Source organism: Enterobacter sp. AC1 (assembly GCF_050434705.1).
In the GTDB taxonomy this organism is placed as follows: Bacteria; Pseudomonadota; Gammaproteobacteria; order Enterobacterales; family Enterobacteriaceae; genus Enterobacter; species Enterobacter cloacae_L.
In genome coordinates this window covers 227,875-284,470 of the sequence record NZ_JBNDIZ010000005.1, presented here as the reverse complement: position 1 = coordinate 284,470, position 56,596 = coordinate 227,875, and the positions used below count along the sequence as shown (strand labels likewise).

Genomic DNA, 56,596 nt, shown 5'->3' with positions numbered 1-56,596 from the left:
GCACGATGCTGGCGTACCTTTCCGCCGCCTGTTGCCAGCACCTGGATTGACGTAACACAGTGTGCTCACTTCAGGGGTCAAGGCACTGACGGCACCACCCGTTTCAGCCAGGACTTCATTGCGCCGGTAAAACTGCGGCCCCCTCGCTCACTGCGAACACCCTCAGTATAGATAAATACTGTATGCATGAACAGTATTTTTTGGACAAAAACCAAAACCCCATCCATACTCAAAAACGTCAAAATCCGTGCCTGAATTGCGCGTTCGTCTTCGATCGCGTATACTTTTTTGCGTTGACGTAACACAGTGTGTTCTGCGGCGACCAACCGCAAAACCCTGATAAAAACCTCGCTTAGGCGGGGTTTTTTGTTTTCTGGTCTGCTCAAAAAAGATGGCTGTTGACTTATTGACAATGGACGCGGCTGACATACGATTTACTATAAAAATATATATTATAAATCCAAAATATCTATTATATATGTATTGATCATGATTATAAGTTAACACCACTAATTGTGTGAGTTAATATAATCGCCAATGTCCTGTGAGAAGTTAAATTATCTCGCATATAATCGATATAAATAGAAGCTGGCTAACTTATTTCTCACGTAAATATTTATATGAGTTAATCTTGCTAGTTTGAGATCCAGGTTTTTTTAATGTATATTTTTGTAGCCAAAAATATCGTATGGATACATTATGCAAGCATCTGATTATTTAAAGATGAAGTTCCAGAGTGACAGGCAGTTAGCTCTTTATGGACAGCAAGCCGTTGCAGGGACATGGAAAGCATTAAAGGGGATCGGTTCTGATATTTACTCAGGAATGGAGCGAGTAAGTTGGTACTCTTCATGCTTAATCCCCAGCTATCACGATGTATGTGATGAGCTTCTCTCAGAAGAAAAGAGAATGTACCTCTCAATTCTCTCTCTTTATCGTTATCGGGATGTAATAGCACACATGCTATTCCTTTATTTTGAAAGTGTTATTACCGATTCTGAAAATGGAAATGAACAAAATCGCGTTCGTAAGATGGATTCAAAAGTAACGGGGCTTGTTAACAACATACCGACAAGTAAGGCCGCGCGTTTGGCGATAGCATTGGGGCTGGCCAAAATCCTTTCCGAATCTGGCATACTCTCTGAAATCGTCGTCGAACGGCTTGCACGCCGCGTACCTAACGTTGTCATGGCTCTTCAACTGATTGGAACGGAACAGAAGTGCGCTCTTGCTGCTCGTCGCCTGAAAACATTGGACCCTAAGTATTACGCCACCCTCTATGCCGCACAACTGGAGATGCTTTACTACTTTTTGGAGCCTTTCCTGTGTGAACTCATTCAGAAGGTGCAAATGGGGTTCTATAAGGATTTCGATGCAATTTATAACGACTTAAAGGGTAAGGAGCATGTTTAAGAGCTTGCTGTCAATTCTATTCTCGGATGTTTTATTCCCCTTTTATATTTTTGCGTGCGCCTCTTTGTTCCTGTGGTTGGTGCCTGACCACTGGGTATTACTCACATTCATTTCTATCATTGTGTTTATTATTGTTCATCCGATAATTTTTAGCCGATTTGATAAGTACGATTAAATAGTATAAAAAGGATTTTTTATGTCAAACCCAGCTTATTTGTTTCTGACCGATGAAAATGGTTCTCCTATGGTTGGTCCTTGCCTTGTGTCAGGGCGTGAAGGTGCTATTGAACTCAAATCGTTTACTCATAATGTCAACATCCCAGTCGACGGGAATACCGGGAAATTAACGGGTACGCGTATACACATGCCCATCATGTTCCAGAAAGAATTTGATCGTGTAACCCCACTTCTTTTTCGCGCACTGAGTACGGGAAGAACGCTCCAGTCAGCCATCATAAAAATGTATCAGATTAATGAGGCTGGTTTAGAGCAGGAGTATTTTAATATCATTCTGGAGGGGGTGAAAATAACCTCAATCACACCAGATATGTATCCCGGCGCAAACACCGGAACACACCTTGAAACGGTTCTCATACGCTACGAGAAAATCACCTGGAAGCATTGTGACGGAAATGTCATCTATAGTGACTCCTGGAATGAGCGAGCAACGTACTGAAACGTGATCCCTGGCGCATTTTTGCGCAGATGAAAATATTTCCATTGTCACGCCGAAAAACCTGTGTTTGTATAAATTCAATCAATGATTCCAAACACAGGTCCCCAATGACTTCATCCATGAACACCGCGACCCTACTAAAAACTGCGCAACCAGCCGCAGTGGTCGTCGTGCGTGTGGTGGTGGTCGTCGGCAATGCGCCGTAGGGACTGGATCAACACACGAATCCAAAACCCCGCCGGCGCAAACCGGGCGGGGTTTTTCGTTTAGGACCCTCCCCGGAAAGTCGGCCCAGAAGAAAAGGACTGGAGCATGGCAAGTTCGGGCACAACATCCACGAAGACGCGTTTCACCGGCGCGCAGCTGATCGTTCATTTACTGGAACGGCAGGGTATCACCACCGTTGCAGGCATCCCGGGCGGCACGGTGCTGCCGCTGTACGATGCGTTAAGCCAAAGCACGCAGATCCGCCACGTGCTGGCGCGCCACGAGCAGGGGGCCGGTTTCATCGCTCAGGGCATGGCGCGTACCCAGGGCAAACCGGCGGTCTGCATGGCCTGCAGCGGTCCGGGGGCGACCAACCTGGTGACCGCCATCGCCGACGCGCGCCTCGACTCCATTCCGCTGATCTGCATTACCGGCCAGGTGCCGTCCTCGATGATCGGTACCGATGCGTTCCAGGAAGTGGATACCTACGGCATCTCTATCCCCATCACCAAACATAACTATTTAGTTCGCGATATCAGCGAGCTGCCTCAGGTTATCAGCGATGCGTTCCGCATCGCGCAGTCCGGCCGCCCGGGCCCGGTGTGGATAGACATTCCTAAGGATGTCCAGACCGCAGAGATCGAGATCGACGTGCTGCCGGAGCCGGGCGACCGTGCGCCCGCGCCCGAATTCAGCGCTGAGAGCGTGCGCGATGCCGCCGCCATGATTAACGCCGCCAAACGCCCGGTACTCTATCTGGGCGGCGGAGCGATTAACGCCGCGGATGAAATCCGCCAGTTTGCGGAAAAAGCCAACCTGCCGACCACCATGACCCTGATGGCGCTGGGCATGCTGCCCAAAGCGCACCCGCTCTCACTCGGTATGCTGGGCATGCACGGCGCGCGCAGCACCAACTACATTCTGCAAGAGGCCGATTTGCTGATTGTTATGGGCGCACGTTTTGATGACCGGGCGATTGGCAAAACCGAGCAGTTCTGCCCAAATGCTAAAATCATTCACGTGGATATCGACCGCGCCGAGCTGGGCAAAATCAAACAGCCGCACGTGGCGATTCAGGGGGACGTGGCGGAAGTGCTGGCGCAGCTGATCCCGCAGACGGACGCAGCCGACCGCGCCGACTGGCGTCAGCTGGTGGCCGATCTGCAGCGCGAGTTCCCGGGCGCCATCCCAACCGAAGGCGACCCGCTGAGCCACTACGGGCTGATTAACGCCGTTGCCGCCTGCGTGGACGACAGCGCGATTATCACCACCGACGTGGGCCAGCACCAGATGTGGACCGCGCAGGCGTACCCGCTGAACCGTCCGCGCCAGTGGCTGACCTCCGGCGGCCTGGGCACCATGGGCTTTGGCCTGCCTGCCGCCGTGGGTGCGGCGCTGGCCAATCCGGACCGCAAGGTCATCTGCTTCTCCGGCGACGGCAGCCTGATGATGAACATTCAGGAGATGGCCACCGCGGCCGAAAACCAGTTGGACGTAAAAATTATCCTGATGAACAACGAGGCGCTGGGGCTGGTGCACCAGCAGCAGAGCCTGTTCTACAAGCAGGGCGTGTTTGCGGCGACCTATCCGGGGATGATTAACTTTATGCAGATTGCCGCCGGTTTTGGCCTGCATACCTGCGATCTGAACGCCGAAGAGGATGCCCACGCGGCGCTGCAGGCGGCGATTTCTCGCCCCGGCCCGGCGCTGATCCACGTGCGTATCGACCCTGAACAAAAAGTGTATCCGATGGTGCCGCCGGGAGCGGCAAATACTGAGATGGTGGGAGAATAAACCATGCAGAAACAACACGAAAACGTCATTCTGGAACTCACCGTCCGCAACCACCCTGGCGTCATGACGCACGTTTGTGGGCTGTTTGCCCGCCGTGCGTTTAACGTGGAAGGCATTCTTTGTCTGCCGATTCAGGGCAGCGAGCACAGCCGCATCTGGCTACTGGTCAACGATGACCAGCGTCTGGAACAGATGATGGCGCAGATCGACAAGCTGGAAGATGTCACCAAAGTGGCGCGCAATCAGTCCGATCCCACCATGTTTAACAAAATTGCGGTGTTTTTCGAGTAAATCGCTTAAGGTAAGCGCCTTTCGCTCTTGTAGGCCGGATAAGCGCAGCGCTATCCGGCATTTTCAGACCGCAGGAACACACATGACCACCATCGCTCTTATCGACGACCACCTTATCGTCCGCTCCGGCTTTGCCCAGCTCCTGAACCTCGAACCAGATTTTCAGGTCGTGGCCGAGTTTGGCTCCGGTCGCGAGGCGCTGGCGGGCCTGCCGGGGCGCGGGGTGCAGGTCTGTATCTGCGACATCTCGATGCCGGATCTCTCCGGGCTGGAGCTGCTAAGCCAACTGCCGAAAGGTATGTCGACGATTATGCTGTCAGTCCACGACAGCCCGGCGCTGGTCGAGCAGGCGCTCAACGCGGGCGCGCGCGGCTTCCTCTCTAAACGCTGTAGCCCCGACGAACTGATCGCCGCGGTGCGTACGGTCTCCACCGGCGGCTGCTATTTAACGCCGGATATCGCCATCAAGCTGGCGGCCGGACGTCAGGATCCGCTCACCAAACGCGAGCGTCAGGTTGCGGAAAAACTCGCGCAGGGAATGTCGGTAAAAGAGATTGCCGCCGAGCTGGATCTGTCCCCGAAAACCGTGCACGTTCATCGCGCCAACCTGATGGAAAAACTCAACGTCAGCAACGACGTCGAGCTGGCGCGCCGCATGTTCGACAGCTGGCAATGAGTCCCGTCTTTTCGCGGCTGATCGCCGTCGCCGCCAGCTTCTTTATCTTCTCCGCCGCCTGGTTCTGCCTGTGGAGCATCAGCCTGCACCTGGTAGAACGCCCGGAGCTGGCTGTACTGCTCTTTCCCTTCGGCCTGCGTCTGGGCTTAATGCTCCAGTGCCCGCGCGGCTACTGGCCCGTTTTGCTCGGTGCTGAATGGCTGATGCTGGTCTGGCTGGCGCAGGAAGTCGCCCTCGCGCACCTGCCCTTATTGATGACCGGAAGCGTGCTTACGCTTCTCCCGGTTGCGCTGATTTCCCGCTACCGTCACCAGCGCGACTGGCGCACGCTGCTGCGTCAGGGTGCGGCGCTGATTGCCGCCGCGCTGCTGCAGTCGCTTCCGTGGGTCGGCGAGAAGGAGATGCTCAACGCCCTGCTGCTGGCCCTGACCGGCGGCCTGACGCTCGCGCCGACCTGCCTCGTTTTCTGGCACTACCTCACCAGCACCGTCTGGCAGCCGCTCGGCCCGGCGCTGGTTACTCAACCGGTGAACTGGCGCGCCCGGCACCTCATCTGGTATCTGCTGCTGTTTGTGGTGAGCCTGTGGCTACAGCTTGGCCTGCCCGCCGAGCTTTCGCGCTTTACGCCGTTTTGCCTGGCGCTGCCGATCATCGCCCTGGCCTGGCACTACGGCTGGCAGGGGGCGCTGATCGCCACGCTGATGAACGCCATCGCGCTGATTGCCAGCCAGACCTGGCACGATCATCCTGTGGACTTACTGCTTTCCCTGCTGGCCCAGAGCCTGACCGGGCTGCTGCTCGGCGCGGGCATTCAGCGCCTGCGCGAGCTGAACCAGTCCCTGCAGACCGAGCTGGCGCGCAACCGGCGTCTGGCGGAGCGCCTGCTGGAGACGGAAGAGAGCGTGCGGCAGGAGGTCGCCCGCGAGCTGCACGATGATATCGGCCAGACCATCACCGCCATCCGCACCCAGGCGGGCATCGTCCAGCGTCTGGCAGCGGAAAACGCCGGGGTGAAGCAGGGCGGGGCCCATATCGAACAGCTTTCGCTGGGGGTCTATGACTCCGTTCGCCGCCTGCTGGGACGGCTGCGTCCGCGCCAGCTTGATGACCTGACGCTGGAGCAGGCGGTACGCTCCCTGATGCGCGAGATGGAGCTGGAAAGCCGCGGGATAGTCAGCCATCTCGACTGGCGCATCAATGAAGTTACCCTGAGCGAAGGTCAGCGCGTGACGCTGTTCCGCGTCTGTCAGGAGGGGCTGAACAATATCGTCAAACACGCCAGTGCCAGCGCGGTCACGATCCAGGGCTGGCAGCAGGACGAGCGCCTGATGCTGGTGATTGAAGACGATGGCTGCGGCCTGCCGCCGGGCTCCGGCCAACAGGGCTTTGGCCTGGCGGGCATGCGCGAGCGCGTGAAGGCGCTGGGCGGCACGCTGAATATCTCCTGCACCCACGGGACGCGCGTCAGCGTCAGCCTGCCGCTAAGGAGCCACCATGTTTAAAACCCCCGCGAATGCCGCGCCGATAGGCAACAAAGCGGAAATCGACGCCCGCTACCGCTACTGGCGTCGCCATATCCTGATTACCATCTGGCTCGGCTACGCGCTGTTCTACTTCACCCGCAAAAGCTTCAACGCCGCCGCGCCGGAAATCCTCGCCAGCGGCGTGATGACCCGCACCGATATTGGCCTGCTGGCGACGCTGTTTTACATCACCTACGGCCTGTCGAAGTTCTTCTCCGGCATCGTCAGCGACCGCTCCAACGCGCGCTATTTTATGGGCGTCGGGCTGATCGCCACCGGCGTGGTGAACATCCTGTTTGGCTTCTCCACCTCGCTCTGGGCCTTTGCCCTGCTGTGGGCGCTGAACGCCTTTTTCCAGGGCTGGGGCGCGCCGGTCTGCGCCCGCCTGCTCACGGCGTGGTACTCGCGCAACGAGCGCGGCGGCTGGTGGGCCGTCTGGAACACCGCGCATAACGTCGGCGGGGCGCTGATCCCGATGGTCGTGGGAGCCGCAGCGCTGCACTACGGCTGGCGCGCGGGGATGATGATTGCCGGTGGCCTCGCGATTGTCGCCGGGCTGTTCCTCTGCTGGCGCCTGCGCGACAGGCCGCAAACCGTCGGCCTGCCGGCGGTGGGTGACTGGCGGCACGACGAGATGGAGATTGCCCAGCAGCAGGAAGGCGCGGGGCTGACCCGCAGAGAGATCCTCACTAAGTACGTGCTGAAAAACCCGTACATCTGGCTACTGTCGCTCTGCTACGTGCTGGTCTACGTGGTGCGCGCGGCCATCAACGACTGGGGCAACCTGTACATGTCCGAGACGCTGGGCGTGGACCTGGTGACCGCCAACTCGGCGGTGACGATGTTCGAGCTGGGCGGGTTTATCGGCGCCCTGGTGGCGGGCTGGGGCTCGGATAAGCTGTTCAACGGCAACCGCGGCCCGATGAACCTGATTTTCGCCGCCGGGATTTTGCTCTCCGTCGGCTCGCTGTGGCTGATGCCGTTTGCCAGCTACGTGATGCAGGCGGCGTGCTTCTTCACCACCGGCTTCTTCGTCTTTGGCCCGCAGATGCTGATCGGCATGGCGGCGGCGGAGTGTTCCCACAAAGAGGCGGCCGGCGCGGCGACGGGCTTTGTCGGGCTGTTTGCCTACCTCGGCGCGTCGCTCTCCGGCTGGCCGCTGGCGCGGGTGATCGACATCTGGCACTGGAACGGTTTCTTCGCGGCGATCGCCATCGCGGCGGGGATTTCCGCCCTGCTGCTGCTGCCGTTTTTGAACGCGCAGGCGCCACGTGAGGTGAACGAAGCGTGATGCGTCTCACCTTTTCACCCCGAATAGCGCAAAACTAAGAAATTTTCCCGGTTTTACCTGGACGCTGTCTCAGGCATCTCTCCCGGCTGATTTTTACAATGCTGCAAAAATCAGCTCAGGAGTAACTCAGTCATGCTGGCCTTCTTAAATCAGGTGCGCAAGCCGACCCTGGATCTGCCGCTCGACGTGCGGCGCAAAATGTGGTTCAAACCGTTCATGCAGTCTTATCTGGTGGTCTTTATCGGCTACCTGACCATGTACCTGATCCGCAAAAACTTTAACATCGCACAAAACGACATGATCTCAACCTACGGGCTGAGCATGACGCAGCTGGGGATGATTGGCCTGGGCTTCTCCATCACCTACGGCGTGGGGAAAACCGTTGTGTCTTACTACGCGGACGGCAAAAACACCAAGCAGTTCCTGCCGTTTATGCTGATCCTCTCCGCCATCTGTATGCTCGGCTTCAGCGCCAGCATGGGCACCGGCTCCGTTAGCCTGTTCCTGATGATCGCCTTCTACGCCCTGAGCGGTTTCTTCCAGAGCACCGGCGGGTCATGCAGCTACTCCACCATCACCAAATGGACCCCGCGGCGCAAGCGTGGTTCGTACCTCGGCATGTGGAACATCTCCCACAACCTCGGGGGGGCGGGTGCGGCAGGCGTGGCGCTGTTCGGCGCGAACGTCCTGTTCGACGGCCACGTGATCGGCATGTTTATCTTCCCGTCGATTATCGCCCTGATTGTCGGCTTTATCGGCCTGCGCTACGGCAGCGACTCCCCGGAATCCTACGGCCTCGGCAAAGCTGAAGAGCTGTTCGGCGAGGAGATCAGCGAAGAGGACAAAGAGACCGAAGAAAACGAGATGACCAAATGGCAGATCTTTGTTGAGTACGTGCTGAAAAACAAAGTGATCTGGCTGCTCTGCTTCTCGAATATTTTCCTGTACGTGGTGCGCATCGGTATCGACCAGTGGTCGACCGTATATGCCTTCCAGGAGCTGAAGCTCTCTAAAGAAGTGGCGATTCAGGGTTTCACCCTGTTCGAAGTGGGCGCGCTGGTCGGCACCCTGCTGTGGGGCTGGCTCTCTGACCTCGCCAACGGCCGTCGTGCGCTGGTGGCCTGCATCGCGCTGGCGCTGATTATCGCCACCCTCGGCGTGTACCAGCATGCCAGCAACCAGTACGTTTACCTGGCGTCCCTGTTCGCGCTCGGCTTCCTGGTGTTTGGTCCGCAGCTCCTGATCGGCGTGGCGGCAGTCGGCTTCGTGCCGAAAAAAGCGATCGGCGCCGCCGACGGGATTAAAGGCACCTTTGCTTACCTGATCGGCGACAGCTTCGCCAAGCTGGGTCTGGGGATGATCGCCGACGGCACGCCGATTTTCGGCCTCACCGGCTGGGCGGGCACCTTCGCCGCGCTGGATGCGGCAGCCATCGGCTGTATCGTCCTGATGGCGATGGTCGCGGTACTGGAAGAACGTAAAATTCGCCGTGAGAATCGTGTGCAGAAATTAAAAACAGCCTGAGTGTGCAGGTAACTTCTTTGCCCGGTGGTGTGTGATGCCGGGCTTTTTTACATTTATACCTTGTCGCGTTAACCCCGTTTATCCTCGTCTTCAACTTCTTTTCAGCACAGTATTATGGTTCTGCCCGCTGTTGACGCCCTGCGTTTCTCGCTATGATGAGCGGCTATTCTAAGGAGAACGCATGGTCTGGATAATGCTGGCAACGCTTGCCGTGGTGTTTGTGGTGGGATTTCGCGTCCTGACCTCAGACTCCCGCCGCGCAATCAAACGCCTGAGCGAACGTCTGGGGATGACCCCAATGCCGGTCGAGTCGATGATCGACCAGTTCGGTAAAACGCCCGGCAATGAGTTTATCCATTATCTTGAACGCCCCGACGAGGCGCATTTGCAAAACGCCGCGCAGGTGCTGCTGATCTGGCAGGTCTGCATTGTCGACGGCAGCGAGGAGAACCTGCACGCCTGGCACCGTATGCTGCGAAAAGCCCGCCTGGCGGCGCCCATCACCGATGCGCAAATTCGTCTGGCGCTTGGCTTTATGCGCGAGATGGAGCCCGATCCGCAGGAGCTGAATGCCTTCCAGCTACGCTATAACCAGCTCTTCCTGCCGGAAGAGGGGGTGTTTTACCTGCATTAAGCCGTTTTTCCGCACAGGATATTTTGAGCGTTAAGAATCTCTTCTCTGTTTTCATTGAGGCGGGTGGCGGCATAGATATCTATGTTTAACCTTTTTGCCTCCGCGTCTGTGAGTTCACGGTAGCAAAGTCCTTCCTGATTAAAGGTGCATTTCGACTGAGGCAGTAGCGCAAATCCTTTCCCTCTTGCGATACGGCTTAGCATCACGAGGGTATCATCCGGCTCTTTTATCCGCTTCAGCGGCGTTTTCAGCGTATCAAAGTAGCTTTCGCATTTGTCGTAGAATGACGGGTTGGCACTTCTGGAAAACCAGAAAATGGGAAGATCGCTAATATCCTCCAGCGCGACTTTCTCTTTCAGGCTGGCAGGATGTAAAGAGGGCATTGCGATGAGCAACGGTTCCTGGCAGACCCAGCGGTATTGAACAATGTCTTCATGACCCGTTCCTTTTTCACCGGTCAGCACCAGATCCAGCATATTTTTAGACAAGCTTTGCAGCAGTTGGGCAGACGTCAGGTCCGGCGTTTCGACATCATCTCCTGCGTTCATTTTTTGAAGCTGGGTATTCACGGGTTCAATATATTCAAAATTAAGCGTCCGCGTGAGTCCGATTCGCAGGCTCGTTTCAGAAGAGAGAGGATCTTCTTTTAGATTACTGATGTCTTTAAGTATTTTTTCAGCCTGAACAACCAGCGCACGACCTGCTTCAGTGAGGCTGACGTCATGCGTGCTGCGGCTGAACAACTGACGTTTCAGAACCGCTTCAAGGCACTTTATCTGACGCGTCAATGGCGGTTGAGTCATGCGCAGACGTTCGGCAGCCTTACGGAAATTCAGTTCATGTGCAACAGCGAGAAAGCATTGTAATTGTTTGATACTGGGCAGGTTATTGCTGATTAAATGTTCTGCTGTGGCCATACGTGAGTCCTGAATGCGAAAAGGTATTTAGTCTTTTTTCGATTTCGATATTACACGCTAAATGCAGGCAGCAAAACCCGTTTTAACAGTAATACAAAAAATATATTACAAATTTAACAATTCCAATTGTTTCCTGTATTGATAAATTTCTATCCGAATCCTCACTCAATCAATATTCGGAGTAATTATGTCGTCTAAATATGTACTGGTATCACGCTTCCCATTAAAAAATGCTTTTTCTGAAAAAGAATTCACTTCATTAAAAAGCAATGAAAACGTTCGCTACTATTCCTGCGAAGAAAACGGTGTTAATGAATTGCTGGAACTGCGCGCATTCAACGATATTAAAGAAATTGCGTGGGTTGAGAGTGAAATGGAATCCATGTTCCATCGTTTCTCTGATGTTCTTTCTGCCGATATTCGTCGCGAATTACTTAAGTTTGTTGAATCCCCGATCGATAATAAAAAGAACTTACCAGAATCAACTTACATCCAGCTTCGTCACGTTGAAGTGCCTGCGCATAACTATCAGCAGTACCGTCAGTGGCGCGATGAAACCATTTTTAATGTGGTAAGAGATAACAAAGACAAGATTGAAAGTTTCGAAGCGTTTCATTCTCTGATCAGTGGCGTTCCGGGCGTAATGTTTATCTCCTCATTCAATGGCGATAAAGCAGCATATAAAGAAGCATTTACCAATGCGCGTTACCAGGAAATCATTCAGCAGGCCGGCGACAACTTTATCACTGGCGGCAATGACGGCCTTTATACTCGCATCTACCGTGCTTGCTGTTGTTGAGGAACAATGAATGAACTGTAAAAAGTTGGTTGTTGTTGGCGATAAATTTAATGAATTTGCCAACGGTAAAGATGTACTGACTATATCTCAGCTTGAATTATTGACTCAGATCCCAGCGAATATCATTGATAAAGAACACGAAATTATTGTTGGGCAGGGCGTGCGCAAGGATTTTGCCGGGAAAGTAATTTCAAACCAGGCAAGAAATGCAATTCATGGCAATAAACTAAAAATGTGCTCTCTGGAAAAACTGGTTAGCGACAAAAAAAATGCACATTGCCATAAAAAACTGGAACAGAACGTACTTATAGGACCTGCGGAACAGGCTGAGCATAACCCTGACCTTTATGCGATGCCTCTGTTAATCGACGAGCGTTGCGAATTGATGGCGGATCACCAGACGGGCCAGCATATTCAGGGAATGCTGCTGGTTGAAGCCAGCCGACAGGCCTTTATCGGCGTCACCGAAGAGTTTATTTACCAGCAGGAAAGTGGGCGCTATTACGTCATTAATAGCATGGCGATCAATTTTGCCAGTTTCCTGTTCCCTTTACCGGCGCTGGTCCATTTTGAGTTTCTGGAAAAAGATATTAACGATCGTCGGGGGCGTTTCAAGGCTCAGGTACGCGTCACGCAGCACCAAACGCTTTGCGCGACAATGGATGTATCGTTCACCGTCTATCCTTCCGCCCTGATTACAGAGAAAGAAAAATCTCTGGCTGAGGTTGCCATGCAGGCGGCCATCGTTCAGCAGCAAGGGGTGGCTCAGGGGGTAACGCATGCCTGAATTACGTAGCCAGAAATACCGTCTGGCTGCGACCACGCAGGGGCCGCTTTACCCCCCTGCGGAGGTCATGGACGGGAAGGGTAATTTTGTCGTGGTCGGCATGGTGCCCGGGGATAACGGTCTGCAGTGGCGAAGCGTCATTGTCTCACCGGACAGCGTGCTCCCGGCATTTGGGAAAATCGCACCCTATAACATTCTGTGTGATATAGAGAAAATGCCTCAGGACGCGTTGAAGGACATTATTCTTCATACTCTTCCTTTACCCATTCCGATGAACAACTATCGGATGATTTTCGCACCGGAACAGCGGCCGCACGCCAACAAAGAAAAGAGGCCGAGCGTGCCGCTTCATGACGGCTATATCGCGGATTATCGCAGCAGCGATGGAAAGCGAGACATCCAGCCTGTCACCCTCGCTGCCTGGCTTGCGGCAGAGGGAAATTTTGACGTCACGCTGTCCGAAGATAAAAAACGAGCACGGTTCACGTTTTCGTTCCGGAGTCTTGTTCCGGATAGCGTTTATACCGTGATGAGCCTCAGGGAAAACGATTTAGCCTCTGAGGCACCGAGCAGGCCTGGCCCGCTGGGCATACCCAACGTATTTATAACCGATAGCGAAGGTAATGCCGAATATTGGGCTGAGCTAACCGATCCTTTTCCGGCACCGGAGAGGAAAGGAAACAGAATTATTAACGTAGTCGTACTTTATATGAGCTCGCGTCAGAGCTACGGCGGTGCAATTGGTTTTTACGGTCTTGGAGGCGATATCCATGCCCATTTAAAACTCAAAGGCCGTTCCTTCGATGAATTTACAACTATAGAGTGAGAAAAGTATGCCGTTTGTTCATGTGATGACCTGGCCGACGAAAGATGAAAATCAAATCATCAGGCTTCAGGAAGATATTACGTTTGCCGTTCACAAAAATACAGGTGCACCGCTGGATAAAATTTCCGTGGTGGTTTCTGAAATTCCGCCTTCCCGTTGGGCGGATGCTGGCGTGCCTGGTACGGATAAAGATTTCCCGGTTAAGAGTCGAAGAAAAAACTACGAGGAATAGGCTTTGCGTAAACACGCCGCATTTTTTGACGTTGATGAGACGCTTATAAATATTAAAAGTATGTTTGATTTTTATGATTTCTGGTGCAGGGAAAATAATCAACACGATCGTCTTCAACGCTTTATGTCTCGCTTTCGTGCCGACGTAAAAAACGGTGTGCCAAGGGAGACGCTGAACCGAGAGTATTATCGCCAGTTTAAAGGTGTATCTCGTCGTTATCTGGACGAAATGGGTGAGGAATGGTTCAGGCATAAGCTGGAAAATGAGTTTTTTATTGATAGCGCCGTTGCAGCACTTAAAAAACATCAGCGCCAGAATATGTACACCGTATTTATATCTGGCTCTATGCTCCCGATTCTTTCACCCATTGCGAAATACCTTGGGGTAACGGATGTACTCTGTGCGCCGGTCATAATAAATGAAGCAGGTGAGTTAACGGGTGAAATCGGCCTGCCGCAAACCATTGGAACGGGTAAAAAAGACGCGCTTATGACGTTTTGCCGGGATAAGGAAATTAACCCGGCGGATTGTTATGCCTACGGTGACGATCTTTCGGATATTCCAATGCTCGAAGCCATCGGGCATCCCGTGTGTGTGGGAGAGCATTCCGCGCTTACCAGATATGCAACAGAAAAAAATTGGCAAATTATTTAAACTATCATTGAGGTAAGTAGTATGACTTCAGAACTCTCTTTGCAAAATATGACGTTAAGGTCATGGCTTGCTTTATTCATTCTGGCTATTTCAACGTTTACTATTGTTACTACCGAACTGGCGCCGGTCGGATTATTAACGCCAATCGCAGAGGGGCTACAGTCTTCGGAATCCGCGGTGGGCATGACCGTGTCGCTTTATGCCTGGGTGGGGGCGTTGAGTGCGCTGTTTGCATCCGTCTTTTTAGGCAATGTGGCCAAGAAACGCCTTTTACTCGTGCTCACCGTGGTGCTTCTGATCTCCAACATCATGGCCGCGACGGTAAACACCTACAGCATGCTGCTTAGCGCCCGAGTGCTGGGTGCGCTTGCTCACGGTGCATTCTGGGCGATGATCGGCGCAACGGCGGTTGCTATCGTTCCTGCCAGATATATTGGGGCGGCGACGTCAATCGTATTTGGTGGCGTCTCCGCAGCAAGCGTTTTTGGCGTGCCGGTATCCAACTACATTGGTATTCACTTCGGCTGGCGGCAGGCCTTTTGGCTGATGGCCGCGCTGAGCGTAATTGCCTTTGTGGGTATTAGCGTGCTTGTTCCCCAGATCACCAGCAAAAGTGCGCTTGGCCTGAATGCGCTTAAAGGCGTGCTGAAATCGTCTACCTTGTGGAAAATTTACTCCGCTACCCTGCTGGCCGTTACGGCCCACTTTGCCGCCTTTACGTACATTGAACCCTGGCTGCACACGCAGAGTTTACTGTCCACCGCCTTTATTCCCGCTGTGCTTTTTGTTTACGGCATCGCGGGTCTGGCCGGTAACTTTCTGACCGGCGTGTTGATTGATAAGTATCTCAAGCTGACGGTCTCTTTGTCTGTACTGCTGATCTGTGCAGTGCTGCTGTTCCTGGGCCTTTCAGGTTCCTCGCTCTCTGCTGCGTTGATATTCATCAGCATGATTGTCTGGGGCGTTGCCGTGTCAGGAATATTTGTCGGCTTCCAGACGTGGGTTTTACGTATGGCTGAAGATAAAGCTTTCCCGGCCTCCGCAATCTACGTTTCGTTTTTCAATACCGCCATTGGTATTGGCGCGTCGGTCGGTGCCTGGATGGTTTCAGCATTTTCAATGCCGCTGCTGTATATCGTCGCCGGCACGGCCATCGGCCTGTCCGTTCTGCTTGTCGCGGTTATTCCTGCAACGTTGACCGCAAAACAGTCCCCACTGGAGAAATCTTATGAGTCAAATTAATGACCGCACGCGCTATGGCAGAGAGATTATGGACCGTCTTGAAGCGGGACTTGCGGATAAAGTCACCCGCCGCCTGAGGGAGCTGGACCCGGGGCTGCCCGCCCTGATTACCGACTATGCGTTCGGGGATGTGGTGGGGCGTCCGGGACTGGATCTCAAAACGCGCGAAATGCTGACCGTCGCCTCGCTTGTGACGCTGGGTAATGCCATGCCGCAGCTGGAACTGCATATGAGAGGCGCGCTCAACACAGGCGTGACGCCGGAAGAGCTGCTTGAAATCGTGATTCAGATGGCGGTGTATGCTGGCGTTCCCGCCTGTATGAATGGTCTTACTGCATACCGGGCGGCAATGGCCGCGACGGGTCATACCTTGCCAGGACTGAAAGGGGAAGACGCATGAGCGAGGTTGTCATTATTGCAGCCCGCCGCACGGCGACGGGCGCATTTCAGGGCGCGCTTGCGGAGCATTCCGCCTCTAACCTGGGAAGCCGGGTCATTCAGGCGCTCCTGAAAGAATCTGGCGTAGAGGCCAGTGATATCTCTCAGGTCATTATGGGGCAGGTACTTACTGCGGGGTGCGGGCAGAATCCGGCCCGGCAGTCGGCCCTGAATGCCGGATTACCGGTAGAAACGCAATGTCTGACAATCAATAAAGTGTGTGGGTCCGGGCTTAAGGCGGTCCATCTAGGTATGCAGGCGCTTCAGACGGGTGAGGCTGAGTTTGTTATCGCCGGCGGTCAGGAGAGTATGTCCAACGCGCCGCATATCGCCATGACGTCGCGTAGCGGAACGCGGCTGGGTGATATCACTCTCAAAGATAGCCTGGTTTCTGACGGGCTCTGGGATGCCTTCAATGATTATCATATGGGTATCACCGCTGAGAATGTTGCAACGGAGTTTGGTATCAGCCGCGAAATGCAGGATGAGTATGCCCTTGCCTCTCACCACAATGCGCTTGAAGCGCAGGCGCTCGGCATTTTTGAGCGTGAAATTGTTCCGGTTGAGTGGCTGACGCGAAAAGGCGAAACGATTAGCGTGGAGAGGGATGAAGGGCCGCGTGCAACCAGTATTGAAAAATTGACGAAGCTGAGGCCTGTCTTCCGAAAAGAGGGAACGGTGACGGCGGGAAATGCGTCATCGCTGAATGACGGTGCCGCTGCGGTGCTGCTTTGTACGCGTGATACCGCCGAAGCGCGTGGCTTGCCGGTTCTGGCTTCGCTGGGCGAGTTTACCAATTCCGGTATCCAGCCGGCATTAATGGGGGCAGCCCCGATTCAAGCCATTGCCGACTGTCTTTCCCGCTCGGGATGGAAGCCTGAGGATGTCGATCACCTTGAATCCAACGAAGCGTTTGCCGCCCAGGCGCTGGCGGTGATTCAGCAGGCTGGGATTTCCCCGGATCGTATCAATCCTTACGGCGGGGCCATCGCGCTTGGGCATGCGATAGGTGCATCTGGCTGCCGGATTTTGGTGACGCTGGTTCATTCCCTGGTCCGTAACGACGGCAAGCGCGGCGTCGCCGCACTGTGCGTAGGCGGTGGGGAAGGCGTTGCGTTGAGCGTTTATCGCTAACGGTACGGCGTATCTGTAGACATAAAAAAACCGGGGAAACCCGGTTTTTTTATTTCATGATGAGGTATCAGGCGTTCACGCCCTTCATACCCTCGGCGGAATAGCGATCGCCTTTGATCGCTATCCGGCGATGAAGGTTGTTCAATGATTCAATATCATTCATCTCAAGCACAATGTCGGCAGCTTGCGCATTCTCGGTCAGATAGTTGAGGTGCTTAGTGCCAGGAATGGGCACAAGGTTATCGTATTGTGCTAACAGCCAGGCAAGGGCAATCTGACCTGCGGTACAGCCGTACTTCGCCGCCAGCGGGTGGATGACATCGAGCAGCTGGCGATTATGATCGAGGCTGGACTGAACAAAACGTTCATTATTTCTACGGAAATCACCTTCTGCAAACTCGCTATTGTTCAGGTATTTTCCCGTCAGGAAGCCTCTGCCAAGAGGCGAGTAAGGCACCAGACCGATGCCTAACTCTTTCACGACCGGCAGAATGCTTTCCTCAATATCGCGTGTCCACAAAGAATATTCCGTTTGCAGCGCGGTGACCGGATGTACCGCATGGGCCCGTTGCAGCGTTGAAGCCGACACTTCGCAAAGGCCGATGTGGTTGATCTTGCCCTCTTTAACAAGGGTGCGCAGACAATCCATACTCTCTTCGACCGGTGTTTCGTTGCTCAATCTGTGAAGATAAAAGAGGTCGATTCGCTCCACGCCAAGCCGCTTGAGGGACTCATTACAGCAGCGGATGATATAGTCAGGCGTATTGTTGATGGTGCGGGCGTAAGACTCGTCAGGCGAGCGGTCGATGCCGCACTTCGTGGCTATTTTGAACTGCTCGCGAGTGCTTTTATCCAGCCCGGCAAGAAAATGACCGATTAGTCTTTCATTATGACCACGGCCATATAAATTTGCGGTATCAATAAACGTCACGTTCAGATCGATGAGGCTATGCAATACCTGCAGTGAGGCTTTGTCATTAGTCTGGCCATAAAATTCACTCAGACCCATGGCACCATAGCCGACAGCACTGACGGTAAGATTTTGAGATAAAGTACGTGTTTTCATAGTTTCTCCTTTTCAGACGCTATGATTGTTTCACCTCAAATGTGGATACTGAATTTTCATTTTCGTTATGCTGAAAAGGTATCAGTCGACGACGCTCTCCCTCCTGGCTCATTAAAAACGTCAAAAGTTGTCTAAACGTTAAATTCGTCACACTTTTGATGATAAACTGCGCGACTTTTCCGCACGTTTTTATCTTCAGGTGACACCATGACAGAACATATCCAGCCCTCGACCAGACCGCAGACCAAAGAGGTTACTCGCCCCAACTGGTCGGCGGTTTTTTCCGTGGCGTTCTGCGTCGCCTGCCTGATTACCGTTGAGTTTCTGCCGGTGAGCCTGCTGACGCCGATGGCGCAGGATCTGGGCATTTCCGAAGGCGTGGCGGGGCAGTCCGTTACCGTCACCGCCTTTGTGGCGATGTTCGCCAGTCTGTTTATCACGCAGGTGATTGGCGCGATTGACCGCCGTAAAGTGGTCATTCTTTTCAGCGTTCTGCTGACGCTCTCCTGCCTGCTGGTCTCTTTTGCTGAAAGCTTCACCCTGCTGCTGCTGGGGCGCGCCTGTCTTGGCCTGGGGCTCGGCGGCTTCTGGGCGATGTCGGCCTCGCTCACCATGCGCCTGGTGCCGGCGCGTACGGTGCCGAAGGCCCTGTCCGTTATCTTTGGTGCGGTCTCCATCGCGCTGGTGATCGCCGCGCCGTTAGGCAGCTTCCTCGGCGGGATTATCGGCTGGCGTAACGTCTTTAACGCGGCGGCGGTGATGGGGCTGCTGTGCATTATCTGGGTGTGGAAAGCGCTGCCGTCGCTGCCGGGCGAAGCGGCGCACCATAAGCAGAACATGTTCGCGCTGCTGAAGCGCCCCGGCGTGCTGGCGGGGATGACCGCCATCTTTATGGCCTTTGCCGGGCAGTTTGCCTTCTTTACCTATATCCGCCCGGTGTTTATGACTATGGCCGGTTTTGACGTCGACGGCCTGACGCTGGTGCTGTTGAGCTTCGGTATCGCCAGCTTTGTCGGCACCTCGCTGTCGTCGCAGTTCCTGAAACGCTCCCTGAAAGTGGCGCTGGCGGGTGCACCGCTGGTGCTGGCTGTCAGTGCAGCGGTGCTGGTGCTGTGGGGCAGCGATAAGTGGGTAGCCTCTGCGATTGCGATTATCTGGGGCTTTGCCTTTGCGCTGATCCCGGTCGGCTGGTCGACGTGGATCACCCGAACGCTTGCCGATCAGGCGGAGAAAGCCGGGTCGATTCAGGTGGCGGTGATCCAGCTGGCGAACACCTGCGGCGCGGCGGTGGGCGGCGTGGCGCTCGACCATCTGGGGCTGACGTCACCGCTGGTGATTTCCGGCACGCTGATGCTGCTGACGGCGCTGCTGGTGGCGGGGAAGGTGAAGGCGAAGTAGTAAATTCCCCCCTCACCCTAACCCTCTCCCCGCAGGGGAGAGGGGACTGCTCGGTGCTGTCTTTTCACCCTCGCCCCTTTGGGGAGCAGGCTACGCCGATGCCTTAACCCTTCTACGCGAATCCATCGAAATCAGCACCACCGACGATACGATCAGCAGCGTGCCCAGCCAGTCCGGCAGGGTGAACGCCACGCCCAACAAAATCACCGACAGTAACGCGCTGCTCAGCGGTTCGGCGCAGCTCAGAATGCTCGCCTTCGGCCCGCCGATCATCTGCGCGCCTTTCAGATACAGGCTGAACGTCAGCGCGGTGCCAATCACCACCAGGTAGAAGAACGCCAGCAGCAGGCTGCCGTCGATCGTGAAAGTGGTGCCGCGTCCGGCGTAGAACGGGGTCAGCATCAATCCGGCAATCAACATACTCCAGCCGACAATCGGCAGCGTGCCGTAGCGGGCAATCAGCGTTGACGGATACGTTGTGTAAAACGCCGCGGCAAAGGCCGAGGCGATGCCGAAGAACAGCGCGGCAGGGGAGATGGAGAGCGACGTCGGATCGCCGTGGGTGACCAGCAGGAAGGTGCCGACAAGCGACGTCATGATGGCCGACAGGACAAACACGCCGGGGCGCTTTTTCCGCGCCAGCGCGAACCACGCCACGATAATCGTCGGCGACAGAAACTGCAGCACGGTGGCGGTCGCAGCGTTGGATTTTTCAATCGTCAGCAGGAAGGTGAGCTGCACGGTAAGCGCGCCGACCAGCGAGAAAATCAGCAGGCTGATGGCGTCTTTGCGATGTTTGATGACCGAGAAAATCTTGTCGCCGTGAACGAAGGATAAGGTCAGCAGGATCACGCCGGTAAACAGCAGGCGAACCATGGTCAGATAAGGCGAAGAAATGTGGCTTTTCTCCATGATGTACTGCGCGCAAACGCCTGAACTTCCCCATAAAACGGCGGCGATCAGGACGTTTAGCATCCCTTTACGTGTGGAACCCATGTTCTCCCCTGCAATGTTGTCGTTAATTCGGTCAACAGCATAGCATGGTTGTGTGCGGCCTGATGCCCTCACCCCGGCCCTCTCCCACGGGGAGAGGGAGCAAACACGAAAAACGGCAACGTTGCGTTGCCGTTTTGCTTTTGCCTTAGAACCACGCCTCCCACATCGCGCCGACGTTGAAGTCGTCGAGCGTTTCGTCTTTGGTGCCGTTCACGCGCGCGGTGCGTTCGTTATCCACTTTGCCTCCGGTGACGTAGAAGCGCAGCATCGGACGGAACTCCGGCCCCATGGCGATGGACATGTTCTGCGAGAGCGTCAGCTTCCAGCCCTTGTTGTCGCCGCCGTTATCGTAATCCACATGCTGCCAGCCCGCTTCCAGCCAGGTGGAGTGAACGTCGTTCCACCAGTGCATCGGACGCACGATGGCGTTGTAGTTCTTGCGGTTGTCGGTCTTATCACGGCTGTTGTCGTAGTCGTGGAAGGCGAGGATGTACTCCACCTGCGTGGCCTGGGTGAATTTGTACAGCCCTTCGAAGCTGGCGTAAACCGTGGTCAGATCCTCGGTTTTGTTGAACACGCTGTTGTCCGCGTTATCAGAGTAGCGGGCAATCACCTTGTTCACGCCGCTGTCGTTGGTGTGGCTTAGCACCACGCCGCCCTGCCAGGCGTTCAGACGCTCGTCGCTCTCCACCGCCTTGGAGTCAAAGCCGTAGTTGGCGTACAGCTCTATGTCGATCGGGCCGAGCTTCATGCCGTGGATTTTCGAGGTGGCCGCGTAGTTGCCTTTGTCGCCCGTGCCGGAACCGCCGGTACAGGTGATGCGCGACGGGTTAGCCTCATCTTCCATCACTTCCGGACTACAGGATTCCACGGCCGCCACGGCCGCGACGTCAAACTGTACGCCGCCGATGTCGAAGTTCTTCACCCCGGCGCCCTGGCCGTCGTGGTTCATCCAGAAGTAATCGTTGATGCCCTGCTGCGGACGCTGGTGGAAGTCGCGACCGGCCCAGAAGTAGGCGTTCGGGTTAGACGCCATAATGTTGGTCACCCCGGCGTAGGCCTTTTTCAGGTTAACTTCGTCGCCCCAGTGGTCGATCATCACGTTGATATCCCAGATGGCGCCGTTTTCACCCTTGAAGGCTTTGGAGAGCTGGAATTCACCGCCGTTGCCTTCGTTACCCAGACGACCAATCGCGGACGCGCCGTTATAGGAACCGTCTACCGCCACGTATTTCTGATCGGCGGCCTGGAAGTGCGCGCCGTAGCGGGCGTAGCCGGTAAACTTGATGCCGAACGGAATCGCCATATCCGGTGATTGTGCCGCGCTCTGCGGCTCCGTCACCACGTCGGCTTTTTTCGCGACTGCCGCATCCATTTTTGCCTGCCGCTCGGCCAGGGCTTTATCTACCGCTTTCGCCACAATGGCGTCGATTTGCTCCTGCGTGAATTCCTGTGCGAGCACGGAAATTGGGCAAAGCGCGGCGATAACCGCCATGGTTAATGGAAGTTTTTTAATCGTATTCATGGTTATCTCAATATAGTTTAATTTTATTCAGACAATAACCATCCCGCTCCGATCTGACAGAATATGTCGCTATCATCAGAACAAGTGGAATTCTATTTAAGGTCCAGAGGTATTGCAGTAATTTATTTCGCCATAGACTATCTCTGATATAAATGAATAATTTCTTCAGACAATTCACGCGCTAATAACGAATTCATTAAATGATCCTGCGCGTGCACCATGATTAACGTCATCGGCTGGCGGGCTTCACCCGCATCCTGCTCGATCAGTTTGGTCTGCATCTTGTGCGCCTGGCGCGCGTAGCCATCGGCTTCGCGCAGCAGGCTTTTGGCTTCGTCAATGTTGCCCTGACGCGCCGCGTGCAGTGCCTCAAAGCACAGGCTGCGGGACTGACCGGCATTGACGATAATTTCCATTACGGCTTCTTCTAATACGATCATCACAATTACTCTCTGTCAAAGCTGTTATTCAACGCGGTGGCGGCAAACCACTCTCCGCTCTTTTTAAGGGTGCGCTGCTGCGTCTCAAGATCGAGCTGGATAAATCCGTAGCGATTTTTATACGCATTGCACCACGACCAGTTATCAATAAATGTCCACATATGGTAGCCAAGACAATTGCACCCTTCGCTAATGCCCTTATGCAGCCAGGTTAAATGTCCGGAAATAAAATCAATGCGGTATTGATCGTTAATCTGACCATTTTCAATAAAGCGCTGCTCGTTTTCGACGCCCATGCCGTTTTCAGAAATAAAGCAGCGAGGGTTACCGTAATTGTCGCGCAGGTTAACCAGAATATCGTAAATACCCGGCTCGTAGATTTCCCAGCCGCGGTATGGGTTCATCTTGCGGCCCGGCATCTCGTAGCTATCAAAGAACCACTCCGGCATAAACGGCGCCTGCGGGTTCACCGCGCTGTCGCGACACTTCACGCGACGCGGCTGATAGTAGTTCACGCCGAGCAGGTCGATTTTCCCTTCCGCAATCAGGAAGCCGTCTTCCGGCTTGCAGGCGGGTAATTGATCGTAGGATTTCAGCAGCGCCACCAGGTCTGCCGGGTATTCGCCGCGCAGGACCGGGTCGAGGAAGCTGCGGTTAAACATCAGGTCTGCGATGTGCGCTGCCTTCACGTCCGCTGGGTTCTGCGAACGCGGGTATGACGGCGTCAGGTTGAGCACGATGCCGATTTCCCCCGCGTAGTGTCCGGCGCGGTAGGCCTGCACCGCCTTCGCATGGGCCAGCACGGTGTGATACGCCACGGTGGCTGCCCGACGAAAATCCACCACGTTCGGATAGTGGAAGTCGTACAGATAACCGCCTTCCACCGGCACGATCGGCTCGTTGAAGGTAAACCAGTGCAGCACGCGGTCGCCAAACAGCTCGAAGCACATCTGCGCATAGCGGGCGTATGCATCCACCACGTCGCGGTTTTCCCAGCCGCCGATCTCCTGCATCGCCATCGGCATGTCGAAGTGGAACAGGGTGATGAACGGCGTGATGCCCTGCTCATTCAACTCATCAATGACCTGATTGTAAAAATCGACCGCTTCCGGGTTCACTTCACCGATACCGTCGGGGATCAGGCGCGCCCAGCTAATCGAGGTGCGAAAGCTGTTGTGGTTCAGCTGCTTTAACAGCTGAATGTCCGTTTTCCAGTGCTGATAAAACGTGGAGGTCTGCTGCGGCCCCACGCCGTTGTGAAAACGGTTCGGCTCGCGGGCAAACCAGTAATCCCATGTGGTTTCGCCCTCTCTTGCCCCTTCGGTCTGGAGAGCGGAGCTTGCGCTGCCCCACCAGAAGTTATCGGGAAATGCGTATTTCATGACTCTTCCTCTTTGACTTAATGGCTTGCGGTCTCGGCGGCGCCGACGGTCGCCTGAGCTTTCTGCTCCTCGTTTTTCATCAGCGTCCGCTCATAGGCGCGCAGGAACGGCAGGTACATCAGCGCGGACATCACCATGCAGACGAGGCACATCACCACCGGGCTCAGCGCCCAGTTTGCCGCCCACGAGGCACCAATCGGTGCAGGCGTGGTCCACGGGGTCAACGACACAACCTGTGCCAGCCAGCCGAGCTTTGTTGCGCCGTACGCCAGGCAGGCGTTGACCAGCGGAACGAACACGAACGGGATAAACAGCATCGGGTTCATGATGATCGGCGCGCCGAACAGAATCGGCTCGTTGATGTTAAAGAAGCTTGGCACCACGCCCATTTTGCCGATGGTGCGCAGATGGGTCACTCGGCTGCGCAGCAGCAGGAACGCCAGCGGCAGCGTGGAGCCTACGCCGCCAATCAGCAGGTAGTGATCCCAGAAGCCCTGCAGGTAGACGTGCGGCAGCGCCGCGCCGGCCGCCAGCGCCGCCTGGTTTGCCGAGAGGTTTGCCATCCAGAACGGGTTCATGATGCCGGTGACGATCAGCGAGCCGTGAATACCGGCAAACCAGAAGATCTGGCACAGCAGCACGGAGAGCAGAATCGCGGGCAGTGAGTCAGACGCTGACACCAGCGGCTCCAGCAGGTGCATAATCGCCTGCGGGATAATCATGCCGGTCTGCGCTTCGATGAACAGGTTCAGCGGGTGAAGCGTGCCGATCACCACCATCACCGGGATCAGGATCTCAAACGAGCGCGCCACGCCGGTCGGGACTTCTTTCGGCAGGCGAATGGTCACGTTGTTCTGCTTCAGCCACGCATAGACGCGGGTAGCGTAAATTGCGGTGATCAGCGCGGTGAAGATGCCCTGGCCGGAGAGATACTGCGTGGAGATCTTGCCGTCGGCATACGGCGCGGCAACCAGCAGGAAGGCCATAAAGGCCAGCAGGCCGGACATCACCGGGTCGAGGTTAAACTGACGACCCAGGCTCGCTCCAATCCCCACCGAAATGAAGAAGGTCATCACGCCCATGCTGAGGTTAAACGGCAGCATCAGCTGTTCGCGATAGGTCTGGGAGAAATCCAGCCAGCCGCGGGCGAAGCTGTTGGTGGTATCCGCCGAGAACGGCGGGAAGATGAACACCAGCATAAACGAGCCGATGATCATGAACGGCAGCGCGGCGGTAAAGCCGTCGCGGATGGCAATCACATACTTTTGCTGACCGAGCTTCGCGGCCAGCGGGGTAATTGACTGCTCAATCACCGCGACCATGGATTGATATAACGAACTCATGTGAACACCTTTTAGTTTGCCGCTTCGATAAGCGACAGAGCATAGTCCAGTACTTTATCGCCACGCTGCATGCCGTAGTCCATCATGTCGATGGGCTGTACCGGAATGCCTTTTGTAGCCGCCTTGTCTGAGAGTGTCTGTAACATGTATTTCACCTGCGGTCCGAGAAGAACAACCTGGTACTGCGGAAACTGCGTATCAAATTCAGAAACGCCGTACGCATCAATCTTCACCGGCAAACCACGTTCTTTCGCAACATCGACCATTTTGCTGACCAGCAGGCTGGTGGACATCCCTGCGGAACAGCACAGCATTATCTTGAACATCGACAACCATCCTCTAAATGTAAAAAGTTATTGCGCTGATGATTGGATATCATATGGAAACCGGTTTCCATTTATAAAAGATGGAAGTGTGACAACCATCAAGAACCCTGATTTATGAGGCTGATTAACCCGATGTGCGTCACATAATTTGGCTGTTTTGACATCATTTTGAGTGGAAACGGAAAATCGATTTCCATGGAAAACGGAAACGGATATACTCCGTTCTGGCTATAATGTGAGCCGAAGCGGTCATGGAATTTGCAGGCACGAGGTAAGCCTGTCAGGGGAAAGAGATGTCGACAATCAATGATGTATCACGTCTTGCCGGGGTGTCTAAAGCCACGGTATCGCGAGTGTTGAGTGGGTCGCGTGGCGTAAAGGAAGCCAGCCGTCAGGCCGTTCTGAAGGCCGTGGATGAACTTAACTACCGCCCTAATGTGATTGCGCAGTCGCTGCTGAGCCAGTCGACGGGCTGTATCGGGGTCATTTGCGCCCAGGAAAACATTAACCAGACCACCGGTTATCTCTACGCGCTGGAAAAACAGCTCAGCCAGCATCAAAAACATCTGCTGCTGCGCTTCGCGCATAGCAAAGCGGAAGTGATGCACGCCCTGGAAGAGCTCTCCTGCGGGCTCTGCGATGACATCCTGGTGATTGGCGCGCGTTTCCCGCTGGACGTCGATATGGACAACGTTATCCTGGTTGACTGTATGGAGTCTGATAACGCCAACAGCATCCAGTTCGATCACGCCTTTGCCGCTGAAACCGCCTGCAACTACCTCACCAGCCAGGGGCGTCGCCAGATTGCGCTGATCCACCCGCACGGCAGCGGTTTTGCCGACCAGGTGCTGCTCGGCTACAAACACGCGCTGGAGAAAAATTTCCTGCCCTTTAATCGCAACCTTGTTTTTATGGACGCGACCTCCTCGTCCGTTGCGCTACAGGAGCTGCTGAATAACGCCAGCACGCTGAATTTCAACGCGCTGCTGGTGGCAGACGAACAGGAAGCCCAGCGGGTGATCCCGCAGCTGCAGGCGTTTAACAAATCCGTGCCGGACGACATTATGGTCTTCAGCCTGGCCGGATCGCTGCACCTGCCGGGTATTCCGGTGATCCCGGCGATTGAATATTCAATGGATGCCATGGCGGCGCGTATCGTGAGCTGGCTGACGGAGAAAACGCAGATGCTCGGGTCCTACGTTCTGCGCGGGGATTTGATTATTCCGGACGTGCGTAAGCGTTAAAAATGTTGTGTAGGCCGGGTAAGGCGCCGCCGCCACCCGGCGAGAAGCACGTTTCCAGCCCTCAATAATCTTCCATACAATCCACCTGGCCAATCGCCGCCCAGTAGGCGTCCAGGTTGTCGCGCTTGACGGCGGTAATGGCGTTTTTGATCAGCAGCTGATTGGCCTCGGACGACAAAATCATCTCCTGCCAGGCCTTATCGCTCTGTTTTTTCTGTGGCGTACAGGTTTTCTTCACATCTCTAAGAACCTGTTGCTTGATTTGGGCCTCTTTCGCCGGGTCGTCCTTTTCCTGAGCATGGACAAACGCAGCGAAGAGCAGACAAACCAGCAGGCAGACCAGGTGCGCAGCTTTCATCGAAACCTCCTTTGAGAGACACATGCTTCCCATGAAATATATCGTTACATTCAGTGTAGCGACGCCAGCCGAAAGTATGAATTTTCTCTTCACCGCGCTTCAGGATTGACCCGCAAGCGTTACTGAATACCGCCCCCGAGCGACTGCCACAGGGTGATGCGGTTTTCCAGGTCGGTCTGTTGTAACGCGATTAGCGACGACTGCGCCGACCACAGCGACCGCTGCGCGGTCAGTACCGTCAGATAATCCCCCGCGCCCGCCTGATAGCTGCGGGTCGCCACGTCCAGCGTTTTTTGCTCGGCCGCCACGTATTCTCGCTGGGCATCCAGCTGCTCGCTGAGCGTGTCGCGGCGCGCCAGCGCATCGGCCACGTCTTTAAACGCGCTCTGGATGGCTTTTTCGTAGGTCGCAATTAACCCTTTTTTCTCGGCTTCCGCATAGCGCAGCTGCGCCAGATTGTTGCCGCCGCTGAACAGCGGCAGGTTGATGGACGGCGCGAATGACCAGACCTTCATTCCGTGGCTGAACAGGGACGACAGCGAATCGCTGCCGACGCCCGCGCTGGCGGTAAGCGAGATGGTCGGGAAGAAGTTGGCGCGCGCGGCACCGATGTTCGCGTTGGCGCTCAGCAGGTTATGCTCGGCCTCCTGAATATCCGGGCGACGCAGCAGCGCGCTGGAGCTGACGCCCGCCGGGATCAGCGTGATGGCGTTATCGCTCAGGCTCTCCAGCGTGCCGGGTAGCAGGTTCTCCGGCACCGTGTCGCCCGCCAGCAGATTGAGGGCATTTTTGTCCTGCATCACCTGCGTCTGGTAGCTCGCCACGCTGGCGCGCGCCTGCTGGTAAACCGCCATCGCAGAGCTGACGTCCGTTGCCGCCGCCACGCCGACCTCACGCTGGCGCTTCACAATCTTGAGCGAGTTCGCCGCGCTCTCCATCGTCGATTTCGCCAGCGCCAGGTTGCTGTTATCTGCCGCCAGGGTCACCCACGCCGTGGTCAGCTCGCTGACCATCGTCAGGCGCGTGTTTTGCGCGGTGAACTCGCTGGCAAGCCACGTTTCACGCGCCGCGCGCGACAGGCTCTGGTTACGGCCAAACAGATCCAGCTCGAAGCTGGAGACCGCGCCGTTGGCCTCATCGCTTGTCGCGACGCCGCTTGCCAGCGTGCGGCTGCGGGTGTGGCTCAGCTCCGCGTCCACCGTCGGGAACAGGGACGAGCGCGTTTCGCCGTACTGGGCGCGGGCGGCGTCGATATCCGCAATCGCTTTTTGCACGTCGCGGTTGCTGTTCAGCGCCATCGTCACCACGCTTTTCAGGCGCGCGTCGTTCATCACCTGCTGCCACTGGCTCACCACGGCGGTGGCTTCACCATGGGCGCCCGGCAACGTCGCCGGGACGGGCGCGTCCGGGCGCTGATAAGTGGGATCTAACGACACGCAGCCCGCGCTCAGCAGCGCTAACGTTAATACGGTTACACGAAACATTATGACCTCCGGTTTGCGTGCTTACCGGAGAACAGACGTTTCACCAGTACGAAGAATAACGGAACGAAGAAGATCGCCAGCAGCGTGGCGGCGAGCGTTCCACCGATAATGCCGGTTCCGATCGCCACCCGGCTGTTGGCCCCCGCCCCGGTGGCAATTGCCAGCGGCGTCACGCCTGCGATAAACGCCAGCGAGGTCATGATGATGGGGCGAAGACGCGTCTGAGCGGCTCGCATTGCCGCACGCGTCAGGGAGTAACCTTCCGCGACTTTTGCCTCGGCAAATTCAACAATCAAAATGGCGTTCTTCGACGACAGGCCGATGGTGGTCAGCAGCGCCACCTGAAAATAGACGTCATTGCTCAGGCCGCGCAGGGAGGCGGCAAGCGCCGCGCCCAGCACCCCAAGCGGGATCACCAGAATGACCGAAATCGGCACCGACCAGCTTTCATACAGCGCCGCCAGACACAGGAACACCACCAGGATCGAGAGGGCATAGAGGCTCATCGCCTGACCGCTCGCCAGTTTTTCCTGCAACGACAAACCGCTCCACGCCCAGGTGCTGCCGGACGGCAGGTTATTCGCCAGCTGCTCCATTGTGCTCATCGCCGTGCCGGAGCTGGCGCCGCTGGCGTTCTCGCCCTGAATTTCATACGCCGCCGAGCCGTTGTAGCGCACCAGGCTTTCCGGACCATACTCCCAGCGGGTGGTGGCGAAGGCAGAGAACGGCGTCATGGTGCTGTCGCTGCCGCGTACATACCATTTGTTGAGATCGGACGGCACGGCGCGAGCGTCGCTGTCGCCCTGGATATAGACCTTCTTCACGCGACCGCGATCGATAAAGTCGTTCACGTAGGTGCCGCCCCAGGCGCTGGAGAGGGTGTCGGTGACGTCGCTCAGGGTGAGCCCCAGCGACACGGCTTTGTTGTTGTCGATATCGACCTGAAGCTGCGGCATCTGCGGCAGATCGTTGGCGCGCACGGCGTGCAGCGAGCTGTCCTGATTGGCTTGACCAATCAGCTGGTTACGCAGTTTCAGCAGCGCGTCGCGGTCGGTGCCGCCGCTGGCCATCAGCTCAAAGGTAAAGCCGTTGCTCTGGCCCAGGCCGTCCACCGCCGGCGGCGTCATGGCGAAGATGGTTGCATCGCGGATGGTGCTCAGCTCCTGCGTGGCGCGCAGGGCAATGGCCTGAGCGGTATTTTCATCGCCCTTACGTTCGGACCAGTTTTTCAGGGAGACAAACGCCATCCCGGCGTTCTGGCCGCTGCCGCTGAAGCTGAAGCCTTCAATGGTGAAGATCACGTTGGTGTTGGCTTTCTCTTTGGTGAGGAACCACTCGCGCACCTGGCGGCTGACTTCGGCGGTACGCACCGTCGTCGCGCCGGCTGGCAGGGTGTACTGCACCATGATTTCGCCCTGGTCTTCCGTCGGCAGGAAGCTGCCCGGCAGCTTCAGCATGGCAAACCCCATCGCGCCGCAGAGCAGGGCGTAGATGACCAGCATACCGCCGGAGCGGCGCAGGGCCCGCAGCACCTTGTTCTGGTAGCCGTGCTCGGTCCTGCTGTAGAAGCGGTTAAAGGCGCCGAAGAAACCTTTCTTGTGCGGAGCCGTGTGGCTCAGAATGGAGCCGCAGAGCGCCGGCGTCAGGGTCAAGGCCACCACCACGGAGAGCAGCATCGCCGAAATGATGGTGACCGAGAACTGACGGTAAATCACACCGGTGGAGCCGCCGAAGAAGGCCATCGGCAGGAATACCGCAGAGAGCACCAGCGCAATGGCAATCAGCGCGCCGGAGATTTCGCCCATCGATTTTTCGGTCGCTTCCCGGGCAGGCAGCCCCTCGTCGCGCATAATACGCTCGACGTTTTCCACCACCACGATGGCGTCATCCACCAGCAGGCCGATGGCCAGCACCATCGCAAACAGCGTCAGGGTGTTAATGGAATAGCCGAACAGCGCCAGCACGCCGAAGGTGCCCAGCAGGACCACCGGCACCGCCAGCGCCGGGATCAGCGTGGCGCGAATGTTTTGCAGGAACAGATACATCACCACCACCACGAGGATAATGGCTTCGAACAGGGTCTGAATCACGTCCTCAACCGAGATCTTGATGAACTCGGTGCTGTCTTTCGGGTAAGCCACGTCGTAGCCTTCCGGCATCGACTTTTTGAACTCGGCGATTTTATCCTTCACCGCCGTGGCGGTGTTGAGCGCGTTAGCGCCCGGCGAGAGCATCACCGCCATGCCTGCGGCAGGGTGGCCGTTGAGCTTCGCGGTGGCGGTGTAATCCTCGCTGCCCATCTCCACGCGGGCGACGTCGCTGATGTGCACGACCGCGCCGCTGGACTGGCTCTTCACGATGATGTTTTTAAACTGATCCACCGTCTGCAGGCGCGACTGGGCGCGCACGGTGGCGGTCAGCTGCTGGGCGTTCGACGAGGGCAGCGCGCCGATTTTACCGGCGGAAACCTGCACGTTCTGCGCTTCAATCGCGCTCTGCACGTCGGACGGCATCAGCGAGTAGGAGGCCAGCTTCGCCGGGTCGAGCCAGATGCGCATGGCGTATTCCGCCCCGAACACCTGCAGGCTGCCGACGCCCTCGACGCGCGCCAGCGGGTCCTGCATATTGCTCACCAGCCAGTCGGCGATATCCGAGCTGCTGGCGGTGTCGGTTTTATCGTACACGCCCATGATCAGCAGGAAGTTGCTCTGCGATTTCTCGACGGTAATGCCGGACTGCTGCACCTCGGTCGGCAGGCGAGATTCCGCCTGCTGAACCTTGTTCTGCACCTGCACCTGCGCAGTGTCCGGGTCGGTGCCCTGCTCGAAGGTGACGTTGATGCTTACCGACCCGTCCGAGCTGCTGGTGGAGGTGAAGTAGAGCAGGTTATCCAGCCCGGTGAGCTGCTGCTCGATCACCTGCGTTACGCTGTTTTCCAGCGTCTGCGCGGAGGCACCGGTGTAGGTGGCGGAGATCTTGATCGACGGTGGGGCGACGTCCGGGTACTGCGCGACCGGCAGCGAGCGGATAGCCAGCATCCCGGCGAGCATGATCAGGATGGCGATTACCCAGGCAAATACCGGGCGACGCACGAAGAAACGGGAAAACATCAGGCGTTTCCTCCGCTGGCTTTCATCTCTTCAGCCTTCACCTGCTGGCCGGCGGTGACTTTGTCAGTACCTTCCACAATCAGCCTGTCGCCCGACTTCAGTCCGCTCAGCACCAGCCATTTGTCGCCGTAGGTGTCACCCGTTTCGAGCTGACGCTGCTCGACCTTGTTGCTGGCATTCACCACCAGCGCGGTAGCGGTGCCTTTGGCGTCGCGGGTGATGCCCTGCTGAGGGGCCAGGATCGCGTCGTTCATGATGCCCTCATGCACTCTGGCGCGGACAAACATCCCCGGCAGGAGCTGATGCTGCGGGTTCGGGAAGACGGCGCGCAGCGTGACGGAGCCGGTTGATTCATCCACCGCGACTTCGGTTAACGCCAGGCGGCCTTTTTCACCGTAGGTGCTGCCGTCTTCGAGGATTAAGGACACGCTTAGCGTATCGCTATTCGCGGCAAGAGTTTGCTTACGTAACCGCAGCAGATCGGCGCTGGAACGGGTTAAATCAACGTACATTTGGTCGAGCCCGCGAATGGTGGCGAGCGCGGTGTCCTGCTGGGCGGTCACCAGCGCGCCGGGGGTGACGGAGGAGATGCCGATACGTCCGGCAATCGGCGCGGTGACGGTGGTCCAGTTAAGGTTAATGCGCGCGCTCTCCTGCGCGGCCTTCTTTGACTCGACGCTGGCCTTGTCCTGTGAACAGGTGGATTTGGCGTCCTCCGCGTCCTGACGCGACACGCCGTCATCTTTCACCAGCTGCGCGTAGCGCCGGGCCTTCTGGCAGTCGGCCTCGACCAGCGCCTGGGCCTGCTTTAGCGCCGCGGCGGCTTCATCAAACGCGGCGCGGTAGCTGGAGGGATCGATTTGATACAGCGCCTGGCCGGCTTTCACCGTATCGCCTTCGGTGAAGAGCCGCTTCTGGATAATGCCGCCCACCTGTGGACGCACTTCGGCGCTCATCGTGGCGGTCGTGCGGCCAGTCAGTTCACTGACGACGGACACCGGCTGGCTCATGAGCGTGACAATCCCCACTTCCGGAAGGGGATGCTGGGGAGCAGATGTTTGCGCATTATCGCACCCTGTCAGGAGGAATAATGCTGCGATGGAGGTTGTTATGGTTTTCATAATCTTTTTCCAGGGTGAACGATGCCTGCCCTGTTAATGGCTTAGCAGGGAGGAGGGCTAATTAAAGGCACAGCGATACCGCATCTCTGGCTGAGCCAGAAATGTAAAAATGGGGAATAACTTATTCCCGCTAATTATTCATATGCGATTACTTCGCACTGAAAAGCATATTTAAAATATCCTGATAAATGGGCTCTAATTGTTCTGAGGGTACTTTTAATGGCGTAAGTCGACGATAAATCGTGCCTTCAATCATCACGGCGGTAATCTCCACGCAGCAGCGAATATGCTCATCGCTCAGGTGGGGAAACTGTTTTTTCAGATGCGCACAGGCGTTGGCGAACATACGTGATTCGGCTTCTGTCAGCATGGCGGCAACCTGAGGGTTACGCGTGGCCTCAGCGGACATTTCGAGCATCAGCGCATCGTCATCTTCGTTAAGCGTCTGCCGCCAGGCGAGGGCCTGCGGCATCCCCTCCACCAGCGTTTTACCCTGCATCTCCTCGATGCGCGAGTCGATGATGCGGCGGATCATCTCTTCAATAATCGCGTCTTTGTTGCTGAAATAACGATAAATTTGCCCGACGCTGAGCTTCGCCTCGCTGGCAATTTGCGACATGCTGGCAGCATGAAATCCGCTTGCGCGAAAGCAGCGGCGTGCGGCGGTGACGATCTCGTCCTGGCGCAGTTTTTGTCGTTCTTCCAGCTTTGTGCTCATCGTCGGTTACCGTTTAAAAGTGAGAATGATCGTTCTCATTATACGTTTTGGGTTCGTTTTGGAAAGGCTTTTTTTATTTACATATTGAATGAATATTTCCTCGTTTAAACAATGGAGGAAATAAGGAGTTTTTATGAAGGTTAAGCTGTGAGATATTTAGATTGCGTGGAAAATAAAGGAGAAAAATATGCACCTGAACATAACAGAAAATGTAACACCTGCAGAAAAAGAAGAGTTATTAACGGGGCTGAGAGCGTATAACGCGCGGTTTTTAGATCTGGCGACCTTTAGCGGCGATATGGGTGTCTACGTACGAGACGAAAAAGGCGTCATGCTGGGTGGCTTGATTGGCGTGCGGAAAGGCGACTGGCTGAATATTGATTTTCTCTGGGTGAGCGACACCGTGCGGGGCACCGGCGTGGGCAGCCAGCTCATCAAAGCGGCCGAAGATGAAGCCAGACGTAAAGGCTGCAAGCACGCGCTGGTGGATACCGCCAGCTTCCAGGCGCGTCCGTTCTACGAAAAACAGGGATATCAGCTGCAGATGTCTTTGCAGGATTACCCCTATGCGGGTATGCAGAGACACTATCTGGCGAAGGCGCTCTAGCCACCGATCCCGCTGCCAATCACCGCGAGCGCATGACGCACAACAACATCTGGCGAGAGGGCTTTCAGCCTCTCGTCATTACGCATGCGTGAGAACGGAACCAGCACCAGGCTCAGCAAGGTCGTAAACAGCAGCTCGGGTGCCAGCGCCTGATTCAGCTTCCCTTCCTGCTGCCAGCCTTTGAGGGTGGCGAGCGTCGCCTGATACTTCTCATCACCAAACCGCGCTTGCAGATGGGTGCGCAGGACCGGCATTTCGCCAATCACCTCCTGCATCCACAGCGGCGCAAACCAGTGATACTGTTCCGCCAGCTCTGCCAGCACCTTTACCATTTCCGTCAGGGCGTTGACCGGAGAATCCCGGTTATCGGCGAAAATCGTTCCGATCCTCTCGCGTAACGGCAGGAAACGCTCCTCAATCATCGCATCCAGCAGCTGCTCCCGGGAGTTGAAGTAGTAGTGCAGCATTGCGGGGGTCACGCCTGCCTCTTTGGCTATTGCATTTAACGACGTGTTGGCGATCCCCTGGCGGGAAAAAAGGGTCAGCGCGATGTCCAGCAGCTCTTCGCGGCTGGCGGTGGCGCGCTTACCGCCGCGAGGGCGGCCCGGGCGGCGCGGTTCAGAATTGTCCTTTTGTGCTGGCATGGCCACAGTATCTCTTGATCTTATTCATCACTTCCACAAATATTAATTATACGATTAATTAATTTCAAGTGATGTCTTATGGAGTCCGACGTAATGGCTCAACCCGCGCAGAAAGCGCCGTCGATCAAGCTGCTGTTCAGCGCGCTGCTGCTGGTGATGCTGCTCTCCGCGCTGGATCAAACAATTGTCTCCACGGCGCTGCCGACCATTGTCGGCGAACTGGGCGGCCTGGATAAACTCTCCTGGGTGGTCACGGCCTACATCCTCAGTTCCACCATCGTGGTGCCGCTGTACGGAAAGTTTGGCGATCTGTTTGGGCGTAAAATCGTCCTGCAAATCGCCATTGTGCTGTTCCTTGTGGGCTCCGCGCTGTGCGGGCTGGCGCAAAACATGACCCAGCTGGTGCTGATGCGCGCCCTTCAGGGCCTGGGCGGCGGCGGCCTGATGGTCATCAGCATGGCCGCCGTGGCGGACGTGATCCCGCCTGCCGATCGCGGGCGCTATCAGGGGCTGTTTGGCGGCGTGTTTGGGCTGGCAACGGTCATCGGGCCGCTCATTGGCGGGTTTATCGTCCAGCACGCCTCCTGGCGCTGGATTTTCTACATCAACCTGCCGCTGGGGCTGTTTGCATTGCTGGTCATCGGCGCGGTATTCCACGGCAGCGCGCGGCGCAACAAGCATGAGATTGACTATCTGGGGGCGATTTACCTCAGCATGGCGCTGCTTTGCATCATCCTGTTCACCACCGAAGGCGGGACCGTTCGTCAATGGAGCGACCCGCAGCTGTGGTGCATTCTGGCTTTTGGCCTGACGGGCATTGCCGGGTTTATCTACGAGGAGCGGCTGGCGTGGGAGCCGATTATCCCGCTGTCGTTGTTCCGCGACCGTAGCTTCCTGCTCTGCAGCCTGATTGGCTTTATCATCGGCATGTCGCTGTTTGGCTCAGTGACCTTCCTGCCGCTGTATTTGCAGGTGGTGAAAGACGCCACGCCAACGCAGGCCGGTTTGCAGCTCATACCGCTGATGGGCGGGCTGCTGCTGACCTCCATTATCAGCGGGCGCATTATTAGCCATACCGGGAGATACCGCCTGTTCCCGATCCTCGGCACCCTGCTCGGCGTGGTGGGGATGTTTTTACTGACGCGCATTTCGCTCACCTCCCCAACCTGGCAGCTGTATCTGTTCACCAGCGTGCTGGGCATGGGGCTGGGACTGGTGATGCAGGTGCTGGTGCTGGCGGTGCAGAACAGCGTCTCTGCCGAGCAATACGGGGTGGCGACCTCTGGTGTCACGCTGTTCCGCTCCATCGGCGGGGCGATCGGTGTTGCGCTGTTTGGCGCGGTGTTCACCCATGTTCTTCAGGCGGGGCTGATGGACAGGTTGCCTGAAGGGGCAGAGCTGCCGCACGAGCTGAACCCGACCGCCATTCATCATCTGCCTGACGCCCTGAGGCTGGACTACCTTGATGCGTTCGGCTCGGCCATTCATGCGGTGTTCCTGCTGGCGGCGGGCATTATGGTGCTGGCGTTTGCGCTGTCGTGGTTTTTACGCGAGGCGCCGCTGCGCCGGCAGGCGTGATGCCCAGCGCCACCCGGCAATAGGCCGCATATAACTTATCCTTCTTATTGATTCTTTTTCGGTTTTTATTCCAGCGTCGCGTTGTCGATATAGTCTTCAAAACGTCTAACAAAAGGAACTGTCTTGTGAAACTTCGACTGGGTGCGCTTCTCCTGACTGGCCTGCTGCTCGCGGGTTGTGACCAAAGCAGCAATGATGCCAAACACATTAAAGTCGGCGTCATCAATGGCGCTGAACAGGACGTGGCGGAAGTTGCTAAAAAAGTGGCAAAAGAGAAATATGGCCTCGACGTGGAGCTGGTGGGGTTCAGCGGTTCGCTGCTGCCCAACGATGCCACCAACCAGGGGGAGCTGGATGCCAACGTCTTCCAGCACCGCCCGTTCCTCGCAGAAGATAACAAGGCGCATAACTATAAGCTGGTGGCCGTGGCGAACACCTTCGTCTTCCCGATGGCCGGCTATTCCCGCAAAATCAAATCCGTATCCGACCTGAAGGACGGGGCGACTATCGCCATTCCAAACGATCCGACCAACCTGGGGCGCGCGCTGCTGCTGCTGCAAAAAGAGAAGCTGATTACTCTGAAGCCGGACGTCGGTCTGCTGCCGACGGCGCTGGATATTACCGCAAACCCTAAAAGTCTGAAGATTATGGAGCTGGAAGGGGCGCAGTTGCCGCGCGTGCTGGATGACCCAAAAGTGGATGTCGCCATTATCAGCACCACCTATATTCAGCAAACCGGGCTGTCGCCGGTGCATGACAGCGTCTTTATTGAAGACAAAAACTCGCCGTACGTGAACATTGTGGTCACGCGCGAAGACAACAAAGACGCGGAGAACGTGAAGGAATTTATCCAGTCCTATCAGTCGCCTGAAGTGGCAAAAGCGGCTGAAACGATCTTTAACGGCGGGGCGGTACCGGGCTGGTAAAGCCGTAAAAATGTCAACCTGACGCCACCGGTCTTTATGCCGTCACGCTGGCGTCTATCCGGCTTTCCGGCCAGAGAAAACCCTGGCCAAACCGGGCTCCCGACGCGCGGGCTCGCTGCAGATCCTGCGCGGTTTCAATCCCTTCAACGACGACAGCTCTGGCTATTTTATCTCTGACAAAGTGAACGAATGCGTCAAACCGGTCAGCGGCGTTGAGCTCTGAGCGGTCAAGCTTGATGCCGTCAACCGGCAGGGCAAGTCGCGCATAGTCGTCGGCCAGCTCGTACGTCAGGTCGTCCAGCCAGATTTTCCAGCCCGCCGCCTTAAGCCGGTGCAGGTTTTTGTGGATGCCGCGCTGCTCCGCGGTACTCATGCGGGTCAGGGTTAGCGGGTCCTGGATCTCAATCGTTAAGCGCTGCTGGTGGCGTAGGGCCAGCAACAGATCGATGGCTTTGGGGTCAAGCAGCCGATCGGCCGGAAAATTTATCCAGTACTGGCCTTTGTCCGGCCTCCGTAACAGCGTGTTTGCCTGCCAGAAAAAGATTTGCAGCGCACAGCGGGCGGGCAGCGAAGCGAAGAACACCTCCAGATTGACGTTGTGGATCTCCACAAGAACCTCATGCGCCACGGCCTGGCCGGAATGAAAATCCACTAAAGGCTGAAACCGCAGCCCCGTAATGGTATGCAGCATGGGAGAGGGTAGAACGGTGTACATGACGAGACCCTGAGAAAAAAAGGTTCCCGCGGACACGGGAACAAAGGCAAACGACACACGGTCGGGAAGTTAATTCAAGATCCAGCGAATGCTCTGATAGAACGAGGGGCCCCGGACGGCCTTGAGCTTATTCATGGCGTTGTTTTTGTAGAAATAGACCAGCCTGACGTTGCAGCCCAGCTGGCGGGCAATTTGCTTGGTTTTCAGGTTACATGAGTAGCCCCGAAGCACGCTGGCTTCCTCATTAGAGAGCCTTGCAGGGCGTTGTCGCGTCGTAATGCTTACGTTGTAATGGTTTAACGCCTTTGGCGTCTGGCTCATCAGGATTTGCCACATCGCCTTGATGTCCCCCAGCGAAACGCGCTTATTGATGACGCCATCCACATGCTTAAACTTCAGGAAGCCGGCGGATAACGAGTAGATATAGATCCTCGCGTCAGGCTGTATTTCTTTAATGCGCAGGATGTCTTCATTTGGCGTAATCACAAAGCTTCCGGTATTCAGCGGATCGTAAATCACGATATCCCACGCCCGTTCGCTGAGAAGAAAGTCTTCAATATTGCTAAACCCATGGAAAATAACATCCCGATGCTCGTCAGGTTCGCGGTTACCAAGATATTGCAGGCCAATCATTGTGAACTCGCAACTATCAACAACGGCCACATATATTTTTTCTTTCATGGTCATTCTCCTTTAGCAAAGCACCAGGTCCCTGTAAGCAAAACGGTCATTCGAATGGAGTGGTCACCCGTTAATTTGTGATGGGATGATGTGTAAAAGGTATGCCAGAGGCACATGTCGAGTAAAGAGGATGTTTTTTATTAGAGGAAAATAAAATTCAAAAAATATTTTAATGTCAGAACCAATATGTTTAATCTTCTTATAATATTGCAAACAGGTTTTTATGCTGAAAAATAGCGTAAGTTAAGATTTGGTCTGGTTCGGGATGGCTGTGCAGGCCGTTTTTTGCGTGGGTTATGCCTTTTTTTGTCCCGGAAATCCTAACCTCAGCCTGGTGCTTTACTCCGCTGCGGATTTTTATCGGCCCAGGCGTTAAAATCCTGGAGGGAATAAGTTGTGAGCGTGGTTTTATTAATTTACTATCTCTCTCCTTTATTCGCGTTAACAATGAAATAATATGATTTATTCTGAATTAACCGTCAGGGTTATTGTGTTTTATCGGGTCAATATTCTGCAGGAGATGATAAGCGATGCGCTGCGGAAATTACTGCCTGAATATTCCCTGCGCATATCGATAGTTGAATCAACAGAACAGCTCTTTGATGCGATTATCGATCGCCAGGTCGATATGGTGATAACCGAGTTCAGCTATCTGTTTAATCATAACGCCTGGGGAGTGCAAACCAGTAACAGGCTTAATATGCTGTGTCATACGCATAACGTAAAGCGCGTGCTTTTTGTTCCGGAATTACAGTACGGGCTATTAAAAAAAGTGCTGGAGATGAAGTACGAGCTGACGCTTTCTCTGCAGGACGAGCCCAGGGAGCTGAAAACGGAATTACGGGCACTGCTGACGACAGAGGACGTTAAGCCGCGGATCTCATCCTTTCTGAAGGGGATGATGCGCGCCGGCGCGCGCTCGCGCTCGGTGCTTTCCGCCCGGGAATGGGAGGTTCTTCATCTTATTGTGGAAGGCTACACGGTGACGGAGATTGCCCAGCTGCGAAGCCGCTCTGCCAGTACCATCGCCACCCAAAAGCACAATGCGATGAAGAAGCTTAACCTCGCCAACCACAGTGAACTGATCAGGTACCTGCAGATGGCGGGGAAAATCGGGAATTAAGCGATGATGTCCCGGACCGCGTATTACGGGTAGATAATATTCAGCGTGGCCGAGGTATTCAGCTTGCCCTGGGTGACCTTCCCCGGCGCCCAGACATAATACGACGCCGCCATCGGCAGGGTGAAGGTCTTGTTCAGTGCCCCGCCTGCCGCCACGCTAAACAGCAGCGTGGCGTTTCCACGGCTGGTGGTGGAGGTTGAGAAAACAACCGGCAGCTGCGGGTTGTTCCGCTGAATCAGCCGCAGGCCAACGCCCTGCGCGGCGCTGCTGCTGGTATCAACTAGCACCGAGCTGTCGGTGGAGAGCAGTTGATTGCTGGAGAGGAACATCTCGATGGCCCGGTCAGAACTGCCGTTCGCGCTCAGGTTCTGGCAGCTCATGTTAAGCGTGAAGGGGGTCAGCCCTGGCTGAGAAGAGGCGCTAAGCTGGGGAATGCCCAGCGTAGGCAGCGTCACCGTCAGCCCCGCGTTGTCAAACGAGCAGGTCGTCAGCTTCGGCGCATATTTGATGGTCATCGGCTGACCAAACATGTCGCGGTTATCGTATGGCCACTTAAAGCCGTTAAACAGCCACTGCACAATTTTCACCAGCTGGTTTATCGGCCAGGTAATGATCTCCCACAGCGACATGCCGCTCATATCGCTGACGAACAGCACGTCGCTCATGGTCGCCGTGTCGCCCGCAAGCGTGGTGCCGCTCTGGTTTACCAGCGTAAAGCGCACGGTGAAAGGGGTATTCAGCTCAGAAGCCGTATGGTTACCGCTGGCGGCCAGCGTCTTGTTGGGATGCGTGCTGGTGATCTCCGCCCGCACCATATATTTATTGTTGCTGAAGCCCAGAATGGTGGCGTAGTTACTGTCGGTCGAGAGGATCGGCGTATAGGAAAACTCGCTGTTGCCGGTTGAGCAGTTGAACGACCCGCTGTACTGGGTGGTGAAGCTTCCGGTCCAGGTTGGCGTGGCCGGCGTGAGCTTATCCGACAGGTCGACGCTGATTGGCGGGCCATAGGAAATGCTGCCCCCGGAGCAGGTGGCATAGCTTGCCCCGCTGACGCAGGCGAGAAACAGAAAGGTCAGTAACCGTATCATGTTGATGTTCCGTTAGTTATGGCAAACAGAAGGCGGGCTTTCCAGCCCCCACGCCGGTGCGGCGATATTGCAGTTTCCGTCACGCAGGTGGACGTTAAGCGCGCGTGGCGGCTCTTCCGCGCGGATGTAGAGCACGCTGGCCTGGCCGACATACCCCACCGACTCACCGCGCTCGTTCAGCACTTCGGTACCAAACGGCAGCGGCGCCCCGTCTGGACGGGTGGCGCGAAGCATCCAGGACTGGCGCTGGTCGGTGTCGAAGCGGATGTAATTCACCGCGCCATCGTACGGGGCGACGTTAGCGATGTTGCCGCGCACTTCTGCCCCACGGCTGTTCGCCGTTTCGGACAGGGTAATGGCGTTTTTACGGTACGGCGTGGCGTAAGGGACCAGCGCCACGCCGTCACGGTTGGTCACGATACTTTCATCTCCGTTGACCATCAGTCCTTCCGCCTTAGGGGCATCGACAATCGTCATGGTGGTGCCGGTTTCGTTCGAGGCAAGCAGATGCCACGGCACGGCGACCAGGCTGCCGCGCCCGTTCAGTCCGGTCTGGCGGTAGTCGGAGGACTCGCTGTATGAACCCCCCAGCGTGGCGAAGTTCGAACGGTATGCGGTATTCACGCTGGCCGTGTTGTTCCCGCCCCGGGCATTGCTGCCGGAGAGCGTATAGCTCAGGCGGTTCGACTCCAGCGCGTTGCCGCTTATGCTGATATTGCTCTGCTCATAATGCGAGTCGCTGGCCGTCAGGCTGGAGGTGATCCACGCGTTGTTATCAAACGCTGAGAACGGCAGGCTGAGGGAGAGGTAAAAACGCGTCTCCTCTTCACGCTCGCTGTTGCGCACCCGGCTGGCGGAGACGGTGTAGCTGGCCCGGCCGATGGCGTTGGAGTAGCCTGCCTGATATTCGCGCGAGGTTTGCGTGGCGTTCCAGTAGTCGCGCTGCGTGCCGGAGATAAACACCGTGCCCCAGTTATTGAGCAGACGCTGGTTCAGGTTAAGGGTGAAGGTATTTTTAGGCTGCGCGGCGCGCAGGGCATCCCAGGTGCTCATCGTCATCTCCGGGGCGACCCCGAAGCGATCCTTATAGTCGTCATACTGCGCTTTCAGGCGCTGATACCCTTCGCGGGAGTAGAGCGCGTCGCTAAAGCTGTAATAGCCTTTTGTGGAATAGCGGTAGGCCGCCAGCGTGAAGTTGGTGGCCGTCGTATCGATAAACTTACTGTACGACACGCGAAAGCTTTGGCCGCTGTCGGTTCTGTCCTGCAGCGTCGTCTTGGCATGGGTGACGTCCACGGAGACCGCGCCGAACGGCAAATTCCAGCCGGTGCCGATAAGCCCGGCCTGATAATTGTCGCTCACGATCGTACCGGTATACCCGGTTATCAGGTTATTAAAGCCATAGCGCAGCGTGGCCTGCAGGAAGGCCGGTTCCGCCTCGACGGTGTTCTGATGCACTTTACCCGCGATCATGCTGTACTCGCTCACGCCCTCTTTGAGCATGCCGGGCACGGCAGAGAAGGGCACCGTGAAGGATTGCTGTGAACCGTCAGCTTCGCGCACGACCACCAGCAGATCACCGGCCGATCCGGTCGGCTGAATGCTGTCGAGGGTAAACTGGCCCGGCGGAACGTTTTCCTGATAGATGACGTTGCCGTTCTGGATCACTTTTACCAGGGCGTTGGTGCGCGCCACCCCGTGCACCACCGGCGAAAAGCCTTGCTGCGAGTTGGGACGCATTTTGATATCTGACGCCAGCGAGACGCCGCGCACGCGCAGGGAATCAAACAGATCGCCCGGAATATAAAAGTCGCCCAGCGTCAGGTTAGATTTCAGCGCCGCCAGCGGGCGACGCAGGTAGCGGGTATTGTTTTGCCAGCTGCTGTCGCCGCTTGCGGATTTGCGCCAGGTGCTGCTGTCGCGAAACTGCCAGCCCAGCAGGTTGGCGCCGGAATCCAGCCCGGCGTAAAAATCGTCGTTGGTCTCTTTCGCTGAGCCTTTCGTCCGCGTGTTGTACCAGGTGGTGTTCCAGGAGAGCATGAGCGCCGGGATCCCTTCATCCCAGAACTGAGGCGCAACGTAGCCCTCTTCCGTGTGCAGCACGGCCGCCTGCGGCACGGTGAGCGCCAGGCTCAGGGTGCCGGTATCCGTTTTCACCTCGCCACCCTGAACGAGATCGTGCAGTTGCACCTGTCCCTGAGCAATGGCGGGCGCCGGAATCGCTTTGGTGTTGATCCCCAGCATCAGGGCATCTTTCCACGCAAGGCGAACGTCATCACGCTGTTCGCCATAGGTCACCGTATAGCGTCCCTTCCAGTCCCCGTTGACGTAAATATCCATCTCCTGCGGGCCGGCAGGCATAGCGTTGTTTTCGTAAAAACGTGACAGATCGGACTCACCGGATGCGCCAGCAAGCAGGGAAGTATCAAACGATACCGCACCCGATTTATGCGAAAGCAGAAGCGAGCAGACAGCCAGCATACAGAGCCTGTTTTGTTTCAATTTCATGGCGAGTCTTTCCGGTCACTGGCTGATAAGCGTGCGGGTTTTATAAGCACCCAAATCGTCTACATACATCAGCTGGTAGGTTTGGCCGCGCGTCACCGCGCTTTTGGTCGCCACGGTGAGCTGACCAAATGGCGATACCATCGGTGATTCCTGCAGTAATTTGCTTTTACCCTGAGAAATATTGGCAACGGTAATATGGAAAGGGCTCTCATTTACAATGCGGAACTGTTTGCCGCTGGCAACCAGCGTCAGTTTTCCCGTTGCGTCGTCCAGCGTGCCGGTTAACGCGGCCGGGCGGTAAAACATTTTGATGCGAGATTTAATCGCCAGCTGAACGGTATTCTGGTTTTGCACATTTTCCGGCTTTGGTGGAATATCGAGCACGTTCAGGAAAAAGACCGACTCGCGATCGGCAGGCAAATTCGCAGGCAGCTTTTTAATGCGCAGTTGCTGACCATTATGTTCGTTGACCTTCACCACCGGCGGGGATAAAAGAAAAGGTACTTTTGCCGTTTCCGGCGTCGAATGAATATCGCCGTCATCGATCCATGACTGCACCAGCGCAGGGGCATCTCCCGTATTGATTAACTGAACAATAACCTCTTTGTTATTCTCAGGATAAAGAACACGCGTGCCGTTAATAACAATATTGGCCCATGAGTAGCCCGTGCCGAGCAGCAGGAATGCCAGCAAAATAACCTTACGCATAATGGTAACCTTAAAAACAGGCTCCGCAGAAACGAAGCCTGATTAACTGAAATTACAGGTAGGAAATGGTGTACGTCACGTTAGAGCTCAATGCACCGACCGTTGCGGCAGCGGCATTGGTTTTATAGTAATAAACGTCCAGCGTCAGCGTTTCAGAATCTGGCGCTGCTGCAGTACCCATAATGTTGGTGGTGTAAGCCTGATTAAGCGTAACAGGCGTTGATTTACCCGGCTCCACTAATGCAAAACCTACGTTACGCGCCACGCTTGCATCATTTTCATTGACGCTGTTATTCAGCAGGTATTTACCGTCGGTAGAAATATTATCGGCGCTGGAGAAGTACACTTTCAGCGGCGTGCCGGTCGTGCCCGCAGCAGGCGTACAGCCCGAGAAGGTTAACGCAATGGATTTTTTATTTTTCGTAATCAGGCCAACCGTTGTTCCGGCATCCTTAACCGAAATTGGGGAGAGGGCGACGGTCATATCCGCGCTTTTTCCGCCATTAATCGTACAGGTGGTATCGGTAATAGCACCGGTAAAGTTAATTACGCCACCTGCTGAGTTATCAGCGGCAATCGCCTGAGTAGAAGCAATGGCTGCGGCAAGAACAGATACGGTCATGATCGTTTTGAACATGATAAACTCCATAATATTTTGTTTTATATAAAAAAGAATGTTTCCTGGCTGCGCAACACACTGTTACCGGCTAGCGGGCATAGCGACCTTAGTACGAGCCTTGACGATATTATGTTGCATCAAAAAGATACATAACAAAACATTATTCCGGTAATGTACATATTATAAGATTATAATCTTGTTATAATGTTTTTTTTAAGATCATAACCTAAACACCTTCATTCGGCGTTCCTGATTAATGAATTAATAATTGTTAATTTATGAAGTTTTCTATGCCGCTTGCTCAAATAATATTTGATGACTTGACCACACACTCTTTAGTCCTATTATTGCGGGACAAATACAGTCGTTAATAACAGTGGTGTAATAATCATATGAAGTATCTTATTGATCTCGCAATGCTTTATGAAGTGGACTCCGGTGTGATCATGATTAATGGAGAAGAGGAATCTTCGATTAAGTTATCCAACCAGGCGGCACGGTTGTTATATGAACTGATCATTAATAATGGCAAAACCCTCGACAGGGACGACCTGATAAAGAAAGTATGGGAAGACCGCGGCTTTTCCGGCTCCTCGGTCAGTCTTAATGTTGCCATAAGTGAAATCAGGAAAGCCTTTCGCAGTTTAGGCCGCGATCCTCTGCTGATTAAAACAATTCGTGGGAAAGGGTTTAGCCTGGCCGCACATATAGAACATCACACGGTAAGGCCACCCGTTTCTGCTCCGGAGAAAATCGTGGCCGAGGCGCCTGACGTGGTGACTCAACAGCGAGACCCGCCTGCGCGCCTGCATCGTCGCGACAGCGGCTTTACCACGCTGTGCGTCATGGCGCTGGTCGTTATTGCCGGCATTGCTGCGCTTTTTTTCTATCAAAACATGCGTGTGGCCGAGCGCCCTAAAGAGTCCGATATCCATCTGCTGGGCAAAATCGATCGCTGTACGGTTTATCTTATCGATAAGGACATGTATCAGCCGCAACAGGCTTACTTTAGCCGGGCCAAAGAGGCCATTACCCGTCAACAAATAGACTGCGAACATCAGGCTGCTGATGCGTATTATTCAAATTTTAAAAAGTCACAGCTGGAAAATGATTTCCTGGCTGTCTGTTATCAGCAGGACAGCGGCGATGGCTATAAAAATTGCACCTCTTACAGAAGCCTGACAGGGAGTTAAGAACATGTCAAAGAGACACCTGAGTATATTACTGGGCGTGATACTGCTGCTTTCTGTTATCGCCATTGTTCTGCTTTATCCTGAAAAAAACCAGGAGGAGGGATTTGGCTGCCAGTCAGATACGATTTCCAGCAAAAGCTATTCGACGGGGGAGTCAACGGGGTTGTCGTTAACGACGCTGCTTCTGTTTAATAGCAGCGATAGTATCACGGTGATCCATAAAGGCGTATTCATCCGCGGAGACAAGCGCTATTTGATTGACCGCAACTATGCCCTTAATGTTGAGAAAGTGGCTGGTAGTGATATTTATTATATTAAAGGAAAAAAACTGCATAAATCTGATGATGATGCTGCACCGGATGGAATAGTCAATGAGCTGCTGCTGGATAATATCGACTTCTTTTATGTTACCCGGGTTAAGAGTCGTGCCTGGCTAATTAAAGGGTTGGTGTTGCCTATAATGATGTGCGTGGCCGTGCCGACATCCTGAAATTCTGCAAAGCAGTAAGAATAGATGTTTTTCTATTAATCAAAAAAGTCTCAATTTTATTCATTATGTAACAACAAGATGCAAAAGCATTCTGTTTTTTTTCATCCTTTCCCGCGAGCAGGATGAAATTTTCTGTATTGCCTCGCTATTTTTGGGGTGACTATACTCCGCCTCGAAAAAGGGGCTCTCCTTTTTTAAACATCTGGATTCTTTTTTGAAGGACTAAATAAATGAACAAACTGAACGCTATCGTTCTGGGCTCACTGCTGTCTCTTTCTGCCCTGAGCGCTGTTAATGCAGCGGAAACTACCGCTTCTGCAACCTGGCAGGCTTCTGCAACGAAAGACAGCGATTCCGATCTGGTTGTCACGCCGACGCGTGCACTGAACTTCGTTTATAGCGCAAGCACGAAAGCCTTTAACACCGACACCGGTCTGTTTGATGTGGCTATTCGTGGTGACCACTCTTCTGCGACCAGCTTCAAACTGGAAGCGATTGTTGACGACTCTGACAACACCCTGTTCAGCGTTGGCGGCGAATCAACCAAGCTGAAAGTGGGCGCGCGCTTTGGCGGGACCGATCTGGGCTCAATCGGTGGCACAGTGGGTGCGAAATCAACGGCATGGACTACCCTGGTTGACTCTTCAAACAACACCGGCGTCTCTTCTGGCCTGTGGAACCTGACCACCAGCGCAGGCGCGGCGGCGAATACCGAAGTGACCGGCCAGGACAAATTTGTGTTCTACGTCGATTCTGCACAGGACAGCACCGGTGCGGCGAAAGAGTTCAAAGACCTGACCAACAGCCTGTGGGAAGGTACTGTGTCCGTTGCGTTCCGCGCAACCTGGGGCTAAGAGCTGACAGTTACAGGGGCGTAAGCCCCTGTTTAGGGAAATATCATGTTTAGCCTCAAACCCATCTTCTTCTTTTTACTCTTTGTCTCTTCCTCCGCGCTGGCGATTAATGTGGGCAAAGTCACCACCATTATTCCTGCCGATGCCGACTCCACCGCCAAGGAATTAAAAAACGAAGCGGACAGCGTGCGCATTATTTCCATCAGCGCCCAGCGTATCAGCAGCCCAATGGATGAAGGCATTGTCATTAACCCGGAGAAAACGGACGAACTGCTGCTGACGCCCACGCGCATGGTTATGCCTGCCGGGACCAGCAATATCGTCAAGTTTTACTATCACGGCAAGGCCGATGACCGGGAGCGCTACTACCGCGTGACCTTCATTGATGAAGGGGTCAGCGAAGATCTTGATAACGGCTCGCAAAAGAATGGCAAAGGGATGACCCGCGCCGTGGTGAGCACCATTCTGGTGGTCCAGCCCCGGAAGAAGAACGTCGACTTCGTCTACGTGGCCGGAAAAATAACCAATAAAGGCAATACCGCGTTTCGCGTGAATGCGAGCGGGATATGCCTGAAACCCAACCCGGAATCACCGACCACGCCGTGCGTTAAAAACTTCTACCTGATGCCGGGTACCTCACGCGCGATCGACGATATCAACGTTACGGACAGCCATTTTCATCTCGGAATTTGGGACCTGAAACAGTTCATTCCTGTTAAGTAAGGATGCATGGTGAAAAATAAATTAGTGTTGCCGGTGATGATGGCGTGCACATCCGGCCTCCTGCCCGCGTATGCGCATGCTGCCTCCAGCTCCGTGGTTATCGCTAATTACCGTTTTCCCGACTCGCTCTATGCCCTGCTGGAGCAGGGGATCAAAATCCCCGTTTATTTGGTCAATACCCGTCCGAATGCCGCGCAAACGGCGAGCGGCGCGCGTGACGTGAGCGAATATGTCCGTATTGGCGATGTAACGATTTACGCGAAAGATCGGCAGCTCGGGCTGCGCGACGTGCAGGTCCAGGAGTCTGATAACGGTATTCGTCTGTCGAAAGAGATGCGGACGTTGCTGCAAAGCATCAGCGGCAAACAGTTCGACGAGCAAATGCGTATTCCGGTGAGCGCCGGGTCGGCGTTTGAGCTGGACCAGAAAAAGATGCGTCTGCTGCTCAACCTCTCCCAGCGTGATTACGGGGTCAATATTCGCCCCCGTGAAGTGGATATCGATGCCCCTGAATCAGACGATCTGAGCGGCACGCTCTCCTATAACCTTGGCGCGTATCATACCGAGAGCGGCTACGGCGACAGCTGGTCATCCGGCTATCTCAACGCCAAAAGCTGGATCTCAATGGGGGTCGATCACCTGCTGGTCGATGGCTCTGGCTACGTTAACGAAAGCAGCAGCGACACCCAGATGAACGCGGTGATGTGGGAACGTGACTATCAGGGCATGCGCTACGCCGCCGGGATGCTGAACGGCTGGGCGATGCAGTCGCTGGCCAGCGTCAGCGGTATTTCCGGTGGCGAAGTGTACGGCGTATCGGTGGGCAACCAGGCTAACTCGCGCAAGCGGGACAATACCCTCTCCCTGACGCCGGTGGTGGTCTATTTCCCGACCGCCGGTGAAGCCCGAATTCGCCGCGACGGCCAGCTTATTGGCATTCAGCGCTTTGACGTGGGTAACCACGAAATCGACACCAGCGCGCTGCCCTACGGTATCTATAGCGTAGAAGTGGAAGTGGTCAGCGGCAGCCGCACCGTGTCGCGCAGCATGTACACAGTGAACAAACCTTTCAGCAATAACGTGTCGGAGTCGCTGCGCTGGCAGACGTGGGGCGGTATTTATAGCCGCGACAAATCCGTCGTCAACTACAAGAAGTACGCCAAACGGAAAAACGAGCAGGACAACAGCTACTACTACGATTACGACACCAAGCACAAAGACACCATGTCGCTGGTCGGCACCTCCTTTAGCAAGCGCAGCGGGATGGTCGACTGGAACGCGTCCGGCTACATGATGCGCGAACACGTGGTCAGTGAACTGTGGGCCTCCCTGAACCTGACCGGGTATTTCTCGGTGAACACCCAGACGATGGCCGCCTCGGACGGCACGTACCGCGCCAACTACGGGGCTAACGTCAGCCTGCCGTGGAATATCGGTTCGGTCTGGTACTCCCACGAGCAGCTCTCCAGCGGCAAGTTCCTTGATATCTATGAAAACAAAGGCAACACGTGGGGCGCGTCGTTCAGCCTGCCGTCGTTTGGCCTGCCTTCCGCCGGGAACCTGAGCCTGATGCGTCAGGAAGACGACGTATATCGCTATAAACGCTATCAGATTGACTACTCCCAGGGGCTGTACGCCGGTCGTTACGGCACGGCGCGCCTGCGGGTGGGCATGTCGCGCAATAAGTACGAAGGGTACTACGAAGAGAAAGACCGCTACGTGATGCTCGATTTCGCCATCCCGCTGGGTAACACCGTCTCCGTGGGTGTTTCCCATAACCGCGATACCGGCACGGCGCTCAACGTCAGCGCCAGTCGCCAGTTCGAAGGGGATTACCTGAAGTCGGTCACCGCCAACGTCTCAAGAGCCTTCAGCAGCAACCAGGATCGCACCGTGAGCGGCGGCGGCAGCGTCAGCTTCGACACGCCGTGGAACAGCAACATCCTCAGCGTGCAGAGCGGCACCAGCAAGGGCTGGAACTCCACGCTGACCAGCGACGGCAGCGTCGGCTGGTCAAAAGAGGCGATTGCAGCAGGTAAAGGGACCGACAGCGCAGGGGTGATTGTCAGCACCGGACTGAAGTCCGACGAGTCGCTCACGCTGAAGCTGAACGGCCGCACGGAGCGCATCAAGGGTGATAAAACCTGGCTGTCGTTGCCGGCCTATCAGGCCTATGACCTGGAGGTGATGAACAGCGAAACCGGCACCGAAAGCTATGACATCGGCGCGAATGCCCGTCGGCATATCACGGTCTACCCGGGTAACACGGTGGTGATGAAGCCGCAGGTGAAAAAAATCGTCACCCTGTTTGGTCGCCTTGTTGATGCCAGCGGCAACCCGGTGAGCGCCACGCAAATCAAAAACCACGTCGGGCTGACCCGTACGGAAAACGACGGTCGCTTCGTGATTGACGTGGACAAGAATAATCCGGTGCTCAGCATTGCCACGCCGGACGACAGCGTCTGCGAGGTGCGTCTGGATATCGAGTCCAACCGCGGCGCGCTGTGGCTTGGGGACATCTCCTGCGATAAGGGCGATTTCGTCTGGCAGGAAGCAAAAGGAACACGGGAACGTGAAGATGAAAAAGATATTCGCTCTTAATCTGCTGCTGTTAAGCGCGGCTGCGCAGGCGCAGCAGATGCCCTACTTTGCGATTAACAACCCGGACAACAACGGGACGGGCAACACGGCGGCGCTGTTTAGCCTGAACAGCACCTCGACCGCGTTTTTGCACGGATCGCGGGAGTGGCCGACCCTGAGCGCTAAAACCAACAACGGGATTGCCACCTACATTCCGGACAACAGCTTTAACGGCCCCGCGGGCAGCGCGTTGACCATCAACTTCAGCGTTACCGGCTCCAGCGCCTCGCCGTTCTTTAAGGGCACCGCGTGCTCTTCAACCTGCGGCACCACGGGCTATACCGCGGCGACAAGCTATACCGACACCGCTATGGTGGTGAAACCGCCGGTCATCGAACCCGGCACCTCCTATGGGCGCTGGGTGCTGGGGGATCCGTTCTTTAACTATCTGCTCAATGCGGCTCCCGGCAACGAGGTGACCATTACCTCCACGCCGCAGATCACCTCTATCAATAAGGTGACTACCACCAACACGCTGCACAAGGTGGGAACGTTGACCATGACCAACTCACGGGCGCTGGATCTGGGGATAGACCCGATCAGCGGCGAGGTCACGATTGTGGATGGTTCGACCGGCGCGACCTGCACCAAATACACCCGCAATACGGTATCGGGCGTGCTCTGTTCGCTGCTGGAATATACCTTCGTCGGCGAAGATATCACCGGCTATAACCCGGGCCTGGCGCTGACGTCATCCCGCGTAAACGGCGTGCTGCAGTCGCACATGAACGGCGGAACGGGTCTGGCGGCGGAAATCACCTTCGACGAGAGCAACTGGTACAGCATCTCCGGCGGTATTTTGAGCGATACCCGCGTGCTGGCGAATACCTTCCTCGCCGCGCCGCAAAAAAACGGCGGCAAGGCCAACCTCAAAATCTTTTTACCGAAGGCGCTGATTTTGAGCGTGGCGCAGGCGGGGGATGGCAGCAACATTGGCAATATCGTCAGCCTGTGCCTGACGCCAGGCAACAGTTCGCTGGCGGCGGATTTCTGCTTCCAGCCGGGCGGGGGGCTGGTCATTAACCCTATCCAGCCAGGACTGGCGATTGTGCCGGATAGCCCGGACTACACCCTCGACCCTAACGGCCTTGGCGGCTCCGGAAAAGGGACAATTGGCGAGGCGCCGATTGAGATCCCCTACACCATTACCTACAGCGGCGCGCAAAAAGATGCGGCGATTGCGGTAACGGTGAAGGTCACCGGGCCGACGCAGAGCCTGAACGGCGTAGACTACTGCGCCTTTAGCGGCAACGGCTTCACCGTGCCGATCCCCGGCAACGTGCTGGTGGGTAAAAGCCAAACGCTGAAGGCGCATAACTGCAAGGGCGAAGCGCTGTCCATCCCCGCACCCGCCACCCATGCGGAAGAGTGGGACAAGATAAGCTCCGGCGTGACGGACATGTGGCTGTGGAAAACGCCGCTGGTGCTGCAGTTTGTGATGAATAACCCGGTATCGAAAACGACCTATGACGGTAATAACTGGTTTGGTGAAGTGACGGCCCAGGGTCGAATTGATGTCAGCGCTTCCTGGAATTAAACGATGATGACTGGAAAATTCCTGGCTATTTTCGCAATAAATTACTTCATTTCCGCAAGCGCAAATGCTTTAATTATTGAAAGTCTAAATATTGATTTTCTACCCGAAAAAGAAGTTGTTTTTCAGCCAATAAAAAACGATACCAGCGTTCGACAGAATTATACTGTTTCGCTTATTCAGGTCGATGTTCCTAAAGAGCACGGGAAAGAGACTGAAATAAAAGATGGCGAGGTGATGTTCTCACCTAAACAGTTAACCCTGGAGAGCGGCGAGCAGGCCGGTTTTAAGTTTTATTACACCGGCCCGCACGACAGCAAAGAGCGCTATTATCGCGTTAAATTCACAGAGACGCCGCTCCAGGCGCGGGTTGTGATGAGCAGAGGCCAACGCATCCAGTCGGATGTGGTGGTTTCGCTTGAGGCTATTTTAATTGTCCGCCCATGGACAAGACATTTTGATTATGCGTTTAGCAACGGGGTGGTGAGTAATACCGGGAATACCTGGTTTAAATATGTCTCCTCCCAGGGATGTAGCTCACAATATAACGATTCAAAATATCTTCCGCCGGGTCAACGGCTGGAAATAGATAATTACGCGCAGCCTGCAAGGCGGATGATTATTTATGGGAATAAAATCATTCCGCTTTCGAGCTGCCCGTAACAACCGCTTTCCTTCATAAAAGGAAATTAACCTTTGGCGCAAGCTGAAGATTTACAACTACAGGAGAATAAAATGAAAGCGATTTCATTCGTAGAAGCGAAAGACATTATCGGTGGTGCATTAAACCCGTTCGCTGGCCTCGTTAAGGGTGCACAGCTGGGTTACGACACCGGTGCAAGCATCATGGGCATGGTAGGTGGTGTGGTTGGCGGAATTCTGGGTGGCGCGATGGGCTTCCTGGGTGCGCTGGTTGGCAGCTACAACTAATTCAGATTAACAGGAAGACAATCATGCAAGTTATCGATTTCAAAAAAGCACAGGCCATCATCGGTGGTTGGGATCCGTTCGCTGCTGCGCTTCAGGGTGCAAGCGCTGGCTACAACGCGGGCAGCCAGATGTTAGGCGCGCTGGGCGGCACCATCGGCGGCGTGTTTGGCCTGGTGGGCGGCTTCATCGGCGGCTTCTTCAGCGCATAAGTTATTGACCTATGCACCTATGGCCCGCATTGCCGGGCCATTTTTTTATTTCAGCCACGGATAATTATGTTTTCGCTTTTTCAGTATAAAAAAAAGGGTAAGACACCCATTATTCGCCAGCATGAATTTACCGAATGTGGGCTGGCCTGCCTGGCGATGGTGCTGGGGCACTACGAACACCATGTCTCCGTCAGCCAGCTGCGCAGGGAAATTTCGGTCTCTGCCGACGCGGGAACCTCGATGGCGGAATTAATGACCCTCGCCAGCGATAAAAATATGACGGGCCGGGTGCTAAAGGGCGAAATCACTGAAATTGAAAGTGCCGAACTGCCGCTCATCGCCTTCTGGCGCGGCAATCACTTCGTGGTTATCGTGAAGGTCGACGGCCGCAGCGTGACGGTCCACGACCCGGCCAGCGGCGTGCGTCGCTACAGCCTCAAGGAGGCGCAAAAACTCTTTTCCGGCTACGTGCTGGAGCTCAAGCCAACGCCGCGCTTCGACAAAAAATCGCCTGACGATACGCTCACGCTGGGCCGGCTGGCCAATAAATCCCCAAGCCTGTTCCAGCGGCAGGTGCTGCTGTTTGTGCTCTCGATTTTTACCCTCATCACCATGCTGGCCAGCCCCACCTACGTGCAGCTGATCATGGACGAGGCCATCTCGCGAAACGACAACGATCTGGTGATTTTACTCACCGCGATCTTCGCCATCGTCTTTATTTTTGAAGTCATAGGTAAATTCCTCAAGCAGATACTTGAGATCCTGATGCGCAACATTGCCTATGACGACCTCAGCCAGTCGGTACGCCACTATATGCTGCGCACCCAGACCGGCTGGTTCCGCAGCCGCCCGCCGGGCATCGTGCTGGCGATAGAAAAATCACTCCACGCCTGCGCGGAGTTCATCAGCAACGGCTATGTGCAGATCCTCTTTTCCAGCCTGATCGCCTTTACCAGCCTGCTGTTTATGCTGCTGTATAACGTGAAAATCGCCGTGCTGACGATGCTGCTGATGGGGGTGTTTTTCCTGATCCGCTTCTCGCTGATTGGCCCTTACCAGCGCGCGGTGGATGACTCCATCGAGCGCACCGCGAAGTACGAATCGCTGCTGGTGGAGACGCAGAAGGGGATCATCACCCTGAAGGCCAACAATATGGAGCAGGCCCGGGACGCGGTGATGGACAAATCCCAGCGCGAACACATTGCCGGGCTGATGCGCAAAGAGCGGCTGCTGGCCCGCTTTGACGTCGCCTCGCTGCTGGTGATCAACGCCGAGCAGCTGCTGGTGGTCTGCTTTGGCGCCTGGCTCATTCTGGAAGGGCAGATGAGCATCGGGATGCTTTACGCCTACATAAGCTACAAACGCTATTTCTCCGATGCGATGGTGCAGGTGGCGCAAAAGCTGCTGGATAAAAATGCGCTGAAGGGGCCGCTGGATCGCGTTGGCGACCTGCTGTTTGCCCCTTCCGAAGCCAGCCAGTTCGGCCGGAAGATTGTGACCTCGCCCGTCAGTCTGGAGTTTGAGGATGTCTCTTTTGCCTATCCGGGGCGCGAGGCGACGCTTCAGCACATCAACATGACGCTGAAGCAGGGAGAAGAGGCGGTGATTGTCGGCCAGAGCGGTTCCGGGAAGACCACGCTGCTGCGCCTGATCTCCGGGATGTTGCTCTCCACCTCGGGCAGCTTGCGGATCAACGCGATCCCGATTACCGAATGCGATCTCTCCTCGCTGCGCCAGCATATTCGCATCGTGCACGCGGACGATATTCTCTTTACCGGCTCAATCCTGGATAACCTCTCCTGTTTTGATAGCGCCCCGGACAAAGAGCGGGTGATTGCCGCCTGCCGTCTGGCGGAGATTGACCACGTTGTGGCGCGTCTGCCGCACGGCTATGAAACGGAGCTGCTGCCGGGGAATACCTTTTTCTCCGCAGGGGAGATGCAGCGTCTGGTGCTGGCGCGCGCCCTGTACAGCCAGCCGAAGCTGCTGCTGTGCGATGAAGTCACGGCAAACCTCGATAAAACCACCGCGCAGAAGGTGCTGGCGAACCTGCGTGGCCTGGGAATTGGCCTGGTGTTTGTCACCCACTCGCCGGAGGTGGTCGGCTGCCACGGACGGCTCTACACCATGGAAAACGGCACGCTGCGGGAGAGTGAGCAATGATGTTTCTCCCCCGTCTCTACGCCAGGCTTTGCGCCCGGCAGGCTGGACGCACCCTGCTGGCAAACCGGATAACGCAAAACTACAGCCAGTTTATGCGCTGCCCGGAGGCCGACGTCCCGGCCGATTTTCTACGACAGAACGCCCGGGAGATGAGCGGTTTTAACTTCGTGGAGCAGATCTTCCCGCCCGCGCTGTGGCGGCGCAACGTGCGCTTCGATCTCCATGCCCGCGTGGCGGAATTCACCCGCGAGCAGGATTTCTATTCCCGGCCTCGTACCCTGCTGCTGGGCATGCGCTGGGCCGGGTTTGGCCTGATCGCGGATGCGCTGCTCGCCACCGCGCCAGAAGACGTGCGCTTTCAGTTTGTCACCCGCCAGCCTGCGCTGCACAAGCTGATGGCCGCTCACGAAGGGCGGCGTGCAGGGGCGTTTTTCGCGCCGCATCGGCTGGTGACCGTGCTGCTAATGGATGAGCGCCTCCCGGATGCCCCGCTGTTCATGACCCAGGCGGGCGACCAGAAAGCGTGGTTAACGGATGTCTCGACGCGTTTTTTAACGCGCTACGGATACGCGGTTCGCACGCTGGTGCCCACCTGTTCGCTGCACGAGGCGGAGTTTGGGTTAGAGAGCCAGACGTATGCGCCAGAGGACTACCGCCAGGCCGCCACCGCCACGCTGAATGCGCTGCGTAAAACCCCCACGCTCTGGAGTGCATGGGACGATCTTTCAGTGATTTATCATGGATGACATGTCGTGAAATTAAAAAACCGAAGCCGACAACGTCGGGCGCTAATCCCGCACCATTTTTCAAAGAGCTACGAGATCAATGCCCCGCGCCTGAAAGGCGTGCTGACGCTGTTTATCTCCTTTTTCCTCTGCCTGCTGGTCTTTTCCATCGTCTTTAATTTTTCGGAGACCACGCTGGCGCGCGGCGTGCTGATCCCGGCCCAGGGCGATGTGGAAGTCCGCGCCAGAGAGTCCGGCACCATCGTTGATTTCGCGGTGCGTCCGGGCCAGTACGTGAAACAGAATGACCCGCTTTTTACCGTTTCGCAGGACTACGGCGGCAAGCAGGGATCGGTGGTGCAGTTCGAC

Annotated in this window: 56 protein-coding genes (1 of these 56 cut by a window edge); 36 read left to right on the top strand and 20 right to left on the bottom strand. The window is 55.6% G+C overall.

The window, feature by feature from the left end; all coding sequences use genetic code 11:
- The first annotated feature begins 699 nt into the window (after positions 1 to 699).
- The 10 genes from M2433_RS16310 (at position 700) to M2433_RS16265 (ending at position 10,029) form a co-directional block, all read left to right on the top strand.
- The gene (locus M2433_RS16310) at positions 700 to 1,413 is read left to right on the top strand and encodes a hypothetical protein (protein WP_429055201.1); all 714 of its coding nucleotides are present in this window, start codon (positions 700 to 702) and stop codon (positions 1,411 to 1,413) included.
- A 196-nt stretch (positions 1,414 to 1,609) separates the two neighbouring features.
- Positions 1,610 to 2,089 (top strand): Hcp family type VI secretion system effector, encoded by a 480-nt coding sequence (locus M2433_RS16305; protein WP_429055204.1) that lies wholly within the window; start codon positions 1,610 to 1,612, stop codon positions 2,087 to 2,089.
- A gap of 107 nt (positions 2,090 to 2,196) precedes the next feature.
- On the top strand, positions 2,197 to 2,295 hold the full coding sequence (ivbL, locus tag M2433_RS16300; protein ID WP_072059244.1) for an ilvB operon leader peptide IvbL: 99 nt from the start codon (positions 2,197 to 2,199) through the stop codon (positions 2,293 to 2,295).
- Positions 2,296 to 2,401: 106 nt separating this feature from the next.
- Positions 2,402 to 4,090: an acetolactate synthase large subunit gene (ilvB, locus tag M2433_RS16295; RefSeq protein WP_429055207.1), complete on the top strand. Its 1,689-nt coding sequence runs from the start codon at positions 2,402 to 2,404 to the stop codon at positions 4,088 to 4,090.
- A gap of 3 nt (positions 4,091 to 4,093) precedes the next feature.
- Positions 4,094 to 4,381 carry an acetolactate synthase small subunit gene (gene ilvN, locus M2433_RS16290; protein ID WP_006808802.1) on the top strand — a complete coding sequence of 96 codons (288 nt, stop codon included), beginning with the start codon at positions 4,094 to 4,096 and terminating at the stop codon, positions 4,379 to 4,381.
- A gap of 82 nt (positions 4,382 to 4,463) precedes the next feature.
- Positions 4,464 to 5,057: a transcriptional regulator UhpA gene (uhpA, locus tag M2433_RS16285; protein ID WP_042714360.1), complete on the top strand. Its 594-nt coding sequence runs from the start codon at positions 4,464 to 4,466 to the stop codon at positions 5,055 to 5,057.
- On the top strand, positions 5,054 to 6,559 hold the full coding sequence (gene uhpB, locus M2433_RS16280; protein WP_429055211.1) for a signal transduction histidine-protein kinase/phosphatase UhpB: 1,506 nt from the start codon (positions 5,054 to 5,056) through the stop codon (positions 6,557 to 6,559). Before uhpA ends, uhpB begins: the two co-directional genes overlap by 4 nt.
- Entirely contained in the window at positions 6,552 to 7,871 is a 1,320-nt protein-coding gene (locus M2433_RS16275) for an MFS transporter (RefSeq protein WP_429055214.1), read from the top strand. The genes uhpB and M2433_RS16275 overlap by 8 nt, the downstream gene beginning before the upstream one ends.
- 132 nt (positions 7,872 to 8,003) lie before the next feature.
- Positions 8,004 to 9,395: a hexose-6-phosphate:phosphate antiporter gene (uhpT, locus tag M2433_RS16270; protein ID WP_429055216.1), complete on the top strand. Its 1,392-nt coding sequence runs from the start codon at positions 8,004 to 8,006 to the stop codon at positions 9,393 to 9,395.
- A 181-nt stretch (positions 9,396 to 9,576) separates the two neighbouring features.
- Positions 9,577 to 10,029, top strand: coding sequence for a DUF1198 domain-containing protein (locus tag M2433_RS16265; protein ID WP_059311562.1), 453 nt, complete (start codon positions 9,577 to 9,579; stop codon positions 10,027 to 10,029).
- Here M2433_RS16265 and M2433_RS16260 read toward each other — a convergent pair.
- Entirely contained in the window at positions 10,026 to 10,946 is a 921-nt protein-coding gene (locus M2433_RS16260; RefSeq protein WP_045285316.1) for a LysR family transcriptional regulator, read from the bottom strand. The two genes, M2433_RS16265 and M2433_RS16260, sit on opposite strands and share 4 nt — an antisense overlap.
- Before the next feature lie 187 nt (positions 10,947 to 11,133).
- Between M2433_RS16260 and M2433_RS16255 the strand changes: the two genes are divergently transcribed.
- The 8 genes from M2433_RS16255 to M2433_RS16220 are packed head-to-tail and all read left to right on the top strand — an operon-like array spanning position 11,134 to position 17,058.
- Complete coding sequence (locus tag M2433_RS16255) at positions 11,134 to 11,745, top strand: hypothetical protein (protein WP_063430882.1); 612 nt, start codon at positions 11,134 to 11,136, stop codon at positions 11,743 to 11,745.
- A gap of 10 nt (positions 11,746 to 11,755) precedes the next feature.
- Complete coding sequence (locus tag M2433_RS16250) at positions 11,756 to 12,532, top strand: AfsA-related hotdog domain-containing protein (RefSeq protein WP_059311560.1); 777 nt, start codon at positions 11,756 to 11,758, stop codon at positions 12,530 to 12,532.
- Complete coding sequence (locus tag M2433_RS16245) at positions 12,525 to 13,358, top strand: hypothetical protein (protein ID WP_429055220.1); 834 nt, start codon at positions 12,525 to 12,527, stop codon at positions 13,356 to 13,358. The genes M2433_RS16250 and M2433_RS16245 overlap by 8 nt, the downstream gene beginning before the upstream one ends.
- A gap of 7 nt (positions 13,359 to 13,365) precedes the next feature.
- Entirely contained in the window at positions 13,366 to 13,590 is a 225-nt protein-coding gene (locus M2433_RS16240; RefSeq protein ID WP_047347457.1) for a tautomerase family protein, read from the top strand.
- 3 nt (positions 13,591 to 13,593) lie between these two features.
- Entirely contained in the window at positions 13,594 to 14,244 is a 651-nt protein-coding gene (locus M2433_RS16235) for an HAD family hydrolase (RefSeq protein ID WP_429055223.1), read from the top strand.
- A gap of 21 nt (positions 14,245 to 14,265) precedes the next feature.
- Positions 14,266 to 15,486, top strand: a complete 1,221-nt coding sequence (locus tag M2433_RS16230) for an MFS transporter (protein ID WP_429055225.1) — start codon at positions 14,266 to 14,268, stop codon at positions 15,484 to 15,486.
- Positions 15,473 to 15,886 carry a carboxymuconolactone decarboxylase family protein gene (locus tag M2433_RS16225; protein WP_429055226.1) on the top strand — a complete coding sequence of 138 codons (414 nt, stop codon included), beginning with the start codon at positions 15,473 to 15,475 and terminating at the stop codon, positions 15,884 to 15,886. Before M2433_RS16230 ends, M2433_RS16225 begins: the two co-directional genes overlap by 14 nt.
- Positions 15,883 to 17,058, top strand: coding sequence for an acetyl-CoA C-acetyltransferase (locus tag M2433_RS16220; protein WP_429055228.1), 1,176 nt, complete (start codon positions 15,883 to 15,885; stop codon positions 17,056 to 17,058). Before M2433_RS16225 ends, M2433_RS16220 begins: the two co-directional genes overlap by 4 nt.
- Positions 17,059 to 17,125: 67 nt before the next feature.
- Here M2433_RS16220 and M2433_RS16215 read toward each other — a convergent pair whose 3' ends face one another.
- Positions 17,126 to 18,124 (bottom strand): aldo/keto reductase, encoded by a 999-nt coding sequence (locus M2433_RS16215; protein WP_429055229.1) that lies wholly within the window; start codon positions 18,122 to 18,124, stop codon positions 17,126 to 17,128.
- Between the two features lie 207 nt (positions 18,125 to 18,331).
- Between M2433_RS16215 and nepI the strand changes: the two genes are divergently transcribed.
- Complete coding sequence (gene nepI, locus M2433_RS16210) at positions 18,332 to 19,522, top strand: purine ribonucleoside efflux pump NepI (RefSeq protein ID WP_059311553.1); 1,191 nt, start codon at positions 18,332 to 18,334, stop codon at positions 19,520 to 19,522.
- Between the two features lie 90 nt (positions 19,523 to 19,612).
- Here the strand turns inward: nepI and M2433_RS16205 are convergent, their stop codons facing one another.
- From M2433_RS16205 to M2433_RS16180, 6 genes are all read right to left on the bottom strand, one after another.
- On the bottom strand, positions 19,613 to 20,518 hold the full coding sequence (locus M2433_RS16205; RefSeq protein ID WP_429055230.1) for a DMT family transporter: 906 nt from the start codon (positions 20,516 to 20,518) through the stop codon (positions 19,613 to 19,615).
- A gap of 145 nt (positions 20,519 to 20,663) precedes the next feature.
- Positions 20,664 to 22,043 (bottom strand): carbohydrate porin, encoded by a 1,380-nt coding sequence (locus M2433_RS16200; protein WP_429055232.1) that lies wholly within the window; start codon positions 22,041 to 22,043, stop codon positions 20,664 to 20,666.
- A 137-nt stretch (positions 22,044 to 22,180) separates the two neighbouring features.
- Positions 22,181 to 22,483, bottom strand: coding sequence for a PTS lactose/cellobiose transporter subunit IIA (locus M2433_RS16195; RefSeq protein ID WP_028015653.1), 303 nt, complete (start codon positions 22,481 to 22,483; stop codon positions 22,181 to 22,183).
- Positions 22,484 to 22,488: 5 nt separating this feature from the next.
- A complete protein-coding gene (locus tag M2433_RS16190; RefSeq protein WP_429055235.1) occupies positions 22,489 to 23,865 on the bottom strand; it encodes a glycoside hydrolase family 1 protein in 1,377 nt (458 codons plus the stop codon).
- Between the two features lie 17 nt (positions 23,866 to 23,882).
- Positions 23,883 to 25,208 carry a PTS sugar transporter subunit IIC gene (locus M2433_RS16185; RefSeq protein ID WP_047347466.1) on the bottom strand — a complete coding sequence of 442 codons (1,326 nt, stop codon included), beginning with the start codon at positions 25,206 to 25,208 and terminating at the stop codon, positions 23,883 to 23,885.
- An 11-nt stretch (positions 25,209 to 25,219) separates the two neighbouring features.
- The gene (locus M2433_RS16180) at positions 25,220 to 25,534 is read right to left on the bottom strand and encodes a PTS sugar transporter subunit IIB (protein WP_248186120.1); all 315 of its coding nucleotides are present in this window, start codon (positions 25,532 to 25,534) and stop codon (positions 25,220 to 25,222) included.
- A 293-nt stretch (positions 25,535 to 25,827) separates the two neighbouring features.
- Between M2433_RS16180 and M2433_RS16175 the strand changes: the two genes are divergently transcribed.
- Positions 25,828 to 26,778: a LacI family DNA-binding transcriptional regulator gene (locus M2433_RS16175; protein WP_429055238.1), complete on the top strand. Its 951-nt coding sequence runs from the start codon at positions 25,828 to 25,830 to the stop codon at positions 26,776 to 26,778.
- 61 nt (positions 26,779 to 26,839) lie between these two features.
- On the opposite strand, the gene M2433_RS16170 is transcribed toward M2433_RS16175, so the two are convergent.
- From M2433_RS16170 to M2433_RS16150, 5 genes are all read right to left on the bottom strand, one after another.
- Positions 26,840 to 27,136, bottom strand: a complete 297-nt coding sequence (locus M2433_RS16170) for a YicS family protein (RefSeq protein WP_047347467.1) — start codon at positions 27,134 to 27,136, stop codon at positions 26,840 to 26,842.
- Positions 27,137 to 27,255: 119 nt separating this feature from the next.
- A complete protein-coding gene (locus M2433_RS16165) occupies positions 27,256 to 28,620 on the bottom strand; it encodes an efflux transporter outer membrane subunit (protein ID WP_429055241.1) in 1,365 nt (454 codons plus the stop codon).
- Entirely contained in the window at positions 28,620 to 31,730 is a 3,111-nt protein-coding gene (locus M2433_RS16160; RefSeq protein ID WP_429055243.1) for an efflux RND transporter permease subunit, read from the bottom strand. The genes M2433_RS16165 and M2433_RS16160 overlap by 1 nt, the downstream gene beginning before the upstream one ends.
- The gene (locus M2433_RS16155) at positions 31,730 to 32,851 is read right to left on the bottom strand and encodes an efflux RND transporter periplasmic adaptor subunit (protein ID WP_429055245.1); all 1,122 of its coding nucleotides are present in this window, start codon (positions 32,849 to 32,851) and stop codon (positions 31,730 to 31,732) included. The genes M2433_RS16160 and M2433_RS16155 overlap by 1 nt, the downstream gene beginning before the upstream one ends.
- 148 nt (positions 32,852 to 32,999) lie before the next feature.
- A complete protein-coding gene (locus M2433_RS16150; RefSeq protein ID WP_429055247.1) occupies positions 33,000 to 33,569 on the bottom strand; it encodes a TetR/AcrR family transcriptional regulator in 570 nt (189 codons plus the stop codon).
- A 187-nt stretch (positions 33,570 to 33,756) separates the two neighbouring features.
- Here M2433_RS16150 and M2433_RS16145 point away from each other — a divergent pair, with 187 nt between their 5' ends.
- Positions 33,757 to 34,176: a GNAT family N-acetyltransferase gene (locus M2433_RS16145; protein ID WP_059310279.1), complete on the top strand. Its 420-nt coding sequence runs from the start codon at positions 33,757 to 33,759 to the stop codon at positions 34,174 to 34,176.
- Here M2433_RS16145 and M2433_RS16140 read toward each other — a convergent pair.
- Complete coding sequence (locus M2433_RS16140; RefSeq protein WP_429055250.1) at positions 34,173 to 34,820, bottom strand: TetR/AcrR family transcriptional regulator; 648 nt, start codon at positions 34,818 to 34,820, stop codon at positions 34,173 to 34,175. The genes M2433_RS16145 and M2433_RS16140 overlap by 4 nt on opposite strands.
- A gap of 93 nt (positions 34,821 to 34,913) precedes the next feature.
- On the opposite strand from M2433_RS16140, the gene M2433_RS16135 reads away from it, so the two are divergent.
- Positions 34,914 to 36,398 carry an MDR family MFS transporter gene (locus M2433_RS16135; RefSeq protein ID WP_429055252.1) on the top strand — a complete coding sequence of 495 codons (1,485 nt, stop codon included), beginning with the start codon at positions 34,914 to 34,916 and terminating at the stop codon, positions 36,396 to 36,398.
- Between the two features lie 125 nt (positions 36,399 to 36,523).
- Positions 36,524 to 37,324 (top strand): lipoprotein NlpA, encoded by an 801-nt coding sequence (gene nlpA, locus M2433_RS16130; protein WP_429055255.1) that lies wholly within the window; start codon positions 36,524 to 36,526, stop codon positions 37,322 to 37,324.
- 34 nt (positions 37,325 to 37,358) lie between these two features.
- On the opposite strand, the gene M2433_RS16125 is transcribed toward nlpA, so the two are convergent.
- Together M2433_RS16125 and M2433_RS16120 are read right to left on the bottom strand one after the other, a co-directional pair.
- Positions 37,359 to 38,039 (bottom strand): EAL domain-containing protein, encoded by a 681-nt coding sequence (locus M2433_RS16125; protein WP_429055258.1) that lies wholly within the window; start codon positions 38,037 to 38,039, stop codon positions 37,359 to 37,361.
- A gap of 69 nt (positions 38,040 to 38,108) precedes the next feature.
- Positions 38,109 to 38,720, bottom strand: a complete 612-nt coding sequence (locus tag M2433_RS16120) for a helix-turn-helix transcriptional regulator (RefSeq protein ID WP_429055261.1) — start codon at positions 38,718 to 38,720, stop codon at positions 38,109 to 38,111.
- Positions 38,721 to 39,177: 457 nt separating this feature from the next.
- Between M2433_RS16120 and M2433_RS16115 the strand changes: the two genes are divergently transcribed.
- The gene (locus M2433_RS16115) at positions 39,178 to 39,843 is read left to right on the top strand and encodes a LuxR C-terminal-related transcriptional regulator (RefSeq protein WP_429055263.1); all 666 of its coding nucleotides are present in this window, start codon (positions 39,178 to 39,180) and stop codon (positions 39,841 to 39,843) included.
- 23 nt (positions 39,844 to 39,866) lie between these two features.
- Here the strand turns inward: M2433_RS16115 and M2433_RS16110 are convergent, their stop codons facing one another.
- Genes M2433_RS16110 through M2433_RS16095 form a run of 4 tightly spaced genes read right to left on the bottom strand, consistent with a single transcriptional unit; the run spans position 39,867 to position 44,784 of the window.
- The gene (locus M2433_RS16110; RefSeq protein WP_429055266.1) at positions 39,867 to 40,931 is read right to left on the bottom strand and encodes a fimbrial protein; all 1,065 of its coding nucleotides are present in this window, start codon (positions 40,929 to 40,931) and stop codon (positions 39,867 to 39,869) included.
- A 12-nt stretch (positions 40,932 to 40,943) separates the two neighbouring features.
- Positions 40,944 to 43,439, bottom strand: coding sequence for a fimbria/pilus outer membrane usher protein (locus M2433_RS16105; RefSeq protein WP_063430913.1), 2,496 nt, complete (start codon positions 43,437 to 43,439; stop codon positions 40,944 to 40,946).
- A gap of 15 nt (positions 43,440 to 43,454) precedes the next feature.
- On the bottom strand, positions 43,455 to 44,147 hold the full coding sequence (locus M2433_RS16100; protein WP_429055269.1) for a fimbrial biogenesis chaperone: 693 nt from the start codon (positions 44,145 to 44,147) through the stop codon (positions 43,455 to 43,457).
- Between the two features lie 52 nt (positions 44,148 to 44,199).
- Positions 44,200 to 44,784, bottom strand: a complete 585-nt coding sequence (locus M2433_RS16095) for a fimbrial protein (RefSeq protein WP_429055272.1) — start codon at positions 44,782 to 44,784, stop codon at positions 44,200 to 44,202.
- Positions 44,785 to 45,158: 374 nt separating this feature from the next.
- Between M2433_RS16095 and M2433_RS16090 the strand changes: the two genes are divergently transcribed.
- The 12 genes from M2433_RS16090 to M2433_RS16035 all read left to right on the top strand — a co-directional run.
- Complete coding sequence (locus tag M2433_RS16090; protein ID WP_429055274.1) at positions 45,159 to 45,959, top strand: winged helix-turn-helix domain-containing protein; 801 nt, start codon at positions 45,159 to 45,161, stop codon at positions 45,957 to 45,959.
- A 4-nt stretch (positions 45,960 to 45,963) separates the two neighbouring features.
- Entirely contained in the window at positions 45,964 to 46,449 is a 486-nt protein-coding gene (locus M2433_RS16085) for a hypothetical protein (protein ID WP_429055276.1), read from the top strand.
- Between the two features lie 230 nt (positions 46,450 to 46,679).
- Entirely contained in the window at positions 46,680 to 47,303 is a 624-nt protein-coding gene (locus M2433_RS16080; RefSeq protein ID WP_429055279.1) for a common pilus major fimbrillin subunit EcpA, read from the top strand.
- Between the two features lie 45 nt (positions 47,304 to 47,348).
- A complete protein-coding gene (locus tag M2433_RS16075; protein WP_429055282.1) occupies positions 47,349 to 48,026 on the top strand; it encodes a pilus assembly protein in 678 nt (225 codons plus the stop codon).
- A gap of 6 nt (positions 48,027 to 48,032) precedes the next feature.
- Positions 48,033 to 50,627 carry a CS1-pili formation C-terminal domain-containing protein gene (locus M2433_RS16070; protein ID WP_059310293.1) on the top strand — a complete coding sequence of 865 codons (2,595 nt, stop codon included), beginning with the start codon at positions 48,033 to 48,035 and terminating at the stop codon, positions 50,625 to 50,627.
- Positions 50,605 to 52,203 carry a receptor gene (locus M2433_RS16065; protein ID WP_429055286.1) on the top strand — a complete coding sequence of 533 codons (1,599 nt, stop codon included), beginning with the start codon at positions 50,605 to 50,607 and terminating at the stop codon, positions 52,201 to 52,203. The genes M2433_RS16070 and M2433_RS16065 overlap by 23 nt, the downstream gene beginning before the upstream one ends.
- 3 nt (positions 52,204 to 52,206) lie before the next feature.
- Positions 52,207 to 52,863, top strand: coding sequence for a hypothetical protein (locus M2433_RS16060; protein WP_429055288.1), 657 nt, complete (start codon positions 52,207 to 52,209; stop codon positions 52,861 to 52,863).
- Positions 52,864 to 52,935: 72 nt separating this feature from the next.
- The gene (locus tag M2433_RS16055) at positions 52,936 to 53,130 is read left to right on the top strand and encodes a hypothetical protein (RefSeq protein ID WP_013094846.1); all 195 of its coding nucleotides are present in this window, start codon (positions 52,936 to 52,938) and stop codon (positions 53,128 to 53,130) included.
- Between the two features lie 23 nt (positions 53,131 to 53,153).
- A complete protein-coding gene (locus tag M2433_RS16050) occupies positions 53,154 to 53,339 on the top strand; it encodes a hypothetical protein (RefSeq protein ID WP_013094847.1) in 186 nt (61 codons plus the stop codon).
- A gap of 66 nt (positions 53,340 to 53,405) precedes the next feature.
- The gene (locus M2433_RS16045) at positions 53,406 to 55,502 is read left to right on the top strand and encodes a peptidase domain-containing ABC transporter (protein WP_429055291.1); all 2,097 of its coding nucleotides are present in this window, start codon (positions 53,406 to 53,408) and stop codon (positions 55,500 to 55,502) included.
- Positions 55,499 to 56,248 carry a hypothetical protein gene (locus M2433_RS16040; protein WP_429055293.1) on the top strand — a complete coding sequence of 250 codons (750 nt, stop codon included), beginning with the start codon at positions 55,499 to 55,501 and terminating at the stop codon, positions 56,246 to 56,248. The genes M2433_RS16045 and M2433_RS16040 overlap by 4 nt, the downstream gene beginning before the upstream one ends.
- A 6-nt stretch (positions 56,249 to 56,254) precedes the next feature.
- Positions 56,255 to 56,596, top strand: partial view of an HlyD family secretion protein gene (locus M2433_RS16035; protein WP_429055296.1) — the 5' portion only. The gene runs 909 nt beyond the window's last position; the window shows 342 of its 1,251 coding nt (coding positions 1-342); its start codon is at positions 56,255 to 56,257; the stop codon falls past the right edge of the window.

Coding starts and splice junctions, on each gene's coding strand:
- M2433_RS16240 (WP_047347457.1), top strand. CDS start 13,366: ATGCCGTTTGTTCATGTGATGACCTGGCCGACGAAAGATGAAAATCAA.
- M2433_RS16070 (WP_059310293.1), top strand. CDS start 48,033: ATGGTGAAAAATAAATTAGTGTTGCCGGTGATGATGGCGTGCACATCC.
- M2433_RS16180 (WP_248186120.1), bottom strand. CDS start 25,534: ATGTTCAAGATAATGCTGTGCTGTTCCGCAGGGATGTCCACCAGCCTG.
- M2433_RS16065 (WP_429055286.1), top strand. CDS start 50,605: ATGAAAAAGATATTCGCTCTTAATCTGCTGCTGTTAAGCGCGGCTGCG.
- M2433_RS16255 (WP_063430882.1), top strand. CDS start 11,134: ATGTCGTCTAAATATGTACTGGTATCACGCTTCCCATTAAAAAATGCT.
- M2433_RS16205 (WP_429055230.1), bottom strand. CDS start 20,518: ATGGGTTCCACACGTAAAGGGATGCTAAACGTCCTGATCGCCGCCGTT.
- M2433_RS16160 (WP_429055243.1), bottom strand. CDS start 31,730: ATGTTTTCCCGTTTCTTCGTGCGTCGCCCGGTATTTGCCTGGGTAATC.
- M2433_RS16150 (WP_429055247.1), bottom strand. CDS start 33,569: ATGAGCACAAAGCTGGAAGAACGACAAAAACTGCGCCAGGACGAGATC.
- M2433_RS16305 (WP_429055204.1), top strand. CDS start 1,610: ATGTCAAACCCAGCTTATTTGTTTCTGACCGATGAAAATGGTTCTCCT.
- M2433_RS16055 (WP_013094846.1), top strand. CDS start 52,936: ATGAAAGCGATTTCATTCGTAGAAGCGAAAGACATTATCGGTGGTGCA.
- M2433_RS16200 (WP_429055232.1), bottom strand. CDS start 22,043: ATGAATACGATTAAAAAACTTCCATTAACCATGGCGGTTATCGCCGCG.
- M2433_RS16260 (WP_045285316.1), bottom strand. CDS start 10,946: ATGGCCACAGCAGAACATTTAATCAGCAATAACCTGCCCAGTATCAAA.
- M2433_RS16275 (WP_429055214.1), top strand. CDS start 6,552: ATGTTTAAAACCCCCGCGAATGCCGCGCCGATAGGCAACAAAGCGGAA.
- M2433_RS16100 (WP_429055269.1), bottom strand. CDS start 44,147: ATGCGTAAGGTTATTTTGCTGGCATTCCTGCTGCTCGGCACGGGCTAC.
- ilvB (WP_429055207.1), top strand. CDS start 2,402: ATGGCAAGTTCGGGCACAACATCCACGAAGACGCGTTTCACCGGCGCG.
- uhpT (WP_429055216.1), top strand. CDS start 8,004: ATGCTGGCCTTCTTAAATCAGGTGCGCAAGCCGACCCTGGATCTGCCG.
- M2433_RS16220 (WP_429055228.1), top strand. CDS start 15,883: ATGAGCGAGGTTGTCATTATTGCAGCCCGCCGCACGGCGACGGGCGCA.
- M2433_RS16215 (WP_429055229.1), bottom strand. CDS start 18,124: ATGAAAACACGTACTTTATCTCAAAATCTTACCGTCAGTGCTGTCGGC.
- M2433_RS16090 (WP_429055274.1), top strand. CDS start 45,159: ATGAAGTATCTTATTGATCTCGCAATGCTTTATGAAGTGGACTCCGGT.
- M2433_RS16145 (WP_059310279.1), top strand. CDS start 33,757: ATGCACCTGAACATAACAGAAAATGTAACACCTGCAGAAAAAGAAGAG.
- M2433_RS16105 (WP_063430913.1), bottom strand. CDS start 43,439: ATGAAATTGAAACAAAACAGGCTCTGTATGCTGGCTGTCTGCTCGCTT.
- nepI (WP_059311553.1), top strand. CDS start 18,332: ATGACAGAACATATCCAGCCCTCGACCAGACCGCAGACCAAAGAGGTT.
- ilvN (WP_006808802.1), top strand. CDS start 4,094: ATGCAGAAACAACACGAAAACGTCATTCTGGAACTCACCGTCCGCAAC.
- M2433_RS16190 (WP_429055235.1), bottom strand. CDS start 23,865: ATGAAATACGCATTTCCCGATAACTTCTGGTGGGGCAGCGCAAGCTCC.
- M2433_RS16140 (WP_429055250.1), bottom strand. CDS start 34,820: ATGCCAGCACAAAAGGACAATTCTGAACCGCGCCGCCCGGGCCGCCCT.
- M2433_RS16115 (WP_429055263.1), top strand. CDS start 39,178: ATGATTTATTCTGAATTAACCGTCAGGGTTATTGTGTTTTATCGGGTC.
- M2433_RS16040 (WP_429055293.1), top strand. CDS start 55,499: ATGATGTTTCTCCCCCGTCTCTACGCCAGGCTTTGCGCCCGGCAGGCT.
- M2433_RS16175 (WP_429055238.1), top strand. CDS start 25,828: ATGTCGACAATCAATGATGTATCACGTCTTGCCGGGGTGTCTAAAGCC.
- M2433_RS16195 (WP_028015653.1), bottom strand. CDS start 22,483: ATGATCGTATTAGAAGAAGCCGTAATGGAAATTATCGTCAATGCCGGT.
- M2433_RS16135 (WP_429055252.1), top strand. CDS start 34,914: ATGGCTCAACCCGCGCAGAAAGCGCCGTCGATCAAGCTGCTGTTCAGC.
- M2433_RS16250 (WP_059311560.1), top strand. CDS start 11,756: ATGAACTGTAAAAAGTTGGTTGTTGTTGGCGATAAATTTAATGAATTT.
- M2433_RS16310 (WP_429055201.1), top strand. CDS start 700: ATGCAAGCATCTGATTATTTAAAGATGAAGTTCCAGAGTGACAGGCAG.
- M2433_RS16245 (WP_429055220.1), top strand. CDS start 12,525: ATGCCTGAATTACGTAGCCAGAAATACCGTCTGGCTGCGACCACGCAG.
- M2433_RS16125 (WP_429055258.1), bottom strand. CDS start 38,039: ATGTACACCGTTCTACCCTCTCCCATGCTGCATACCATTACGGGGCTG.
- M2433_RS16095 (WP_429055272.1), bottom strand. CDS start 44,784: ATGTTCAAAACGATCATGACCGTATCTGTTCTTGCCGCAGCCATTGCT.
- M2433_RS16165 (WP_429055241.1), bottom strand. CDS start 28,620: ATGTTTCGTGTAACCGTATTAACGTTAGCGCTGCTGAGCGCGGGCTGC.
- M2433_RS16225 (WP_429055226.1), top strand. CDS start 15,473: ATGAGTCAAATTAATGACCGCACGCGCTATGGCAGAGAGATTATGGAC.
- M2433_RS16085 (WP_429055276.1), top strand. CDS start 45,964: ATGTCAAAGAGACACCTGAGTATATTACTGGGCGTGATACTGCTGCTT.
- M2433_RS16170 (WP_047347467.1), bottom strand. CDS start 27,136: ATGAAAGCTGCGCACCTGGTCTGCCTGCTGGTTTGTCTGCTCTTCGCT.
- M2433_RS16185 (WP_047347466.1), bottom strand. CDS start 25,208: ATGAGTTCGTTATATCAATCCATGGTCGCGGTGATTGAGCAGTCAATT.
- M2433_RS16080 (WP_429055279.1), top strand. CDS start 46,680: ATGAACAAACTGAACGCTATCGTTCTGGGCTCACTGCTGTCTCTTTCT.
- M2433_RS16120 (WP_429055261.1), bottom strand. CDS start 38,720: ATGAAAGAAAAAATATATGTGGCCGTTGTTGATAGTTGCGAGTTCACA.
- M2433_RS16110 (WP_429055266.1), bottom strand. CDS start 40,931: ATGATACGGTTACTGACCTTTCTGTTTCTCGCCTGCGTCAGCGGGGCA.
- M2433_RS16045 (WP_429055291.1), top strand. CDS start 53,406: ATGTTTTCGCTTTTTCAGTATAAAAAAAAGGGTAAGACACCCATTATT.
- M2433_RS16265 (WP_059311562.1), top strand. CDS start 9,577: ATGGTCTGGATAATGCTGGCAACGCTTGCCGTGGTGTTTGTGGTGGGA.
- uhpB (WP_429055211.1), top strand. CDS start 5,054: ATGAGTCCCGTCTTTTCGCGGCTGATCGCCGTCGCCGCCAGCTTCTTT.
- M2433_RS16060 (WP_429055288.1), top strand. CDS start 52,207: ATGATGACTGGAAAATTCCTGGCTATTTTCGCAATAAATTACTTCATT.
- M2433_RS16230 (WP_429055225.1), top strand. CDS start 14,266: ATGACTTCAGAACTCTCTTTGCAAAATATGACGTTAAGGTCATGGCTT.
- M2433_RS16075 (WP_429055282.1), top strand. CDS start 47,349: ATGTTTAGCCTCAAACCCATCTTCTTCTTTTTACTCTTTGTCTCTTCC.
- uhpA (WP_042714360.1), top strand. CDS start 4,464: ATGACCACCATCGCTCTTATCGACGACCACCTTATCGTCCGCTCCGGC.
- M2433_RS16050 (WP_013094847.1), top strand. CDS start 53,154: ATGCAAGTTATCGATTTCAAAAAAGCACAGGCCATCATCGGTGGTTGG.
- M2433_RS16155 (WP_429055245.1), bottom strand. CDS start 32,851: ATGAAAACCATAACAACCTCCATCGCAGCATTATTCCTCCTGACAGGG.
- ivbL (WP_072059244.1), top strand. CDS start 2,197: ATGACTTCATCCATGAACACCGCGACCCTACTAAAAACTGCGCAACCA.